Raw genomic sequence first — 55,919 nt, forward strand, 5'->3', positions numbered from 1 at the left:
ACGCCTCCGGCACGCTGTGCGCGGCGGCGGCCCTCATGGCGCTGGTCATCCGGCGCACGGCACCGGCCGCCCGCACGCTCGCCGTATCCTGAGCCGCACCACCGAACGCACACCGCGAAAGAACCTGGGCCTACGCACCCGCGCCGAGTTGCTGACGGCGATCGAGGCGGCGGGCCTGCGGGTCACCGGCCGCGCGGACACCCGCCCCGTCCACCCCCGTTCGACCGACCAGGCCGACCCCCTGCACGCGGCCCGCGCGGCCGAGACCACGTCCCTGTGGCGCCTCGCCCCGCGCTGACGGGCAGGCTCGGCCACGCCGTGGAACCGCGCGGCTCAGCCGCCGTCGAGCCGCGCGAACCGCCCCCGGTGGAAGAGCGCGCGGCACGCGGATGCCGTACGCGCGCAGCAGCTGCTTCGCCGCGTGCTCGCTGAGCTGCCGGCCGGGCTGCATCAGGGCCTCGGCCTTGCGGAAGGAGGGGGAGGGGGTGCGCGGGGCCGTGTCGAAGGGGGAGCGGTAGTCGGTCACGAAGCGGTGGTGGTCGAGCCAGGCGCGCACGGCGGTCAGGCAGTTGCCGACCGTGCGGAAGGTGGCCACGCGGGAGGAGCCGAGCAGGACGTCCCGGTACGCCGGCTCGGTGCCGGCCGGTGAGCCCCACACCACGCACACCAGCTTGTCCGTCTCCTCGGCCGCCTCGACCAGGTCCTGGACGAGCCGGTCGCTCAGCGGCGGGAACGGGCCGGTGACCGGGCAGATCAGGACGCCCACCGCCGGGTCGGCGAGCAGCGCGTCGATGATCTTCCGGCCGCGCCGGTCGCCGACCGGGTGACCGCCGTTGTCCACCGGGTTGGCCACGCTCAGGTACTCCGGTATCCACTGGTGCAGCTCGGCCTGCTTCTCCGGCGACAGCCTCGGCAGCCGGAGCCCCGCCCCGGCGGCCAGGTCGGCGACGTGCGCGCCGGTGCCGCCGGAGATCGAGCAGACGACCACGCCGTCGGCCCGGGGCGCCCGCGCCCGCGCCAGCAGGGCGGCCGTGTCCTGGAGTTCGTCCAGGGCGTCGACACGGATCACGCCGTACTGCCGCATGGCCGCGTCGACCACGTCGTCGGCACCGGTGAGCTTGCCGGTGTGCGAGGCGGCCGTCCGGGCGCCGGCCTCGGTGCGGCCCACCTTCACGGCGACGACCGGGACCTTGCGGCGGGCGGCGCGGTCGGCGGCCAGCAGGAAGGCGCGGCCGTCCTTGAGACCTTCGATGTAGCAGGCGATGGCGCCGACCTCGGGCTGCTCGGCGAACCAGGAGAGGAAGTCGGCGGTCTCCAGGTCGGCCTCGTTGCCGGTGGGCGCCCAGTGCGAGAGCCGGACGCCGAGGTCCTGGAGGGCGAAGACGGGCCGGCCCTGGTGCCCGGACTGGGTGATCAGCGCGATGGCCGGCCCGGTGAGGTCGTCCCGGAAGCGTTCGAAGGCGTTCAGGTTGGTGTTCGGGCCGAGCAGTCTGAGGCCCGAGCGCCGTACCGCCTCGGCCAGCCGTTGCTGTGCCTCGGCGCCCGCCCGGCCGGTCTCCGCGAACCCGGAGGCGAAGGCGACCGCGAACCTGACCTTCGCCTCGGCGAGTTCCTCGACCAGCGGGAGCGGGTCGGCCACCAGCAGCACGGCCAGGTCGACCTGTCCGGGCAGCTCGGCGACGGAGGCCGCGCAGGGCAGGCCGAACACGGAGGTCCGGGTCGGGTGCACCGGGTGCACCCGGGCCCCCACCCGCGCGGCCCAGTCCAGCAGTTGCCGGGTGATCCCGGTGTTCGGCCGTCCTTCGGCGTCCGACGCGCCGATCACGGCGACCGACCCGGGCCGGAAGAACCGGTTCAGGTCCGGTACGTCCGCGTGCAGCGGGCGACCGCTGACATCGAGGTCCGCCACCCGGTCGTGGACGGCGGGTCCGGGCCGCTGGTCGCCGCAGGCGATGACCCGGGCCCGGCGGGAGTCGGTGGTGAGGGTGCCGTGGGTCGATCCAAGCATCGTTCCGCCCGCCTCCTGTGAGACAGCCACCAGTTACCTGACGCACTGTCAGATCACTGGACTGACGGAGCGTCAGGGAACCGGTCGGAACGGCAAAGTTGCCGCGCGGCTACGTCAGCCTCTTCGCGACCGCCTTCGCGATCCGCCCGGCGTCGATCGCCAGCTCCCGGAGCATCCCGCTGATGGGATTGGTGAACCCGGTGAAGTACAGGCCGGGCGCCGGCGCGGGCGTACGGCCGCCGTGCACCACCGGCCTGCCGCGCCCGTCCAGCACCCCGAGATGCCCGACCAGCCCCTCCAGCGCCCGCGTGTACCCGGTCGCCGCGATCACCGCGTCGGGCGAGATCCGGCTGCCGTCGGCGAGGACCACCTTGCCGTCCTCGAACGCCTCCACGGCGGCCACGATCTCCACCTTGCCCGTGCGCACGGCGTCGACCAGGCCGACGTCCTGGACCGGGATCGCCCCCTGCTTCACCCTGCTGTACAGGCCGGTGTCCGGCCGCGGCAGTCCGTGCGCGGTCAGGTCCGGGGTGCTGAGCCGCCCCACCGGCCCGGCGAGCCGGTCCACGAGCCGCACCGGCAGCCGCCGGACCAGCACGCCCGTGTACTGGGAGGCCCAGCCGAGCGTCGACCGGCGCAGGATGTGCGGCGCCGTGCGCACCGCCAGCCGTACCCGCGCCGCCCCGCCCTCCACCAGGTCCACGGCGATCTCCGCACCCGTGTTGCCGATGCCGACGACGAGCACGTCACGGCCCCGGTACGGCCCGGCGTCGCGGTACTCGCCCGCGTGCAGGAACTCGCCGCCGTACGACGCGCGGCCCGGCCAGTCGGGGATGCGCGGGGTGTGGTTGAAGCCGGTGGCGACGATCACCGCGCTGCCGGTCAGCTCCCGGCCGCCGGAGGCGTGCAGCAGCCACCCGGTGCCGTCCCCGCTCCGCTCGACGCGGTGGACCTCGACCCCCGTGACGATCTCCAGCTCGTGGTGCTCGGCGTACTTCTCCAGGTAGCGGACCACGTCGTCCCGGGAGACCCAGCGGCCGAACTTCCGGGGGATGGCGAGCCCGGGCAGCGAGGACAGCCGCCGGGTGGTGTGCAGGTGCAGCCGGTCGTAGTGGCGGCGCCAGGAGGCGCCCACCCGGTCGGACTTCTCCAGCACCACGGCTCGTATGCCCCGCGCCCGTAGCGCGTACGCGGCGGCGAGCCCTCCGGGACCGGCGCCGATCACGTAGACCGGGCGGTCGGCGGGGGTCGGCGACGGGTGGGCGGGGGAGGGACGGGAGACGGCCATGAGCGGGAGCGTAATCACACACCCGGTTGATGGGTCTCGGTCAAGACCGGAATTGGTTGCGGATTGATCACGGGTGTACGGGAAGGGTGCCCCGCCCGTGAAGGAGGGCGCCCGCACCGGGCATCGCGACACATCTGACGTACCGTCAGATCCATGGACGCTCTGTGGCTGGACGGTGCTCAGTGGCTGGCGGTGCTGCGCATCGGCCTCGGCCTGTGGTGGCTGGAGAGCTGGCGGCACAAGGACAAGAAGGCCTGGTTCGAGCGGGGCAGCGGGATCGCGTGGGCCGCGGACGTGGCCGCGAGACACCGGTGGACCCCGGTCCGGGCGGGCTTCGCCACGGTGGTCGGACCCCACCCGAAGCTGATGGCGTACGTGGTCGCCTACGCCGAACTCTCCCTGGGCCTCGGCCTGATCGCCGGCTTCCTGACCCCGGTGGCCCTGCTGGGCGGCCTGCTCCTGAACCTCCTCTACTTCGTCCTGATGATCCACGACTGGGCGGAACAGGGCCAGAACTCGATGATGGCCCTGATCTGTCTGGTCGGCTTCTTCGGGATGTCCTGGCAGACGTGGTCGCTGGACGCGGCGCTGGGCTGGTTCTGATGGACGGCCCGCGCCACGACGTCCCGGAGACCGACGCCCTCACCCACCCCTACTGGGAGGCGGCGGCGCGCGGCCGGCTGCTGATCCGCCGCTGCGGGGCCTGCGGCCGGGCCCACCACTACCCCCGGGAGTTCTGCCCGCACTGCTGGAGCGAGGAGGTGGCCTGGGAGGAGGCGAGCGGCCGGGCCACGCTCTACACGTGGTCCGCGGTCCACCGCAACGACCTGCCGCCGTTCAGCGCCCGCGTCCCCTACCTGGCCGCGGTGGTCGACCTGGCCGAGGGGCCGCGGATGATGACGGAACTGGTGGACAGCCCGGAGCACGGCCTGCGGGACGGGATGCCGCTCCGGGTCACGTTCCGGGACGGATTCCCGGTGTTCCGGGCAGCGCCCGGAAGCTGAGCCTCACGGCCACAGCAACACCCTGCTCCAGCCGAACCCGGTGCTGCGGTACTCCAGGCGTACGTGCCGCCGCTCCGCGTCCCCCTGGAAGAACTCCACCGTCTCCGGGTGCAGCCGGTACAGGGTCCAGGTCGGCGACGGCTCGACGGGGTTCTCCCGGGCCCGCTCCCAGGCCGCATCCGAGGCCCGCCGCAGCTCCTCCACCGAGGACAGCTCCTCGCTCTGCCGACCGGTCAGCGCGGCGGCCAGCGCGCCCGTGGACCGCGCGTGCAGATCGGCCTGGCTCTCCTCGGCCGGCGCCGAGGTCACCGGCCCGCGCACCCGCACCTGGCGGCCGAGCACCGGCCAGTAGAAGGCGAGGGCCGCGTACGGCCGGGCGCTGAGCGCGCGTCCCTTGCGGCTCGTGGCGTGCGTGGCGAAGGCCCAGCCGTCCGCGTCGGCGCCGTGCAGCATCACGATCCGCACGTCCGGCCTGCCCTCCTCGTCCACGGTCGCCAGCGACATGGTGTGCGGCTCCGGCTGCCCCGCCGCGACGGCCTCCGCGAACCAGTTCGTGAACAGGGTGAGCGGGGTGGGCGGGGCGGTGTCCGGGTCGAAGGGCCGCAGCTCGGTCACCTGGGCGTCCCAGACCCGCAGCGACCGGAGCAGCTCGTGAAGATCGTGCTGTGCCATGGGGCGAGTATCACCCGGGCCGGCTCCCGGCCCCGGCGGCGCGGGGCCGTATCCTCACTCCCTTCCCAGCACCACGGTCCCCGAGGAGCAGAACCACCCCCCGGTCCCGGAGGCCACACCCAGCCGGGGCAAGCCACCGTCCCGGCCCCGGACTTGCCGCTCCCCGGCCTCCCCGCGAAGCTGCCGCACCGCCTCCACCAGCAGGAACAGCCCCCGCATGCCCGGGTGCTGGGCCGACAGGCCGCCGCCGTCCGTGTTGACCGGCAGCTCTCCGCCCCGGACCAGCAGCCGGCCCTCCCCCACGAACGCGCCGCCCTCGCCCTTGGCGCAGAAGCCCAGGTCCTCCAGGGTGACCAGGGTCATGTAGGTGAAGGCGTCGTAGATCTGTGCGAAGTCGATGTCCGCCGGGCGCACCCCGGCCCGCCCGAAGGCCAGCCGGCCGCTCACCGCCGCCGGGGAGACCGTGAAGTCCGGCCACTCGGACATGGTGGCGTGGGAGACGTGCTCACCGGTGCCGAGGACCCAGACCGGGGCCGTACGGCAGTCCCGCACGTACTCCTCGGCCGCCAGCAGGACCGCCGCGCCGCCGTCCGAGCGCACACAGCAGTGCAGCTTGGTGAAGGGGTCGGCGATCAGCGGGCCGGACAGGACGTCGTCGACGGTGACCGGCGTGCGGAACATCGCCCCGGGGTTGAGGGCCGCGTTCGCCCTCGCCTGGACCGCCACCTGGGCCAGCTCCTCGATCGTCGTCCCGTACTCGATCATGTGCCGGCGGGCCGCCATCGCGTACTTGGCGATCAGCGTGTGGCCGTACGGGGCCTCGAACTGGAGCGGGCCCCGGGCGCCGAAGGACAGGGTGCCCGTGCGCCGGCCCGCCCTGACGTCCGCGCGGGCCGTCGAGCCGTACACCAGCAGCACGGCGTTCGCGTGGCCCGCCGCTATCGCGTCCGCCGCGTGCGCCGCCATGACCTCCCACGTCGAGCCGCCGACCGAGGTGGAGTCCACCCAGGTGGGCCGCAGCCCCAGGTACTCGGCGACCTCCACCGGGGCCAGCGTGCCGAGGCCGGCGGAGGCGAAACCGTCGACGACCGTGCGGTCCAGGCCCGCGTCGGCGAGGGCCCGGCGGGCCGCCTGGGCGTGCAGCGCGTACGCCGTCGCGTCGTCCACGCGTCCGCAGTCGGACAGGGCCACGCCGACCACGGCGACCTTCCTGCTCCCGCGAGCCATGAGAGGGCTCCTCCCTCTGTGCATCTCGTTCCGGCCTGCCTAATATGACGGACCGTCAGACAAGGAGGGAAGGCCATGGACACGCGCCTCACCGCCGAACAGGACGAGATCCGCCGGACCCTGCGCGAGGTGCTGCGCGACCGCTGCGGCCCGGCACAGGTGCGGGCCGCCGCCGACACGCCCGCCGGTCACGACCCCGGCCTGTGGTCGGCCCTCGCCGACGGGCTCGGCCTGCCCGGGCTCGCCCTGCCCGAGCGGTACGGCGGCGTCGGCTGCTCGGTCACCGAGCTGGCCCTCGCCTGCGAGGAGACGGGACGCGCCCTGGCACCCTCGCCGCTGCTCGCCACCTCCGTCCTCACCGCCCCGCTGATCCTCGCCCTCGGCACCGGGGCCCAGCGCGCCGAACTGCTGCCGCGCCTCGCCACCGGGTCCCGCACCGCCGCCCTCGCCGTCCCCGGGCCCGCGCTCGCCACCGCCCTCGCGCTGACCGACGCGAACGACGGCTACCGCGCCGGCGGCGGACGGGCCGGCGGGGTGCAGGCACGGCGGGCGGAGGGCGGGTGGCGGCTGTACGGGGAGGCCGGGCAGGTGCTGGACGGGCACAGCGCGGGGGTGCTGCTCGTCGCCGCGCACACCGGGGGCTTCGCCCGGTCGCGGACCCTGCTCTTCCTGGTGGCGGGCGACGCGCCGGGACTGGTCCGCGCCCGGCAGGCCGCGCTGGACGCCACCCGCCCGCTGGGGCGCGTACAACTACGGGACGTGCGGGCGGAGTTGCTGGGGTCGGAGGAAGCGGACGTCCTGCCCGCCCTCGCCCAGGCCGGGGACGCGGTCGCCGCGGTGCTCGCCGCCGAGGCCGTGGGGGCGGCGGACCGCGTCCTGGAGCGCACCGTGGAGTACGCCGGACAGCGGATGCAGTTCGGACGGCCCATCGGGTCCTTCCAGGCCGTGAAGCACCGGCTGGCGGATGTGTACGTGGCGGTCCAGGCGGCACGCTCGGCCGCGTACTACGCCGCCTGGGCGGCCGGCCGGGGCGAACGGGCCGGCGGGCTCGCCCTCGCCCAGGCCCTCGACGCGCTGCGCCACGCCGCCGCCGAGGGCATCCAGCTGCACGGCGGCATCGGGTTCACCTGGGAGCACGACGCCCACCTGTACTTCAAGCGGGCGGCCGGCGACGAGCTGCTGTTCGGACCGGTACACCGGCTGCGGGACCGGGCCGCGGCGGTGGCCGGCCTGTTCACGGGCGGGGAGGTGGCCGTCTGATGGCCGCGGCGATCGTCGTCCGGCTCGTCCAGAGGGTGTCCTCCACCCGGCTGTTCGCCAAGGTCGCCCCGCACGTCGTCCCGGCCCTCGACCGGAACGTGCACCGGCTCACCGGGGGAAGAATCCTGCTCAGCGCCCAGCTCCTGCCGGGCGTGATCCTCACCTCGACGGGAGCCAGGACGGGACGGCCCCGCCGGACCGCGCTGGCCTGCATGCCCGAGGAGGACGGCAGGACCTGGGTGCTGATCGGCTCCAACTTCGGCCGCCCCGGCCATCCAGCCTGGACCCACAACCTCCTCGCCCACCCGGCGGCCTCGGTGAGCTGGAAGGGCCGGGACATCCCGGTCACGGCCCGGCTGCTCACCGGGGGGGAGCGGGACACCGTCTGGCGGGCACTGCTGGCGTTCTGGCCGCCGTATGCCACGTATCAGGCACGCGTGGAGCGGGAGATCCGGCTGTTCCGGCTCACCCGGGACCCGGACTAGAGCGTCGCCAGCCGTTCCACCAGCAGCAGCGCGCCGACGCCCAGCATCGCCGCGCCCGATGTGCGGGTCACCGCCCGGGCCGCGGCCGGACGGGCTCCGAGGAGGGTGCGGGCGAGGGTGCCGACGGTGAGGTAGACGGCCGCGCAGCAGGCCATGTGGAGGAGGCCGAGGGCCGCCGTCTGCGCGGGTACGGGGAGGTGCGCGCCCCTGAGGGTGAGGAACTGGGGGAGCACGGAGAGGTACAGCAGCAGGCCCTTGGGGTTCAGGCCGCTGATCGTCGCGCCGCGCAGGAACAGGCGGCCGTCGGGCGTCACCGCGGTGTCGGCGTCCGGGACCGCCGGGTGGCGCAGGACGCCCCAGCCCAGCCACAGCAGGTACCCCGCGCCGGTCACCGTCAGGGCCGTCAGCAGCCGGGGCGAGCCCGCCACCAGCACCGCCAGGCCCGCCGTCGCCAGCGCGGTGTGCAGGGCGTAGCCGCAGACCAGGCCCGCCACCGCGCGCGGGACCGAGCCGCCGCGCAGGGCGGTCGCGATGACGTACGCCCAGTCGGCCCCCGGTACGCACACCAGCAGCAGGTCCACGGCGAGGAAGGAGAAGAGCAGTCCTGAGTCCATGCCGGGGACATTAGGCGCGAATGGCCCGAAAGTGTTCCCGAAGTTTGCCCAGGACCGCGTCTTCTGCGCAAGGATCTTCTTCATGGACGACGTGGACCGGAAAATCCTTGCCGAGCTCCAGCAGGACGGGCGGCTGACCGTGACCGAGCTGGCCGCCCGGGTGCGGCTCAGCGTCTCGCCGTGCCACCGGCGACTGCGCGAGCTGGAGCGGTCCGGCGCCATCCAGGGCTACCGCGCGATGGTGGACCCGGCCTCGCTCGGCCTGAACTTCGAGGCGCTGGTCTTCGTGTCCATGCGCCAGGAGGACCGGGACACGGTCGCCGAGTTCGAGCGGGCGGTCGGCGAGCTGGAGCACGTCCTGGACGCCCAGCGGCTGTTCGGCGAGCCGGACTACCTGCTCCGGGTGGCCACCGCCGACCTGGCCGCCTTCCAGCGGCTGTACGACGAGCGGCTGGCGACGCTGCCGGGGGTGCAGCGGCTGACGTCGACGCTCGTGATGAAGCACGTGGTCCGGGACCGGCCGCTGCCCGCGGGGCGGCCGTGAGCAGGCCGGGAAACGGGAACAGGCGGTGGCCCACTCGCGTGAACCACCGCCTGAAAGACAGGACTTGATCCCCGGCCGGGGCTGAGCGCTTACTTGGACGGCTTCCTGCCCGTCACGCCCAGGTGTACCAACAGCGCCAGATTCGGCTTGAGTTCGGCCTGCTTCACACCCCAGGACGAGAAGCCCTTCTGGTGGGCCGCCACCGCCGCGAGCATCGCGACCAGCGAACCGGCCACCGCCGCCGGGTTCACGTCCTTGTCCACCCGGCCCTTGGACTGGAGTTCCGCGATCGAGTCCGCCAGGGAGTTGTTGACCGAGTTCAGGATCTTCATGCGGATCTTGTAGAACCGTTTGTCCCCCTCGGCCGCGCCGAGGTCGACCACCCGCAGGATCGCGTCGTTCCTGCGCCAGAACTCCAGGAACCCGTCCACGAGTTCCTGCGCCGTCTGCCAGCCCGACTTGCCGGCCCAGGTGCGCCCTTCGAGGAGTTCGGTCAGTCCCGCGCCCTCGGTCGCCATCTGCTCGGCGATCTCCAGGACGGCACCTTCGACGTCCGGGAAGTACTGGTAGAAGGTCGCGGGCGAAGTGCCCGCCTTCCGGGCGACATCGATGACCTTGACGTCCCGGTACGGGGAGGAGCTGAGCATCTCGCTGAGGCAGTCGAGCAGCTTCTGCCGGGTCGCCTGCCCACGCCGGCCGGCCACGCGGCCGTCGACGGTACGCACTTGTCCTGTCATGCCGTCAGCTTACCGAGGGGTGATCGGAGCGCGATTCGGCCGACTGCAAATGGGGTGCGCGGGGGCAACGGGGGTGGTGTGCCTGGTCTGCGCGGTGCGCGTGGCCCGGTTACTTTGGCGGCATGGCCGAAAACAGGGCATCCACGAACGAAGAGACATACGGGGAGGGCGTCCCCTGCTGGGTGGACGCCCAGCTGCCCGACGTCGAGGCGGGCAAGCGGTTCTACGGTGAGCTTTTCGGGTGGACCTTCGAGGAGGCGTACGGCTCCTCCGTCTGGGCCCGGCTGGACGGCGACCTCGTCGCCTCGCTGGCCCCGAAGACGGACGGCCGGATGCCCACGGTCTGGACGGTGTCCTTCGCGACCTCGGACGCCGAGGCCCTCGGCCGGCGGATCACGGCGGCCGGCGGGCAGCTCGTCATGGCGCCGTTCCCGGTGGGCGACCTGGGCGTCGCCGCCCTGGCCGCCGACCCCGAGGGCGCGGTCTTCGGCCTGTGGCAGCCCGGCACCCACCGCGGCTTCGGGCGGCGGCGGGAGCCGAACACCTTCGTCTGGGCCGAGCTGTACACCCGGGACACCGCCGCGGCCAACACCTTCTACGGCGGTCTCTTCCACGACGCCCTGTTCGGCACCGAGGCCGGGCCCGACTTCGGGCGCGCGGAGGTCACCGACGTCTTCCCTGCCGAGATGCCCCCGCACTTCCTCGTCCACTTCCGGGTCACGGATCTGGCGGACGCCCTCGGGGCCGTGCACCGGCTCGGCGGGCGGGTGCAGGCGCCACCCTTCGGGACGTCGTACGGAGTGGTGGCCGTCGTCACCGACAATCAGGGGGCGTCGTTCGCACTGCTCCAGCGCTGATGCACCCCCTTTGGGGGGTTTCAGTGTGAGACACCCTGATTGTCGCCGGGTTCGCAACCAGCCGCCCGGCCAGGAAGAATCGGGGTGCGTGCCGCCATGGCGGTGCGGTGGTGAGACGCTGCACTTCGGTCGCGTACATATGGAGAGTGGCGCGGCTCGTACGGGGAGGTGGCAGGCAGTGGTGGATCAGCTGACGCAGCACGATCCGCGGCGGATCGGGCCGTTCGAGGTGCTGGGCCGGCTGGGTGCCGGCGGCATGGGGCTGGTCTATCTCGCGCGCTCGGCGTCCGGCCGGCGCGTGGCGATCAAGACGGTGCGCACCGAGCTGGCCGAGGACCAGCTCTTCCGCGTCCGCTTCACCCGCGAGGTGGAGGCGGCCCGCGCGGTCTCCGGCTTCTACACCGCGGCCGTGGTCGACGCCGACCCGCGCGCCGCCGTGCCCTGGCTGGCCACCGCCTACGTCCCCGCGCCCTCGCTCGAGGAAATAGTGAACGAGTGCGGGCCGCTCCCGGCCCAGGCCGTGCGCTGGCTCGCGGCCGGCGTGGCGGAGGCCCTTCAGTCCATCCACGGCGCCGGGCTGGTCCACCGCGACCTCAAGCCCTCCAACGTGCTCGTGGTCGAGGACGGACCCCGGGTGATCGACTTCGGTATCGCCTCCGGGGTCTCGAACACCCGCCTGACGATGACGAACGTCGCCGTCGGCACCCCCGCCTACATGTCCCCGGAGCAGGCCAAGGACTCCCGCAGCGTCACCGGCGCCAGCGACGTCTTCTCCCTCGGCTCCACCCTCGTCTTCGCGGCCACCGGCCACCCGCCCTTCCACGGCGCCAACCCGGTCGAGACCGTCTTCATGCTGCTGCGCGAGGGCCCGGACCTCACCGGCCTGCCGGACGAGCTGCGCCCGCTGATCGAGGCCTGCATGCAGATGGAGGCCACCGCCCGGCCCACCCCGGCCGACCTCCAGGCCCAGCTCGCCCCGCACCTCTTCGGCTCCGGCTCCGACGACAGCGGCACCGCCTCCGCCTGGCTGCCGGAGAAGGCGGTCGGCCTCATCGAGTCCCGCCGCGGCGGACGCCCCGCCGCCAAGCCCGCCCCGGCGCCGACCGGGGGCCCGCGCAGCGGCGGCCGGCAGGCCGTGCCCCCGCCGCCCCCGTACGACCCGCCGGTCCCGGCGCCCGCGAGCGCCGCGGTGTCCGTCCCGACAGGCGCCCCCGACACCGGCCCGGTCCGGCTGGCCGGCGCCCAGGTGCCCATCGGCCCCGGCCCCCCGGGTCGCCGACGCCCGCGCCGCCGCCGTCAAGGCGCCCCCGCCCGAGGCCGGCCTGGTGGCGAGCTGGTCCCGGCCCCGCCCCGGCGTGGCCGGCGCCGATCCGGCCGTACCGCCCGTGCCGCCGCAGCCCCCGGAGACGGCGGCGGGCTGGCGCCCCTGGCGGTTCCGCATGTCCAACGACGTGTGGGGCACCCCCTCCGTCGACGGCGACCTGGTCTACGTCACCTCCTTCGAGGTGCACGCCCTGGACGTGGCCACCGGCCGCCGCCGCTTCAAGACCCGGGACGTCGCCTGGTCCATGGCGGTGGCGGACGGCCGTATCCACGCCTCCGACGGCCCCACCCTGTTCGCCCTGGACGCCCGCGAGGGCACCGACCTGTGGCGGCTGTCCACGGACGCCTGGGTGTACTCCCTCAAGGCGGACCGCGGCACGGTCGTCACCGGCACCCGCGGCGGCGGCGTCCAGGCCTGGGAGGCGACGAGCGGTCAGAAGCTGTGGGAGATCACCGGCTGCCAGACCGACTTCGAGTCCCCGGAGGCGGGCGCGGTCGTGCACGACGGCACGGTCTACGTCTGGCAGGACGCCCGGCTGCGCGCCCTGGAGGCCCGCACCGGCGAGGAGCGCTGGTCGTACCCCATCGGTGACGCGGCCTCCTGCGGTGGTGTCCCGGTCCGGCTCTCCCCAGCCCCCGACGGCTGCGTCTACGTCTCCGCGGGCACCCGCGTGCTCGCCATCGAGGCGGTGAGCGGCATGGTCCGCTGGCACTTCGAGGCCCCGGCGGTCTTCCTGAGCCCGCCGGCCTTCGCTCCCGGACCGGCCGTCACCGGCGGCGGCATCTACCTCGCCGACTACCTCGGCACGGTCTACGCCCTCGACGCCGCCGACGGCCGCGACCGCTGGCGCATCGCCACCGAGGCCCGCTCCTCCGTCGAGCCGGTCCTGGTGGCCGCCGGGCACGTGCACGTCGGCAGCGGCAAGGGCCTCTACACCCTCGACGCGGTCACCGGCACCCCCAAGTGGCGCTTCCAGGCGGGCGGCGACGTCGTGGGCGCGCCCGCGGTGGCGGAGGGCCGCATCCATTTCGGCTCCACCGACCACCTCCTCTACACCCTGAAGGCCGACGACGGACGCCTGCGCTGGAAGCTCGCGACCGGCGGCGAGATCACCGGCTCCCCGGTGGTCAAGGACGGCGTGGTGTACGCGTGCAGCAAGGACCGGTGCGTGTACGCGCTGGACGCGGAGAAGGGCACGGGCACCGCGCGGACCGCTTGAGCGGGTGACGGCCGTCGTACCGGTTGCACGGAAGGGCCTGGGACGGCGGCCGTCGTCGCGGGGGAGCGGGGTTCGTCCCCCGCTCTCAGGGCAGACGCTACGCCGGGTACGCGGCGGTCGCCACACAGTGACATGGCCGTGACAGCCATCCCCTAGAGTGCTCGGCATGCATCGACGGGGGCACATGCTCAGACTGACGGCGGTTTCGGTCCTGGTCGTTCTGGCGCTGACCGGATTCAAGAGCCGCGGCCACGGACACGGCGGCAGCGGCGGCGGGTGCAGCAGCTCCAGCCAGGACCACGACAGCTCCTCGTCCACGTCGTCGGGCGGCGGCTACGGCTCGGGCACGCACCACGACTACGACGATGACGACGACTACTACGGCGACGACACCTCCGCCGGCTCGTCCGGCGGCTCGGCCGGCACACCGACCCCCTCCGAGCACCAGGACGGCACCGCACGGCTGGTGAGCTGCGCGACGGCGAAGAAGCCCTATGCGACCATCGAGGTCACCAACCCCAACGCCGCCGACAGCAGCTTCGACGTCCACATCACCTTCGAGGACGCGGACGACATGACGGTAGACGGCACCATCAAGGAGGTCGACGTGCCCGCGAGCGGCACCAGCACCATCCGGGTGCCGCTGACGAACGCGAAGGAGAACGCCACCGAGGTCGACCACTGCGACCTGGACCCGGTGGCCTCCTACCACTGGTGACTCTCAAGCGCCTCACCGGTGCGGGGCCCTCCCGTCGGCTGGGCTGGCAGGCGTCTCATGAGTCTCTCAGGTCACACAGCACCGGTGATTGGCGGATTCGGGCCACCCTCACCGGCCGTCGCGGCACCAGACCTACCCCGCATCTTGGCCCGAATCCGCCGATCACCGTGTGAAGGGGCGATGCGGCATTCCCGGGGAAGGCCGCAGCCGCCGATTCACCCGGCGTGCACGCGAGGTGCTGCCGCGCCCCACTCACCGGCCGCAAGCCGCTTAGCTGGGCCGTGGCCCAGCCCGGTACCGGGCCCTCGGGCCAGTTACCTGCGCACCGTCGGCAGGGTGGCGCGAACGCGCCTCACATGCACGCCGGGTGAACCGGGTGCGGTCAGCCCTTCAGAGAGTCGAGGAAGGCACTCCAGGCGAGGGGACGGAAGAGGAGTACGGGTCCGTCCTGGGGCTTCTTGGAGTCGCGGACGGGGACGAGGCCGGGGTGTGCGTCGGCCACTTCGACGCACTCGCCGCCGCTGCCGTTGCTGTAGCTGCTCTTGCGCCACACGGCGGTGCTCAGGTCAGTCCCGGTGCTTGCCATCTCGATAGTCCTCCGCCGCTCGTTCGACCATGGCCAGGGACGCCTCTGGCGGTAGTGCCGCGGCCCTGAGCAGATCGTACGACCTGCGGTAGTCCTTCACGAGCGCCGGATAGTCGATGAGTTGGCCGTTGTGGAGCCCTTCGGTGTAGGCCACCGGTGGGGCGTCCGGGAAGGTCATCACCCTCATCATGCCCATCATGAACGGATGGGCGTGCGCCGTTTCCGGGAGGATCTGCAGAACGCCCTGCGTGGAGCGCATCACCTGAGCGATGTGCTCCAACTGCTCCGCCATCTCCGCCGGGGGCAGCAGGGGCTTGCGGACAAGGGACTCGTGCAGCACCGCCCAGAACGACGGCCGCTCCTCCCGGTCCCAGATCTTCGCGCGCTGCAGCCGGGCCCGGACCTGCTTGTCGACGGTCGCGGGCGGCAGCCAGGGCAGCGACGTGTGGACGACGGCCTCCGCGTAGGCCTGCGTTTGCAGCAGTCCCGGTACGAGCATCGGCGCCCAGTCCTCGATCGTCTCCGCGTGCCGCTCCATCTCCGCCACATCCGCGAAGTACTCCGCGTGCCCCGACTGCCGGGCCCGGCGCGCGTCTTCACACCGCCGCTCGAAAAAGCCGTCCGTCCCCAGCACCTTGTCGACGTGCCGGGCCAGATCCACCGGCATCCGCCGCTCTCCCCGCTCGATCTGGCTCAGGAACGGCACGCCCCGGAAGCTGCCCTCCGCCAGCTGCTCCAAGGTCAGCCCCGCCAGCTCACGCTGATAGCGCAACTCGGCACCGTAGAAGGAGGGCACGTTCGCCGAGGCGTCCGGGTCTTTGCGTGGGGGCATAAGTCGTCACCGCCGTTTGCCTGTTGCGCTTGCGCAGCCGAAACCTCTTCAAAAGGTACCGGCGCGGGCATCACTGTGTGACTGTTTCGTCACAGAGCGCACAGGAAGGCGTACGCAACCGTGTCGTCCTCGAATCTTCCCTCCACCCAGCGGGCCAACTCCGTCTACGACACCACCCTCTGCGTGGACGACCTGCGCGAGGCGCTCTCCGCCCACGGCATCACCTTGCCCTCCCTCCGGGTGGACCTGCCGAGCTTCGCGGGCAGATACGAACCCCCGGCCGGCCTGGTCGCGCTCGGCAACTGCAACGCGGCGACGGCGCGCAAGCTGGCGAGGGCGCTGCGGGGTGAGGAACGTGCACCGAGCCGACCGCCGCTGGACGTCGAGGTGGTCGCCGTACCGAAGGCGCTGCAAGGGCTGCGCCGTACCGTCCGCCGTTACCTGGACGCACCCTGCGCCGACGTCCAGCTCTGCGTCACCGAACTCGTGGGCAACGTGATCCGGCACGTGGGGGAGGGGGTTTGTGTCCGCGTACGGGTGGCCCGGACGGAGGGTGGGCGCATCCGCGTCGCGGTCACCGACCCGGAGGCGAAAGCCGTGCCTGTGCTCCTGCCCGCCGCGGACGACGACGAGGCGGGGCGCGGCCTTGCGCTGATCGACGCGGTGACCCTCCGGTGGGGCGTGGAGCAGGGGGTGGAGAAGACCGTGTGGTGTGAGCTGGCGGAGGGAGAGTGACCGGTCGCCTCGGCGGGGCACACGGCCAGGGGCCGAGCTTCCCGCCCGGCCCCTGGCAGATGCGCTGCCGTGTCACGGCGCGTGGCTGTCCGCCAGCGCCTGGCTCGCAGCAGCGGCGGTGGCTCCGAGGATCAGGCCACGGTGGCCACATCCTTCTTGGTGAGCGTCATACGCCATTGCCTTGTTGGACGGGTATCGGCGGACTCGACGTCAACTCCCGCCGAAGAACGGCTGGATCTTGCTCCGCACACACCTCGGCCGCGGCGGCTCCCCCTCCGCGCCGCCGCGGCCGATCCCCGTCGGGGTGGTGGCTTACTTGCCGTTCAGGTCCAGGGCCGGCGGGGCGGGCATGGCGTTATCCATCGTCTTGATGGTGTCCTTGAGGGGTCCCGTCGGCATTGCGTTGTCGAGCGTCGTGACGGTCTCGTCTTCGGCAGGCGGTGTGGGCATCGCGTTGTCCTGCGGAGTCGCTGCGGTGTCCTTGATCTGGTCGCTCATGATCTCGTGATCCTCTGCTGTTGTGACGAGTGAGGAACGCCCGCCCAGAGGCTCCCCCGAGGGCCACCGGACGGGCGTTCGGAGCCGCACTCTAATGGGTTGGGCTCCTGTCAGACCGCCTGCCCCCCGACGCGACGGTCCGGCACGTATGAGAGTGCCTGATGCCGATAAACGAATGCTGAACGGCTCCGGAGCGTGTGCGTGTGTCCCGACGCCTCAGGCGGCTGACGTCGGTCTGATCAGTGCTCGGACGCTGTCGGCCTCCGGGGCACCGCTCTGCTCGTACAGGTTGAGTGCCTCGCGCCAACAAGCCTTTGCGCGATCCATTTGTCCGAGTTTGGTCAGGGAGTGCCCGAGTAGAGTCAGCACGTTCCCACGCATGCGGTCACCGCCGATGCAGCCCAGCGCGAGTGCCTGCTCGGCGTGCTGGGCGGCCTGAGCGGGATGATGAGCGGCCAAGTGAACTTCGGCGATTCGGAAGTTGGCGGTACCTTCCCAGAGCCTCTGCCGGTGGTCGCCGAAGATACGCAGTGCGTCGGAAAACTGGCTGAGCGCTTCGCTGTGGCGACCGGCCTGGATCATGGCAACGCCCAGCGCGTAGTGGCTGTTGGCGAGTCGTACCGTCCGGCCTATCTCGCTATGTGCGGCCACTCCACGCTGCGCGATCTCAACTGCTCGCGTGATGTCGCCCAACCCCAGGTACGCGCGGGACAGATTACCCAGGCTGGTTGCTTCGAATGGCCGGTTGCCAGCCGCGCGTAGTCCGTCGATGGCCCTCTCGAAGAACGCCTTGCCCTCTGCGTGCCTTCCCTGATGCAGGCACATGAGCCCGCGGTTATTGGCCACCCAGCTCACAGCGGTGGAGTCGCCTACCTTCTCGGCCAGTTCCATCGCTATACGGGCTTCCGTTTCCGCCTGCTGTATGCGCCCGGACACCAGCAGCACATCGGTCAGCACGGTGCGAGCTCTACCCTCTGCCCGAGCGTCCCCCGCTCTCCGGGTCGCCTCACACATCGCCCGGGCCGTCATCTCATACTGGTGCGAGTTGGCCCCGGACTCGGTCAGGTCTTTCGCCGCCCAGAGCAGATCGACACCACGTCGCAGCCGATGTGAACCAGTCGATTGTCGGGCGCAGGCCAGCAACGGTGCCGCCTCGGTGTACAGCCAGTCGAGTGCTCCCGCCGCTTCTGCGAACCGCAGCCCTGGGTACTCCGTCGGCTCCAGATCGTCCACCAAGCGGTCACCGGGGCGTTCCATCGCATATACACCGGCAGTCGTAGCCAGATAAAAGTCCAGCACCCGAGACATCGCCGCCTCCCGCTCGCTGGGCGGCCACTCGTCCCTCTCCGCGCAAGCCCGCGCGTAGAGCCGTACCAGGTCATGGAACCGGTACCGCCCGGGCGCCGCGGATTCCAGCAGCGACGTGTCCACCAGGGACTCCAGCAGGTCCTCCGTCTCCTCCGCGGGGAGGTCCAGGACCGCGGCGGCAGCGGCAAGCGAGATGTCCGGGCCGTCCGCGAGGCCCAGCAGGCGGAACGCCCGGGCCTGGGGCGGTTCCAGTTGGCCGTAGCCCAGTTCGAAGGTGGCCTTCACCGCCAGGTCGCCGGCCTGCAGCTCGTCCAGGCGGCGCCGCTCGTCCGCCAGCTTCGCCGCCAGGACCGAGACCGTCCAGGTGCGGCGGGCCGCCAGGCGGGACGCCGCGATGCGGATCGCCAGTGGGAGGAAGCCGCAGGCCGCCACCACGTCCAGGGCGGCCTCGCGTTCCGCCGCCACCCGTTCCTCGCCGACGATCTTCGTGAACAGCGCCAGCGCCTCGTCCGGGGACATGACGTCCAGGTCGACCAGGTGGGCGCCGGCGAGGTCGAGCATGCGGACGCGGGAGGTGACCAGGGCCGCGCAGCCCTCCGTCCCTGGCAGCAGCGGCCTCACCTGCGCCGCGTCCTTCGCGTTGTCCAGCAGGACCAGGACCCGGCGGCCGTCCAGGACCGAGCGGTAGAGCGCTGCCCGCTCCTCCAGGGTGTCGGGGATGTTCGCGTCCGCCGTGCCCAGGGCCCGCAGGAAGGAGCCCAGCACCGTCTCCGGCTCCGCCGGCCTCGGCCCCGCGCCCTGGAGGTCCACGTACAGCTGGCCGTCCGGGAAGGCGGGGCGGGCCCGGTGGGCCACGTGCACCGCCAGGGTGGTCTTGCCGACGCCGCCGATGCCGGCCAGGGCGGAGACCGCCATCACCCGGCCCTCCGCCTCCGACGCCGAGGACAGCACGTCCGTCAGTTCCGAGACGAAGGACGAGCGGCCCGTGAAGTCGGGGACGGAGGCCGGGAGCTGTGCCGGGCGGACCGGGGTCGCCGTCGGTTCCGTCACGGGGGCGGAAGGTTCCGCCAGGGCCGGGTCCGCCTGGAGGATGCGCTGCTGGAGTTCGCTCAGGCCCGGGCGGGGGTCGACCCCCAGCTCCTCCGACAGCAGGCGGCGGGTGTCCGCGTACACCGCGAGGGCCTCCGCCTGGCGGCCGCTCCGGTACAGCGCCAGCATCAGCAACTCGCGCAGGCGCTCGCGGAGCGGGTGCGCCGCCGTCAGGGCCGTCAGTTCCGAGACCGCCTCCGCGTGGCAGCCCTGTTCCAGGTCCAGGTCCAGGCGGGTTTCCAGCAGGCCGAGCCGCCACTCCTCCAGGCGTGCCCGCTGGGCCTCGGCGTACGGGCCGGGGACGCCGGCCAGGGGTTCGCCGTCCCACAGGTCGAGGGCCTGGTTCAGGACCGATCGGGCGCGGCTCAGGTCGCCCGCACCCCGCGCCTTCTCCGCCTCCGTCGCCAGGTCCTGCGCGACCGCCAGGTCCAGGGCGCCCTCGCGCAGGCCCCGGACCGCGTACCCGCCGGACTCGCTGATCAGGACGCCGGGGCTCAACACCTTCCGCAGCCGGGAGGCGTACGTGCGGACCGCCGCCAGTGCCTGTGACGGTGGCTCGGACCCCCAGAGCGCGTCGATCAGCTCCGCCGCCGTGGCCGTACGGCCCTCGCGCAGCAGCAGGGCGGCCAGCAGGGCGCGCTGCTGGGGGGAGCCCGTGCTGAGCGCGTCCTCGCCGTGCCAGGCCCGCACCGGACCGAGCACGCCGAAGCGCAGCGGGCCGGGCTCCGCGACGGGCGCGGAGCCGGCACGCCGCTGCTCGGGTACTCGCGGCCCACCGTCCATGCGTTCGTCCCCCTCGGCATCACGAACAACCCCGTCAGTTTGCCTTGTTCCGGGCGGTTGCGTCAGCCGTGGGAGACGCCGATCACAGAGGGCCACACCTGGGTGCACAGAGCTCTCACAACCTCTCCGCATGCCGGACGCGGGCACCGAGAGCTGACGGAACGTTCAGGAAGAGCGGCGTCGGCCGGGACGTGGGTGTGTACGCCCCGCACGCGTGCGGCGAGGTGCAGTCCCTGGTGTGGCCGGGGTGAGGGACCGGCCGTCGACGGGGCTCAGTCCGTCAGGTCCACCCGTACGGTCAGCAGGTCCGTGCCGAGCGCCCGTACCGCCGTGCTGTTGAGGCGGGGCAGGGTGCGCAGCCGGGCCACGGGGTCGTCGTCGGGGAGCAGGTGGGCGGTGCCGTGGTGCCAGCGGCCGGCGATGCGGACCCGGACCGTGGGGTCGGCCTGGATGTTGCGCACGTACTGCGACTTCAGGCCGAACTCGGAGACCAGCCAGAAGGAGTTCCCGACCCGGCGCCCGCCGACCGGGGTCCGCCGGGGCAGACCGGACGTCCGGCCGGTGGTCTCCAGCAGGGTCTGGAACGGCAGGCGCCGGTTGAGCGGGTTGGCGACGTACCGCTGGACGCGGGTCACGACGCGGTGCTTGCGGTCTGCGTGGCCTGACACGACTCCGGCTCCCCTGTTCTCTTCCGGCACGAGGATGCCAGCCTCCACCGGGGCCACGACTGAGCGCAACGGGGGCGCGGGCCGGGCGCGCCTCACCGGGCCGCCCCGGGCTTGCCGTCTCCGGCCCGCCCGAGGAAGACCGGGTTGGTGAGCGCGGCCATCGCCCCCGGCACCGGTCCCAGTGCCGTCTCGTGCCGCAGCTCGGCCCGCACATAGGCGGCGCGTTCCGGGGTCGTGCGCCACTCCACGGTGCCCGTGCCGGACACCGGCAGCGGTCCGCCGGTGAACAGCACGCCCTGGTCGGTGACGAACCGCACCGAGCAGCGCGGCGCCCCGGACACCTCCAGGCGGACGGTCACGGGCGTGTCGCGCCCGACCGCCAGCCGCTCCCCGATCCCCGCCCGTTCGCCTCCCTCGGCCGTCGCGGAGAACGCCACCGAGACGTGCCGTGACTCGGCCACGTACGACCGTCCGGCCCGCAGCCCCTCCTGGATCGCCTCCCGGGTCAGATCGTCGGCGAGCACGACCGTCTGGGGCAGCCCGACCACGTCCGGGGCGCGGTGGGCGTCGCTGTCGCCCATCGCCGGCAGCCACGTCCGCTCGCCCCGCACCGACGCCACCAGCCCCGCGTCCCAGGCCGCCAGCGCCAGTTCGTCGTCGGGCGTCCAGGGCCCGTTCCACACCTCCACGGCGTCCGCCTCCGCGAACCCGAACTTCCAGCCGCAGCCCACGCAGTCGGCGTGCGGATGGGCCGGCACGACCAGACCGCCCGCCCGCCGGATCTGCCGCGCGAAGTGCGCCCAGCGGCCGTCCCGGGCCCGGTAGCGCCAGTCGACGAAGGTGCCCGGATCGGTGCCGAGCGCCAGCACGTGCCCGTTCCTGGTGGTGACCTCCTCGCCGAGCAGCACCAGCAGGTCGTCGCCGGCCGCGTCGGCCCAGTGGGCGTGCGAGGCGTGGGTGTTGTGGTCGGAGCTGTTGAGGAAGTCGAGTCCGGCCGCGCGGGCCAGGTCCGCGATCTCGGCCGGGGTGCGGCGCCCGTCGGAGTGCCAGGAGTGCAGATGGCAGTCGCCCCGGTACCAGTCCCGGCCCCGCCCCCGGGCCCGGTCCGGCGGGTACACCGCCTCGGGCGTCTGTCCCGCGGCCCCTTCCGTCAGCGTGACGGTCACCTCGTACGACAGCCCCTGCGGCGCCACGGTGTACGGACCGAGCGCGATGTACCAGGTGCCGGGGGACAGCGGCCCGGGGAGATACCCGGGCGTGGCCTCGTCCGCGCGTACGAAGAACTCGCTGCGCGCCCCACCCGACCATCCCCGGAACCCCCGCCCGCCCAGCTCGGTACCGCGCCGGTCGAAGAGCCCGATGTCGAGGGCGTTGCCGGGGGTGCCCGGCGGGACGGGGGGTTTGTCGTACGTGTAGGAGACCCGCAACTCGCGGATTCCCAAAGGCACTTCGAAAGGGAGGTACACGTAGTCCGGCGAACCGGGTGCCAAGGTGCCGCGCAAGGTCGTCACGAGGTCCACGGTAGGCGCCCCAAGGGGCGCGGGACAGTGTCGATATGCGCCTGCGCCGCGTGGGCACGACGAGCCACACCGCACCCGCGCGTGCCCCTGACGAGCGACCGACCAGTCGGTACGATGCCTCATGCGCATCTCCGTCACGATCTTCCTCACCGACGAGACCGTCACCCCCGTCCGGCTGGCGCAGGAGCTGGAAGCACGCCGCTTCTCCGGCCTCTACCTCCCGGAACACACCCACATCCCCGTCGACCGCACCACCCCCTACCCCGCCGGCGGCGACCTCCCCCGCGAGTACGGCCGTACCCTCGACCCCTTCGTCGCCCTGGCCCAGGCCGCCGCCGTGACCCAGCGGCTGGCGCTCGGTACCGGCATCACCCTCGTCGCCCAGCACGACCCCATCGACCTCGCCAAGCAGATCGCCTCGCTCGACCACCTGTCCGGCGGCCGCTTCACCCTCGGCCTCGGCTACGGCTGGAACGTGGAGGAGGCCGCCGACCACGGCGTGACCTGGCGGACCCGCCGGGAGCTGGTCCGGGACCGGATGGCGCTGATGCGCGCGCTGTGGAGCGAGGAGCCGACCGCGTACGAGGGGGAGTTCGGCGCCGTACGGGCCAGCTTCGCCCACCCCAAGCCCGTGCAGAAGCCGCGCGGCCCGGTCGTCGGCCCGCGCACGCTCGTCGGCGGGGCGGCCGGGCCGAAGCTGTTCGCGCACATCGCCGAGTACGCCGACGGCTGGCTGCCGATCGGCGGGCGCGGGCTCTCCGAGGCGCTGCCCGTGCTGCGCTCGGTGTGGGCGGACGCGGGCCGCGACCCGGCCGCCCTCCAGGTCGTCCCGTACGCCGTCCGGCCCACCCCCGGCAAGCTCGCCCACTACGCCGATCTGGGCATCGAGGAGGTCGTGGTGCAGTTGCCGCCGGCCAGGGAGGCGGAGGTGCTGCGCGCGCTCGACGCCTACGGCCCCCTGCTGCCGGACAGTGCCCCGCAACAGTGATCAAACGCGAACGTATGCTCAAGGAATGACGACTTCCGCGACCTCCGGAACCGGCCCCACCGAGAACTCCATGCGTCGCGCCCTCAAACGCGCCCGGGACGGCGTCGCCCTCGACGTCGCCGAGGCGGCGGTGCTGCTCCAGGCGCGGGGTGAGAACCTCACCGACCTCGCCGCCTCCGCCGCCCGGGTGCGGGACGCGGGCCTGGAGGCGGCGGGCAGGCCCGGCGTCATCACGTACTCGAAGAGCGTCTTCATCCCCCTCACCCGGCTGTGCCGGGACAAGTGCCACTACTGCACGTTCGTCACCGTGCCCGGCAAGCTGCGCCGCGCCGGGCACGGCATGTTCATGTCCCCCGACGAGGTGCTGGACATCGCCCGCAAGGGCGCCGCCCTCGGCTGCAAGGAAGCCCTGATCACCCTCGGCGACAAGCCGGAGGACCGCTGGCCGGAGGCGCGCGAGTGGCTCGACGCGCACGGCTACGACGACACGATCGCCTACGTCCGCGCCATCTCCATCCGCATCCTGGAGGAGACGGGACTCCTTCCCCACCTCAACCCCGGCGTGCTGACGTGGACCGACTTCCAGCGGCTGAAGCCCGTGGCGCCCAGCATGGGCATGATGCTGGAGACGACCGCGACCCGCCTGTGGTCCGAGCCGGGCGGCCCGCACCACGGCTCTCCGGACAAGGAACCGGCCGTCCGGCTGCGCGTCCTGGAGGACGCCGGCCGTTCCTCCGTCCCCTTCACCTCCGGCCTGCTCATCGGCATCGGCGAGACCTACGAGGAGCGCGCGGAGTCCCTGTTCGCGCTCCGGAAGGTCTCCCGGGCCTACCACGGCATCCAGGAGCTGATCATCCAGAACTTCCGCGCCAAGCCGGACACGGCGATGCGCGGCATGCCGGACGCCGAACTGGACGACCTTGTCGCCACGGTGGCCGTCGCCCGGCACATCATGGGCCCGGCGGCCTGCCTCCAGGCCCCGCCGAACCTGGTCGACGCCGAGTACGAGCGGCTGATCGGCGCCGGCATCGACGACTGGGGAGGGGTCTCCCCGCTGACCATCGACCACGTCAACCCCGAACGCCCCTGGCCGCAGATCGAGGAACTCACCGAGCGCTCCCGGGCGGCCGGTTTCAGCTTGCGCGAACGCCTCTGCGTCTACCCCGAGTTCGTCCGTCGCGGCGAGCCCTGGCTGGACCCGCGGCTGCGTCCGCACGTGTCCGCCCTCGCCGACCCGGTCACCGGACTCGCGCTGCCGGACGCGCCGGTCACGGGCCGCCCCTGGCAGGAGCCGGAGGAGGTGTTCACCGCCACCGGCCGCACGGACCTGCACAGTTCCATCGACACCGAGGGCCGAACGGCCGACCGGCGCGCCGACTTCGACGAGGTGTACGGCGACTGGGAGGCCCTGCGGGAGGCTGCCGCCCCCGGCATGGCCCCGGAACGCATCGACACCGACGTGCGCGAGGCGCTGCGCACGGCGGCCGACGACCCCACCCGGCTGACGGACGCCGAGGCCCTCGCCCTGCTGCACGCGGACGGTCCGGCGCTGGACGCGCTGTGCCGGGTGGCCGACGACGTCCGCAGGTCTGCGGTCGGCGACGACGTCACCTACATCGTCACCCGCAACATCAACTTCACCAACGTCTGCTACACCGGCTGCCGGTTCTGCGCCTTCGCGCAGCGCCGCACGGACGCGGACGCGTACACGCTCTCGCTGGAGCAGGTCGCCGACCGCGCCCAGCAGGCGTGGGACGTGGGCGCGGTCGAGGTGTGCATGCAGGGCGGCATCCACCCGGACCTGCCGGGCACCGCGTACTTCGACATCGCGAAGGCGGTGAAGGAGCGCGTCCCGGGCATGCACGTGCACGCCTTCTCCCCGATGGAGGTGGTCAACGGCGCCACCCGGACCGGGATGTCGATCCGCGAGTGGCTCACGGCCGCCAAGGAGGCGGGTCTCGACTCCGTCCCCGGTACGGCGGCGGAGATCCTGGACGACGAGGTCCGCTGGGTGCTGACCAAGGGCAAGCTGCCCACGGCCACCTGGATCGAGGTGATCCGCACCGCGCACGAGCTGGGCATCCGCTCGTCGTCCACGATGATGTACGGGCATGTGGACCAGCCCCGGCACTGGCTCGGCCACCTGCGCACGCTGGCCGGGATCCAGCGGGAGACGGGCGGCTTCACGGAGTTCGTGACGCTCCCGTTCATCCACACGAACGCGCCGGTGTACCTGGCGGGGATCGCCCGGCCCGGCCCGACGATGCGGGACAACAGGGCGGTGACGGCGATGGCCCGGCTCCTGCTGCACCCGTGGATCCCCAACATCCAGACAAGCTGGGTCAAACTGGGTACCGAGGGGGCGGCGGAGATGCTCCGCTCCGGCGCGAACGACCTCGGCGGGACGCTGATGGAGGAGACGATCTCCCGCATGGCGGGCTCCTCGTACGGCTCGTACAAGTCGGTCCGCGACCTGGTCGCGGTGGCGGAGGCGGCCGGCCGCCCCGCGAAGCCGCGCACCACGCTCTACGGCGAGGTACCGCAGGAACGGCAGCGGGCGGCCGAGGCGTCCGACGGCCACCTGCCGGACCTGCTGCCGGTCCTGGACTGAGCGGTCCCGGGCCGAACCCCTGGACCGGCCTGACGGGGCGGGAGGCCGGGACCGACCTCTGGACCGAGCCCCCTCCGCGGACTGAGTACGATGATCCGACCCCTGTGCTGAGAAGGGGGACCCGTAGCGGAGGAGATGCGTCCCGTGGCTGCCCGACTGCCCTCGTGGGCCTGGGTCACCGGTCTGACGGCGGGGGCGACCGCGGCCGTCGTCGCCCTCGCCGTGCAGGCGAATCACGGGCCGCATCCCACGGCCGCCGTGACCAGGCCCAGCGCGTCGGCATCGGCGAGCCCCCACGCGTCCCTGACACCGAGGACGCCGTCCGCCCCCGCCCTGCCGGACGAGTCCGGCGAGGGCCGCCGGATCGTGTACTCGCTCGGTGAGAAGCGGATCTGGCTGGTCGACGCGACCGGCAAGGCGGCCCGCACGTTCACGGTGTGGCCGGGCACGGTGAGCCCGCAGCCCGGCCGCTACTCGATCACCCTGCGCACCCAGTCCCTCAAGGGCTCGGACGGCGTGGAGATCGAGCACGTCATGTACTTCACCAAGGTGTCCGGCGTGAACGTCGCCTTCTCCAACGCCCTGGACGGCTCCTCGCCCCCGCCCGCGAACGGCCAGAAACTGGGCGGCATCCGCCTGCACAAGGAGGACGGAGCCGTCCTGTGGGCCTTCGGCGACCAGGGCACCCGGGTGGCGGTGGTCAAGTAGCGTCCCGGCCGCCCGAGGGCAGCTGGTTGACGATGAGCGCGACGCCGCTGAGCAGGAACACGCGGGTCGCCGCGTCCAGGCCGTTCCACGTCTTCGACTGCCACATCGCGAACCACTCACCGCCGATCGCGATGAACCCGGCACCGAAGAGCAGCAGGAGCATCAGCAGGCCGTAGGTGGACCAGCGCCGGGCGAGGGCGTCCCTCCGGCGCGCCCACAGGTACGTCCCCCAGACCAGCAGCAGCGCCGCCACGGTCTCCCACACGATGACGAGGACGTACGCGGTGTCCTGAAGTGCCGTACTGGTGACGGCCCGCCACATCAGGTCGTCGTCCTTGAACGTCGTGTCCATCGCCAGTACGTGCCGCACGAACTGCTGGTTGGTCCCGAAGTCGGTGATGTTGCCGAGCGCGACCAGGGCGATGTAGAGGGCGAGTATGCCGGTGAGCACACCGGCGGCGAGCCTGAGGCCGGTGTGATGGGTGGGGGTGGTGGTCATGGCTGGATTCTTCCCGGTGGCCGCCCCGGTCCGCCGTACGCATTGCGCCAGAATCCGGCCGGGCGGCGCTGAACGGACCGTTCCCGGTCGATTACAGTGCTGGGCGTCGTACAGGCGGACGGTGCCAGGGGAGGTCTGGTGGGGGCGACAGCCGGTGCCGTCTGGGGGCGTGCCGAACAGCAGGACTACCGGAGCCGGGTGCGGGGGACACTGCTCGGGGCCGCGGTGGGCGACGCGCTGGGCGGGCCCGCCGATCCGCTGTCCCTGGAGGAGATCCGGGCCGCGTACGGCGGTGAGGGGCTGCTGGACCTGGCCTTCGGGCACGGGCGGCGCGGCACGGTCACCCATCACACCCAGCTGACCCTGTTCACCGTGGACGGGCTGATACGCGCCCAGGTGCGCCGCGACACCGGCGCCTGGCATCCGCCGACCGATCTGCACCGGGCCTATCTGCGCTGGGCGGCCACCCAGCGGGACTGGGGGCCCGACGAGCGCCGCAAGGAAGACGGCTGGCTGGCCCGCGAGGAGTGGCTGTACGCCCGCCGGGACCCCACCCGCGCGCTGCTCATCGGGTTCGGCGACGACACCATGGGCACGCTGGAGTCCCCGAAGAACCCGGGGGAGCTGGGCCCGGAGGCGGTCGCCCGCTCGGCACCCTTCGGCCTCCTCGTCGGCTGGGAACCCCAACTGGTCGTCCAACTGGCCGTGGAGTGCGCGGCCCAGACCCACGGCCACCCCATCGCCTACCTGTCGGCGGGCGCGTACGCCGTGATCGTGCACGGGCTGGCCCGCGGCGACAGCCTGGACGGTGCCGTGCAGCGGGCCCTCGCCCTGCTCGCCGTCCGCCCCGGCCACCAGCCGGTCTCCGACGCCCTCCAGCACGCCCTCGGAGCGGTACGGCAGGGGATGCCGACCCCGGCCCGGGTGGAGGAGCTGGCCGGCGACGGCACGGCGGACGGGCTGCTGGCCGCGTCCGTGTACTGCGCGCTGGTGGGGGAGGACGTACGGCACGGGCTGTGCCTGGCGGTGAACCAGAGCGGCCCCTCCGCCGCGGCGGGCGCCCTCACCGGCGGCCTCCTCGGCGCCCTGCACGGCGAAACGGCCCTCCCGCCGGCCTGGCTGGCCGAACTGGAGGGCCGTCCCACGATCCTCGAACTGGCCGACGACTTCGCGATGGAGATGACCCAGGGCCCCGCGCTGCACGGCCCGGCCGGTTCGTCACCGGGGTGGCTGGCCCGGTATCCGCGGGCGTGAGCGGAGTCCCGGTGACAGCCGCTACGGCGCCCCCACCACGTCGTCGCCCGCCGTGGCCGGCACCGGTACCGCCGCCACCGCGTCGCCGTCCGTGTTGACCTTCTCGATGACGGCCAGGCGGGCCGGGGTGTCCTCCGGCTTCAGGTAACCGATGAGGATGTAGAGGACCAGGGAGACCGCGAGCGGGATCGAGACCTGGTACTGGAGCGGGACACCGCCGTCGACGCTCCAGTTGATGGGGTAGTTGACCAGCCAGAAGGCCAGCAGACCCGCCGCCCAGCTGGTGAGCGCGGCCGTCGGGCCGGAGCGGCGGAACGTGCGCAGCAGGCCGAGCATCATCGGGATCGCGATGGGGCCCATCAGACCGGCCACCCACTTGATGACGACGGTGATGATGTCCTTGAGGGTGGGCGAGTTGACCTGGGTCGCTACCGCCATGGACAGGCCGAGGAACACGACCGTCGTGACCCGGGCCGCGATCAGCCCCGAACGCTCGCTCCAGCCCCGCGCCTTGGCCGACAGCACCGGCGCCACGTCCCGGGTGAACACGGCGGCGATCGCGTTCGCGTCGGAGGAGCACATCGCCATGGTGTGGGAGAAGAACCCGACGATGACCAGGCCCAACAGGCCGTGCGGCAGCAGTTGTTCGGTCATCAGGGCGTAGGAGTCGGAGCCGTCCGGCTTCTGCGCGTGGACCAGCAGCGGGGACATCCACATCGGGAAGAACAGCACCACCGGCCAGACCAGCCACAGCACCGCCGACAGCCGGGCCGAGCGCTCGGCCTCGTGGGCGCTGCCGGTGGCCATGTAGCGCTGGGCCTGGTTGAGCATGCCGCCGTTGTACTCGAAGAGCTTGATGAAGAGGAACGCGAGGAGGAACACCGTGCCGTAGGGGCCGACCAGCGGCTTGCCGTGGCCGTGCAGGGCCGGTTCGTCCCAGGCGCCGAAGAAGCCGATGTTCTTGTCGTTCAGCTTCAGCACGACGGCCACGAACATCGCGATGCCGGCGAGCAACTGGATGACGAACTGGCCGAGTTCGGTCAGCGCGTCCGCCCACAGGCCGCCGATCGTGCAGTAGACCGCGGTGATCGCGCCGGTGATGAGGATGCCCTGGTTCAGCGAGACGCCGGTGAAGACCGACAGCAGGGTGGCGATGGCCGCCCACTTGGCGCCCACGTCCACGATCTTCAGCAGCATGCCGGACCAGGCGAGCGCCTGCTGCGTGGGCAGGTTGTAACGGTTCTTCAGGTACTCCAGCGGGGAGGCCACATGGAGCCGGGAACGCAGTCGGTTGATGCGCGGCGCGAACAGCTTCGACCCGATGGCGATGCCGAGCGCGATGGGGAAGGACCAGGTGATGAAGGAGGTGACGCCGTAGGTGTAGGCGATGCCCGCGTATCCGGTGAACATCACGGCGCTGTAGCCCGACATGTGGTGCGAGATGCCGGAAAGCCACCAGGGCATCTTGCCGCCGGCCGTGAAGAAGTCGGAAACGTTGTCCACGCGCTTGTGCGACCAGACGCCGATCGCGACCATCACACCGAAGTAGCCGATGAGCACGGCCCAGTCGAGACTGTTCATGTGCCCGATCGTGGGTCCGCCCACATGAACACGACAAGCAAGCGTAAGGTCAAGTCACGGTAAAATTGTTCGACTTGCTGATCGACGTTCATCAGTGTGAACGGCGGAAAAGTCTCGCGAAAGTGGCTCAGCGCATCAGCTCGCCCGCGTTGACCAGCAACGACTGCCCCGTGATCGCCCGCGCCCGGTCCGAGGCGAGGAACACCGCCGCATCCGCCACATCCCCGTCGGTGGCCAGCTCCGGCAGCGCCATCCGCTCGCTCAGCCGCGCCAGCACCTCCTCCTCGGGCACCCCCTCCGTCAGCGCGGTGAACCGGACGTACGCCTGCACCGGCGGCCCCCACATCCAGCCCGGCAGCACGGTGTTGACCCGGATCCGGTACGGCCCCAGCTCCCGCGCCAGCGAGTACATCGCACTGGTCAGCGCCCCCTTCGAGGCGGCGTACGCGGCCTGCTTCACCTGCGAGGGCGCGGCCACCGCCGACTGCGTCCCGATGAACACCACCGACCCGCCCCCGCCCGCCCTCAGCGCCGGCAGGCAGGCCCGGGTCATCCGCAGCGTCCCCAGCAGGTTCACGTCGACGACCGACCGCCAGGTCGTGAAGTCGGCGTCCTCCAGGCCGCCGAAGTACGAGTCCCAGGCGGCCACCTGCACCACGGCGTCGATCCCGCCGAACCGCTCCCGCGCCAGCGCCGCCAGCGCCTCGCACTGCCCCTCGTCCGTGATGTCCGTCGCCCGGAACGCCGTACGCGTGCCCTCCGGATCGATCCCGGCCGCGCTCTTGGCGAGGTTCGCCTCGGTGCGCGCGCCGAGCACCGCGTTGCCGCCGTCCCGCACGACGGCCGCGGCGACCTGGTGGCCGAGCCCGGCCCCGACGCCCGAGACGACGACGGTCTTGCCCGCGAGCAGGGACATGGGCCCTCCTTCGGTATGGCGCTTCATCTGACGGGGCGTCAGAGTATGGGCGACCGCAGGAAAGGGGAACCGCATGAGCGAGGACACCCGCAGCGAGCGGTACGCCGAACTGGCCGCCGTCGGCCCGTACGGCGTCCGCCCCGGCCACGCCCTGATCACCATGGTCGAACCGCACCCCGGCCACGAGTACGCGTACAACCGCTGGTACGAGGACGACCACTACTACGCCGGCGCGATGGCCATGCCCTGGATGTACGCCGGCCGCCGCTGGGTCGCGCCCCGGGAGCTGCAACTCCTGCGCTGCCCGGAGAAGTCGGCCGTCGCCCAGCCGGTCACCGCCGGCTGCTACCTCTCCACCTACTGGATCGCCGCCGGCCGCTACGACGACCACATGAGGTGGACGGTCGCCATCAACAAGCGCCTCAACCGGGACGCCCGCGTCTACCACGACCGCACCCACGTCTTCACGGCCTTCCAGGACCACGAGACGACGGTGTACCGGGACGGCGCCGCCGGTCCCCGCGACTTCCACGCCCTCGACCACCCGTACGCGGGCCTGGTGCTGGAGGTGATCGACGCCGAGTCCGCCGAGCGGCGGACCGCTCTGCTGGAGTGGCTGCGCGACCGCCACCTGCCGCGTCGGCTCGCCGGCTCCCCGGCGGCGATGGTGACCGTGTTCCGGCCCACCCCGCTGCCGGGCGACCGCATGACCTACGTCCGGCAGGTCGAGGGCGTGGACACCCGGCTCACCCTGCTGTGGTTCCTGGAGCGGGACCCGCGGGAGTGCTGGGAGGAGCACTTCACGGGGCTGGACGGGCAGGTGGCCGCGGCGGGACCGGGCCGGGTGGAGCTGGTGGCGCCGTTCATCCCGACGGTGCCGGGCACGGACACGTACGCCGACCGGCTCCGCTGACCGTCAGGGCTTCTTCAGCTCGTCGGGGCACGGCGTACCGCGCGGCAACTGGTACGGCGCGGCCAGCCGGTACGTGCCCGGCTTCGGCGCGAGCAGCGTGGTCCACTTGTCCCCGTCGACGTCCTCCGGCGTCGCCATCAGGCACGCCTTGACCTTGTCGTAGGACTGGCTCTTGCCGTGCTCGTCGACGATGCTCAGCCACGGCGAGTAAGGGATCCGGATCAGGATCCGCCCGGCCTTGCTCACCCGCAGCGTCATCTCGCCCTGCTCGGCCCGGTCCACCACCGCGTTCGGCTCGGCGAGCGGCGCCGGATCGGTCACCTTGAACAGCTGCCAGTTCGCGTCGCCCCAGACCTGCTTCAGATACGGCATCCCGCGCCGCAGCAGCTGCCGCTCGCGCTCGCCGCCGTCTCCGTCCGGGTTGTCCTTGGGCAGCACCACGTAGTGCACGGCCCACCGCTGGAGCCACTCGTGGTAGTTCGCCGAGTTGAGCGTGTCGTCGTAGAAGAGCGGGTTGCGCTCCATGTCGGCCTGCCGGTTCCAGCCGCGGGCCAGGTTGACGTACGGCGCGAGCGCGGAGGCCTCGCGGTGCGAGCGGGCCGGGACCACCTCGACCCGGCCCTTCTCGGCGCCGACCTTCTGCAGCTCGTTGACCAGCGGCGCGAGCTCCCGCGCCCAGGAGGCGGCCGGGGTGGTGTGGATGATGTCGTCCACCGACTTGAAGCCGAGCCAGCCGACGAAGCCGAGGAAGGCCAGCACGGTCACGTACCACTTGCGGGACTTCGGCACGGTGTACGGCAGGGCCGCGATCAGGGCCGCGCCCGCGAACATCATCGGCAGCCGCGAGATGTTCGACCCGATCTGCGAGCTGATCAGCCACACCAGGACGACGGCGACGCTGTAGACGGCGGCCGTCAGCCGGACCGTCACCCACTCCTTCGGCACCAGGAACAGGCACAGCAGGCCGTACGACAGCGGCATGACCACCGAGCCGAAGCCCATGGGCTGGGTGCCGGAGAACGGGAACAGCCAGGCCGACACCGCGACCACCGCCGACGGCGCGAGACCCAGCGCCCACGCGCCCGGCCGCCGCTTCTGCAGGAACAGCGCGACCGCGACCAGGCCCACGAACAGCCCCGCGACCGGCGAGGCCATCGTGGCGAGCGCCGCCAGCGGGGCGGCGACCAGGGCCTTCGCCCAGCGTTTGAACCGCCACCGGTGCGGCCAGCAGAACACCGCCGCCACCGAGCCGAGCGCGAACATCGTGCCGAGCCCGAAGGTCACCCGGCCGGAGATCGCGTTGCACAGGAAGGCGAAGACCCCGGCGAGCGAGGCCCACAGCGGGTTCCTCACCGACCGGCTGCGGATCAGCACCGTCGTCAGCAGACCGGCCGAGACCGTACCGGCGATCATCATCGTGGTCCGCACGCCGAGGACCGACATCAGGTACGGCGACACCACGCTGTACGACACCGGGTGCATGCCGCCGTACCAGGCGAGGTTGTACGCCGAGTCCGGGTGCCGGCCGACGAACTCCGCCCACGCGTCCTGCGCCGCGAGATCGCCACCGCTGTTCGCGAAGGTGAAGAACCAGATGATGTGCAGCACGCCCGACAGCACCGTCATCGACAGCGCGGGGTGCCGGAGCAGCCGCTGCCGGAGCGGTTCCAGGGCGGCGAGCGGACGGGCGCGTCCGCCGGGGCGCACCCCGGCGTCGGGCTCGGCGACGCGCCGGCCCGGGTCAGTCGTGGACAGACGTATTCGCGGGCCGGATCCCGGGCCCGGATCTGCGTCGTCGGCGTGTGTCGGCTCCGCTGTGGCCACCTGAAGGCACTCCCCGTGTCCCGTCTTCTGTTCTCGGCCGCTTCCCTCGGAGTACCCGGCCGCGTTCCGTCCAGTTCGCGGCCCTGTCCCGGGACCGGCGACCTGCCCCGATTCGTGACGCTAGCACGCACCCCGCCACGGGGCTCCCGGGTGGGGGCTCCGTGACGGGGTGCGCGGGGGACGGGGACGGGCGGGCGGGGGCGTACGGCCGGGGTGGGCGGGGCGTACGGCCGGCCCGGCGGGTCAGCCCAGCCGGGTCAGCTTGGCGCCGATGCCGGGCTCGGTCAGGTCCTTCTGGAGGGCCACCGGGACCTTCACCGCGCCGGCCGTACCGTCACCCACGGTGAGCGTCCCGACCCGGGTGCCGGCCTTCGCGGTGTGCGGCACGGTCCCGGACGCGAAGGACAGCTCGACCTTCTTCCCGGCCCAGCCGGCCGCCGTGACGTCCTTCGTCACCACGACCGGGGTACGGCCGCCGAGCCGGTCGTCCACGTAGCCGACGACGTCCCCCTTCTTCACGATCCTCGCCGAGGTCAGCGCGTCCTGGGCGGCGAGCAGCGCCGTCTTGCTGACCGCGTTGACCGTCTTCAGGATCTCCGGCTTGTGCTGGCCGAGGATCGCGCCGACGATCGTCACCGTCTGCCCGCCGACCTGCTTGCGGGAGGCGAAGAGCAGGTTGCCGCCGGCCGCGGTGGTGCTGCCGGTCTTGATGCCGATCGCGCCGATGCGGTACGGCAGCTCGTTGTAGTTCGGCCAGAACTTGCCGGAGGGGTCCGTCCAGCTCGCCGCGCTGCTGATCGCGACCAGGGCCGGGACCTTGACGAACGCGCGGCCCAGCTTCACCTGGTCCTCGGCCGTGGAGACGGTGGTCTCCTTCAGCCCCGAGGGGTCGGTGTACGTCGTGCCGGTCATCCCCAGTTCCTTGGCGGTGGCGTTCATCTTCTTGACGAACGCCGCCTCCGAGCCCGCGTCCCAGCGCGCGAGCAGCCGCGCGATGTTGTTGGCGGAGGGGATCAGGACGGCAGACAGGGCCTGCTTCTCGGTGAGGGTGTCACCGGCCTTGACGGTGTCGAGCGTGGACTCGCCGGCCTTGTTGTAGCCGCCCTCCTTCTCCGCCGTCGCGTCGACCTTGATCTTCGGACCCTCCTGGCCCGGCTTCAGCGGGTGGTCCTTGAGGATGATGTACGCCGTCATGGTCTTGGCGACCGAGCCGATGGCCACGGGGGTCTGCTTGCCGAAGTGCCCCATCGTGCCGACGCCGTCCACGTCCATCCAGCCCTGGCCCTCGCCGGGCCAGGGCAGTTGGGTGCGGTCGCCGGCGAAGGTGTAGCTGTCCTTGCCGGTGAGCGCGAGGGTGGGCGTCGGCAGCGGGCGCACGGCCTGTACGACCGCAAAGATGATCGCCAGGAGCAGGACCAGCGGGGTCCAGATCTTGATCCGGCGCACGAGCGTGCGGACCGGGGTCTCCGGGGGCGGGGGCGTGTTCGTCAGCTCCGCCAGCAGGTCCAGCGGGGGCTTGGGCGGGAGCGGCTGCTGGGTGGTGCGCTCGGGGCCGATCTGGGGGACGGGGGTGGTGGCGTCCGCCGCCTTGGCCTCGGCGGCCGGCTTGCGCAGGTCGTCCTTGAGCGCGACGAACTTGCTGGTGCGCTCGGACTCGGACTCCGGGGCCTTCGGCTTGCCGCCGAGCTTGAGCATGGTCGTCGGCTGGTCGACGGGCGGTGTCTTGGGGCGGACGGCCTTGAAGACGGTGGTGGGCTGGTCGAGGTGCGCCGCCTCGTCTTCGCCTTCGGCGTCCGGTTTCCCGCCCGCATCACCGGTGCGGCTCTCGGCGCCGGCTGCGGGTGACCCCTGCGGTGCGTCCCCACCGTCGGCGTCCTCCGGGCCGTCGTCGCCCGCAACCGCCTCGGCTACGCCTTCGCCGCCGACGGCGACACCGGCACCGCCCTCGGCGCCCTCACCGGTCTCGGCGTCCGCCGGGTCCTTCGCGTCCGCATCGGCCTCGGCGTCCGCCACGCTCTCCGCGCCGGCTTCCGCGTCCGTCCCGGCCTCCGCGCCCGCCTTGGCGTCCTCGTCCTTGGCCGGCTCGGCGCGGTCGGCGTCCGCGTCAGACGGCTCTTCGACGTCAGCCTTGGCGTCAGACGTGTCCTCGGCCTCTGCGTCCGCGTCAGACGGCTCCTGGGTCTCTGCCTTCGCGTCAGACGGCTCCTCGGCGTCAGCCTTGGCGTCAGACGTGCCCTTGGCCTCCGTTTCCGCGTCAGACGGCTCCTGGGCCTCTGCCTTGGCGTCAGACGTGTCCCCGGCCTCTGCGTCCGCGTCAGACGGCTCCTCGGTCTCTGCCTTGGCGTCAGACGTGCCCTCGGACTCCGCATCGGCGTCAGACGGCTCCTCGGCCTCTGCCTCTGCCTCCGCCCCGGTCTTCGGCTTCGTGGCCTTCGCCGGCTCCTCCCCGGCGTCGTCGGCGTTCGCAGGTGCGTCCGGGCTCGGTTCGCGCACCCAGGTCGACACCGCCGCCTGCAGGTCGGTGTCCTCGGGGTCGGCCGACTGCTTCCGCGTGGTCGGGGTTCCGGGTCGTACCGTCAGGACCTTCGTCGCCGTGTCGCCGGCCGAGGACTTCCGTTCGCGGGACACCGCGAGACGCGGATCGCGCGCCTCGGGAACCGAACCCGCGCTCCCCGACGTCGGTTCCGCCGACGACTCGCGCTGCTTCGACCTGTCGGGGGACTCGCCCGCCACCGATGCCTCCTCCATGCGCCGCACGCCTACGCGCGCGCCCTGTCCGAACCATGTACCAGTGTCCTGTGTGAGGGCTTGGCCCCTGCGGTAGACGAGAACGACATACCTACCGGTTCCCTCACGAACCGGTCACGCACCCTCGACAGACCAATGTGAGAGGGGTCACCCTGTCATTCATCCACGCGGGGAGGCATGGATGGGCAGGAGCCGCAGAACACTTCCGGAGGAGCTTCTGTTGCTGGCACTGGACCCGACCACGGGTACCACTGCACAGCCGCAGTCGCTCGACCTCGGTCTGGCCGGTGCACAGCTAGTGGAGCTGGCGCTGGCCGGACGGATAGCCCCAGACGGGGATCGTATCGCCGTGGTGGTGCCACGGCCGACAGGAGATCCGACTCTGGACTGCGCGTTGGAGTTGCTGCGAAGGCGTGGCGCTCCCGTGCGTGCCGTCCACTGGATCGGCGGGCCCCGACTCGGGCTCCGCCAGACCTACCTCTCGCATCTGGAGCGGTGCGGCATGGTCGCCGCCGTGCCGGGTCAGATGTGCGGGGTGTTGCCGACGACGCGCTACCAGGCGACGGACAACGACATCAGCCGGGAGATCCGTGCCCGGCTGGACTCCGCGATCCGCACCGGCGTACCGCCGGACCCGCGGACCGCGGCGCTCGCCGCCCTGGCGCACGCCGTCGGGCTCGGCAAGCATCTGTATCCGGGGAACGAGGGACGGTCGTCCCGGTCCCGGCTGCGGGATCTGATCCGGCACGACCCCATGGGCGGGCTCGTCGCCCACGCCGTCATGGACGTTCAGAACGGTGCGGCCGCCCAGCCGCGCCGCGGCCCGGCCTCGGCCGGCCGTCAGCCCGCGCCCGGCGCCAGGCCCGCGCCGGAACCCGCACGCGGGGTTCCGATGCAGCCGCGTCGCGGGTCCATGGCGCGCGCCGTGGCCCACTGAGCCGTAACCCCGGTCCCCACAGACCCGGTTCGGGAGCCGCTGGTCCGAGCGGGGCGGTGAGATCCTTGTGGTCTCGCCGCCCCGCTCGACCGCGTCCCCGGCTGCATATCCACGGTTTCCCAGCGGTAGAAAGCACCTTGGTGGCAGTCTGCTCAACAGCAGATACGCAAAGTGTTAAGCAACAGGCAGGCAGCCGGAGGTGCACGTCCCGTGGCGTCCAATGTCAATCCCACCGTCAGGCGGCGCCGGCTGGGCCAGGAGCTGCGCAGGCTCCGTGAGCTCAAGGGCATGACGGCCGAAGAGGTGGCGGAGCGGCTGCTGGTGTCGCAGTCGAAGATCAGCCGGCTGGAGAACGGCCGGAGAAGCATCAGCCAGCGCGACGTGCGCGATCTGTGCGGGGTGTACGAGGTCGAGGACCAGCGGATCGTCGACTCGCTGATGGAGATGGCCCGGGATTCCAGACAGCAGGGCTGGTGGCACACCTTCGGCGACATCCCGTACAGCGTGTACATCGGGCTGGAGACGGACGCCGAGTCGCTGCGGGTGTACGAACCCCAGCTCGTGACCGGGCTGTTGCAGACCCGTGCCTACGCCGAGGCGCTGGTGCAGGGCGCGTTGCCGGAGACGTCGACCGCGGAGATCGAGAAGCGTGTCCAGGTGTGGATGCGCCGACAGGAACGTATCACCGCCCAGGCCAACCCGCTCCGGCTGTGGGTGGTGCTCGACGAGGCGGCGCTGAAGCGGGTCGTGGGCAGCCGGCTGGTGATGCGCGAGCAGTTGGAGCACCTGATCGAGATGTCACAGCTGCCGCACGTCACCGTGCAGGTGCTGCCCTTCGACGTGGGCGCGCATCCGGGGCTCAACGGCCAGTACGCGATCCTGGAGTTCGCCGACGCGGCCGACTCCAGCGTGGTGTACCTGGAGGGCGTGACCAGCGACCTGTACCTGGAGAAGGCGCAGGACGTGCAGAAGTACGCCGTGATGTACGAGCACCTGCGGGCGCAGTCCCTCAATGTGGAGGCGTCCCGGAAATTCATCGCCGATGTGGCGAAAGAGTACGCCGACTGATGCGAGATCGCGCGAGGCGCGGGATCGTACACCGCCGGTCCACTCCAGTGGAAGGCTCACCTGGAATATGCCATCCGGTCGAGTGAACGGCTCCTCCGCGGCGAGCAGTTGCCCGGTAGCGTCGATCACGCCAACCAGTCGACATGGTTGGCGTGAACCGCACTACGCAACTCGCAACAGGAGTGGACATGGCACTGATTCAGGGCGCTTCGGAGACGTGGATGAAGTCCTCCTATTCCGCGGGCAACGGCGCCTGCGTCGAGGTCAAGTCGCCCACCGCCGCCGAACTCGCCGTCCGTGACTCCAAGACGCCCGAGGGCCCGATCCTGGCCTTCCCGGCCGACGCGTGGAACGCCTTCGTGTCCTCGGTCAAGGCGTGAGGGGTTCTCCCTGACCCTGGTCCGTACAACAACTGCACACGCACCACCAGGAGAGCCCTCTCGACCAGTCGCCGTCCTTGCCGAGAGGGCTCACCGCCTTCTTCCGGGCCACCGCGAGGCCCGAGCCGTGCTCAGCCCAGCTGGGCCTCGATCGCGGAGACGACCTCGGCCGACTCCGGCTCGGTCTGCGGCGAGAACCGCGCGACGACCCGACCGTCACGGCCGATGAGGAACTTCTCGAAGTTCCAGCGGATGTCCCCGCTGTGCCCCTCGGCGTCGGCGAACCCCACGAGCCGCTCGTACAGCGGATGCCGGCCCGCCCCGTTCACCTCCACCTTCTCCGTCAGCGGGAAGGTCACGCCGTAGGTCGCCGAGCAGAACTCCGCGATCTCCTCGGCGGTGCCGGGCTCCTGCCCGAGGAACTGGTTGCAGGGCACGCCCAGCACGGTGAAGCCCTGCTCGGCGTACCGCTCCTGGAGCTTCTCCAGCCCGGTGTACTGCGGGGTCAGGCCGCACTTGGAGGCCACGTTCACGATGAGGACGGCCTTGCCCGCGAACCGCGACAGATCCGCGGAGCCGCCCTGGAGGGCCCCGATCTCGACGTCCAGCGGGGAGCCGCTGTGCTCAGTAGTCGTCATGCCCGGATGCTAGCCCCGCCGGCCCCCGCCCCCCTGCCCGGCCTCACCCAGACACCCCCGCCTCCCCTGCGCGGCCCTGCCCCGGCCTCCTCAGCGGCCTCGCCACGGCCCACCTCCGGGGCCGCACCCTGGTTTACCTCCGGGAGCCTCGCCCCGGCCTCCTCCGCGGCCGCACCCTGGCCCACCTCCGGGGCCTCGCCCCAGCCTCTTCGCCCGGCCCGCCTCGTACGTCACAGGCCCCTTTGCCCGCCTCGCCCACACCACCGACTCTCCTGCGCGGCCCTGCCCCGCCCTCCTCCGCGGCCGCACCCTGGCCCACCTCCGGGGGCCTCATCCCAGCCTCTTCGCCCGGCCCCGCCCCGTACGTCACGGGCCTCTTTGCTCGGCCTCGCCCAGACGACACCGATTGCCCGTCTCGCCCAAGACGCCACCGGCTCCTCACCTCCGGTCCCCGGCTCCCCATGTCACCGGCCCCCGGCTCCCGGCTCCCCACGTCACCGGCCCTCGGCTCCTCCCTGCCCCGCCTCTACCAGGACGTCACCGGCCGTCGTCCGCACGTACAGCACCGACCGCCCGGCCCGCCGCCGGGTCACCAGCCCCGCCTCCCGGAGCACCTTCAGATGGCGGCCCACCGAGCCCAGCCCCTGCCGGGTCACGGCGGTCAGCTGGGTGGTGCTCATGGGGGAGCCGAGGAGCACCAGCACCGCGGCCCGGCCCGGTCCGAGCAGCGCGCTCAGCCCGGCGGGCACCACCCGGCCCCCGTCCCCGGCCAGGACACCGGCACAGGGATAGACCACTGCGTACCGCGCATGGTCCTCCCAGGCGACCCAGCCCATGCGCTGCGCGGTCACCGGCACGAACACCAGCTCCGCGCCGGAGATCTCGCGCGGCGGATACTCGTGCAGGTTGATCTGGAACCGGTTGTCCCCGAGCCACCGCGTGCCGCCCGGCCGGAGGGAGTCCAGCACGCTCGCCCAGCCGCCCCGGGTCGCCTGCGCGGTCCGCGCCACCACATCGGCCTCCAGCACCCGCCGGCGCCGCTGCCAGGACGGTCGTACGGTCTCCTCCCACACCCACTCCAGCAGTACGGCCGCCCGCTCGGGCAGATCGTCCCGGTCCAGCTCGGCGGGCAGCGGTCCGGCGAGGGAGAGCCGCAGGTGCGCGCGGGCGTCCGCCGGCCGGGTGGCGCGGACCCGGGCGATCCCGTTCGCAAAGCTCTCGCCGTCGCGGGGCGTGGGCGTGAGGAAGTCGGCGATCCACTCCCGCCCCAGCCCCGCCCGCACCAGCCGGGCCGTCACCGGGTCGGCCGCGAGCCTGTCCCGGTAGGCGGGCAGATGCGTGCTCAGCCAGGAGTGCTCACCGGGATGCGTCCCCTGCCCGGCGTGCAGCAGCTTCAGCCCGGCGAAGGTCTCGGCGAGCGGCGAGATGACGAACCGGCTCCGGGCCAGGGTGTCCGCGTTGAGCTGCCACCACCCCACGAGCGCCTCCTCGTACGCCGCGTATGGACCTCTCGGTACGGACCTCTCGGTACGGACCTTTCGCGCACGGACCTTTCGCACGACGGCGAAACAATAACGAGCCCGCTGCGGCCCGTCCGAGACTCCGGGACATGCCCAGCTACCGATCCCTGTTCCGCACCCCGGAGTTCACCCCGCTCTTTCTCGGCGCCGCCGCCCAGAACGCCGCCGGGACCGTCGGTGGCCTCGCCCTCGGCACGCTCGTCTACCGGTCGACCGGCTCGCCCCTCCTGTCGGCGCTGAGCATGTTCGGCTCCTCGCTGGCCCAGGTGCTCGGCGCGACCTTCCTGCTCTCCGGCGCCGACCGCCTGCCCCCGCGCACCACCCTCGCCGCCATCTCGCTGGCCTTCGCCGTCGGTACGGCACTGCAGGCGCTGCCCGGTCTGCCGGTCGGCGCCCTGTTCGCCGTCGTCCTGGTCCTGGGTCTGGTCGCCTCCCTCGGGGGCGGGGTCCGCTGGGGCCTGCTGAACGAGATCCTCGCCAAGGACGGCTATCTGCCGGGGCGTTCGCTGTTCAACATGATGAGCGGGCTCATGCAGGTCGCCGGGTTCGCGACCGGCGGTGCCCTGCTCGCCACCCTCTCCCCGCGGGCCTGTCTCCTGCTGGCCGTTGCCCTGTACCTGACGGCCGCGCTCGTCCTGCGCCTCGGCCTGACCGACCGTCCGCCCCGCGCCACGGGCCGCCCCTCGCCGTCGGCGACCTGGCACGCCAACGTCGGGCTGTGGTCGTCCCGCCCGCGCCGCCTCACCTACCTGGGCCTGTGGCTGCCCAACGGCATGGTGGTCGGCTGCGAGTCCCTCTACGTGTCGTACGCCCCGCACGCGGCCGGCACCCTGTTCGCCTGTGCCGCGCTCGGCATGCTCGCCGGGGACGTGACGGTGGGCCGTCTGCTGCGACCCGCGGTACGGCGCCGGCTGGCCACCCCGCTCCTGTTGCTGCTGGCGACGCCGTACCTGGTGTTCTTCGCGCACCCGCCGGTGCCGGTGGCGGTGGTCTGCGTGACCGTGGCCTCCGCCGGTTTCGGCGCGGGCCTGGTCCAGCAGGAGCGGCTGATGAGCCTGACCCCCGACACCCTGGCCGGCCAGGCGCTGGGACTGCACTCGGCCGGCATGCTGACCTTCCAGGGCGTGAGCGCGGCGCTGGCCGGCGCGGTGGCCCAGCTCACCTCACCCGCAACGGCGATGACCGCGATGGCGGCGGCCTCGCTCATCACGACGCTGGCGCTGTCCACGGCTGCCGGACAAGCCCCGCCGCGCCCCTCCGCCGCGCCCGTGCGGGAACGGTCTCGGTCCTGACATCGAGGCGCGGCCGACGGGGAGGGACGGCGGGTCCGGCATGCTGGATCCGTTCTGGCCGGGGCTCGCCGGGAGGGGCGTCTTCCGAAACGTCGGCGGGCGGGGCACCAGGAGTAACGTGGCAGGTGCGAGGCGAGTCCCGTTTTCGCCCCGGCTCTCCGAAGACGGGTGGTCCTCATGGCCGACTCCCCTTCACCTCCTGTATCGCGGCGGCTGCCCAGCGGTGTCCATGAGGCCGTACGGCCGGGGTGCGCCCTGCTGCGGCTGGAGACCACACAGTCGCGCGAAGGCGTCCTCGACGGTGCGTGGTGGCCGCGCTCGCGCGATATCGGGGCTGAGCTGCCCGCGCTGCTGAGCGCTCTGATCGGACACCTCGGACCCGTGACCCGCGTGGGGCTGGACACCGCGGCCTGGGAAGGTCTCCCGACGCGGATCGTCGTGGACGACCGGGTGGTGCACATCGACTCCTTCCCGGTCGGCGACGACACGGTCCTGATCACCCGGGGCGACCAGGACATCTTCTCGCTGCTGGTGGTCCCGCCGAACGCGGCACCGGAGGCCGCCCGCGCCGCGATGGCGCAAGCGGTACGAGCAGACAACATCAGCCGAGCGGAACAGATCCTCATCGACACCGGGAGCGGGAGGGACTCCTCGGTCAGCCACGCCACTCCATCATGAGCAGCGTCGCGTCATCCGTGGTGCGCCCGCCCCGCCGCCGCTTGAGCGTGTGAGACAGCGAGCGCGTCACCGCCCGGATCCCGTGGCCGGACTTCTCCAACTGGTTCACACAGTCGATCAGCTGGTCCTCCCCGAACTCCTCCCCGCCCCTCTCGTGCTCCTCGACCAGTCCGTCGGTGAAGCAGAGGACCCGGTCCCCGCGCTCCAGCCTCAGCTCGCTGACCGGCGGCTTCTGGCCCCCCAGGCCGACCGGGAGGGTCGTCGGGGCGACCAGACGCTGTGCGACCCGGTGGTCGCGGACGAGGATCGGCGGCGGATGACCGGCATTGACCCACTGGACCCGTCCGGTCGTGGTGTCCAGCTGCATGATCTGCGCCGTGACGAAGTGTTCAGGGCCGAACTGCTTCGCCACGGCGCAGTCCATGAAGTCGTAGATCGCGGACAGGCCGATGCCGAGGCGGCGGGCGTGGCGGTAGGCGCCGATGGCCACGGTGGCCATCGTGGCCGCGTCCAGTCCGTGACCCATCGCATCGATCATGACCACGTGGAGGACGTCGTCGTTGAGGGCGTAGTCGAAGCTGTCACCCGCGACGTCATAGGCGGGTTCCAGGATGCCGGCGACCGCGACACGAGGCATGATCATCGCCAGTGGTGGCAGCAGGGACCACTGGATCTCCGCGGCGACGCTCATCGGTTGGCGGCGCCGGACACCGAAGAACAGGTCGGAGTAGCCGTGCTTGGTCACCAACAGGTCGGCCACCAGGCCGGAGATTCTCAGCAACAGGCGGCGGTCGTCGTCATCGATGCCGTCCAGCGTCACTGCCATGACGCCCACTTGATCGCCGCCGTCGAGCAGCGGCAAATGGATCCGTATTCCGTCGTTCTCAGACAGCTCGGTGGGGACGGCCTCGAGAAAGCAGCGGCCCGCCTCGGAGCCGTCGATCATCTGCGGTTCCCCGTCCGTGAGGCCCTCCCCGGGCAGGGGTACGAGCAGCAATTGGCCGTAGTCCTGCAACAGCACCTGCGGACGGCGGCCCCCCAACCGCTCCAGCACGTCGGCGACCAGCGGTGCGATGAGGTGGGGGGGAAGCTCGTGCGCGCGATCGAGAATCGCTCCCAGCAACGCTTCCCCGAAGCTCTCGGAGCGGTCCGCAGGCCGTTCGGGCGTCATCCGCTCTCCCGCCATGATCCGGGCGTATCGGTTGCGATGGGTGAGGCGACCAGGAGATCGTCCGTGCCGTCGCTCCACCGGGGGTGTCGACGACCGGCCGGCCGGCCGGTCACATGGCCCGACAGGTGTCGGGCCCTCACCCGAGTCCGTTTCCTCCTTCCGCCTCTCTCGTGGCTTCTTCGGTGAGGTCTTCCTCGGCGAGTGCCGGCATGCGCGGCGCCGGCACCGGGTTCTCCGGGTCGGCGGCGGCCGTCAGCAGCCGGGCGGCCACTCCGGCCGGCTCGTCGGGCGGAATCACCAGCAACTCTCAGCGTCCCACCGTTCCGCAGTCCGGGGTGGTGGCGTGCGCATCGGCGGCGAGGTCTGTTCGGACCCCACGTGGCCGGGCGCGATGATCGTCGACGGGGCGTCGGGCCGGGAGGCGGTCTCGTCTCATCGCGTCTGGTCGAGCATCTCCGAAAGGGCGCTCTTGATCCGCAGAGCCTTCTTGATCTCCTCGGGAAAACCTTCGAGCTTCTCGAACGCGGTGTTCGCACCCGTCCTGCCGAACAGGGCGACGGCGTCCTCCGTGTACTTGTCGAAGTCGGTGTCGAAGAAGAGACGGATCCTCCTCCAGCGCGGGTTCCGGGAAAGACGGGGCCGTACCACCCATGTTCCGGATGACCGGTCTCCTTGGGGAGGACGACTGCCTGCGGTCTGATCTCCATGTCGGCTCCTGCCGCGTTCCCAGGCCGGAACTCACCTCCAGCCTGGCACCCGACGGCTGGGTGTGCCTGCTGAGCGGGGTGGAGGCGATCACCGGCAACCGCGGCGACCAGCGCTGTTGATCCACGCATCGGGTGGCGACGACGTCAGTGCGTCAGGGCGACCTTGAGGACCACGATGAGCAGGCCGAGCACCAGGTTGACCGCTGCGGCGGTCACCACCGCGCGGCCTGTGGCCCCCGCGCGCACGGCAGCGACCGTGGACCAGCCGACATGACCGGCCAGCGCCACGGCCAGGGCCAGCCAAGCCGCCCCTCTCGGGCCGATGCCCAGCAGGGGGGTGACGGCGACGGCCGCGGCCGGTGGGACGGCCGCCTCGACGATGGGCCACTCGGCCACGCACACTCGCCGGATCTCGTTCACGCCCAGGGGCACGTACATGATCCTCGCCCCGAACAGCCGGGCGAGCACATGCGCCGCCCAGAACACCACCCCGGTGCTCAACAGCAGGAGGGCGAGTTCGAGCCGGGGAAAGGAACCGAGCGAGCCGGCCCCGACCACCACCGAGGCCGCGAGCAGCGAACCGTACACGGCTCCCGCGTAATCGCGCGGCTCCGCAGTGCCGGCGTGCGATATGAGCGGATCCTGCGCGGGAGGCCGACCTTCCATGCTTCCAGTGTGGTCAGGCCCCTTGTTCTCTGCACTGCCGCAGTGGATCAGCACGACCACCCGGGGAGGTGGACGCCCTGATCGGACACAGAGACCCCGGCGGGATTCGAACCTGGAACACTGCCCGCGCTGCTGAGCGCCCTCACCGGTCATCTCGGCCCCGTCACGCGCGTCGGGCTGGACACCACGGCCCGGGTAGGGCTCCCGACGCGGATCGTCGTCGACGACCGGGTGGTACACATCGACTGGTTCCGCCGGACACAGCACCCGAGGCCGCCCACGCTGCGATGGCCCAGGCCGTCCGGGCCGGCAACGTCACCCAGGCGAATCAGATGCTCATCGACACCGCGAGCGCGCAGGTGCCGCAGTGAGGTCAGCCGCGCCACTCCACGAGGAGCAGCGTCGCGTCATCCGTGGTGTGTCCGCCCCGCGCCTGCTTGAGGGTGTGGGACAGGGAGCGTGCCACCGCCCGGATTCCGCGGCCGGTTCTCTCCAACTGGTTCACCCAGTCGATCATCTGCTCCTCCCCGAACTCCTCCTTCCCGGCATCGTGCTCCTCGATCAGCCCGTCGGTGAAGCACAAGAGGCGGTCCCCCGGCTCCAGCTTCATCTCGCTCGTCAGCGGCTCCGGACCCCCGAGGCCGACAGGGAGGGTCGTCGGACCGGTCAGCCGCAGTGTGACGCGGTGATCACGGACGAGCATCGGTGACGGGTGCCCGGCGTTGACCCACTGGAGACGTCCCGTCGTGGTGTCCAGCTGCAGCATCTGCGCGGTGACGAAGTGCTCGGGGCCGAACTGGTCCGCCACAGCGCGGTCCATGAAGGCGTAGATCTCCGGCAGCCCGGTGCTGGCGCGGCGGGCGTGGCGGTAGGCGCCGATGGCCACGGTCGCCATCGTGGCCGCATCCAGTCCGTGCCCCATCGCGTCGATCATGGCCACGTGGAGGACGTCTCCGTTGAGTGCGTAGTCGAAGCTGTCACCCGCGACGTCATAGGCGGGTTCCAGGATGCCGGCCACTGCGACCCGAGGCATGATCATCGCCAGTGGTGGCAGCAGAGCCCACTGGATCTCGGCGGCGACGCTTATCGGTTCCCTGCGTCGGACACCGAAGAAGAGGTCGGAGTAGCCGTGCTTGGTCACGAGCAGGTCGGCCACGAGACCGGCGATCCTGTGCAGTATGCGGCGGTCGTCGTCATCGACGCTGTCCAGCGTCACTGCCATGACCCCGACCTGGTCGCCGCCGTCCAGTAGCGGCAGGAAGATGCGCACGCCATCGTCCTCGGACACCTCGACGGGGTGAGCGTCGAGAAAGCAGCGGCCCGCCTCGGACTCGTCGATCACCTGCGGTTCGCCGTTCGTGAGGCCGTCGCCGGGCAGGGGTACGAGCAGCAGTTGGCCGTAGTCCTGCAGCAGCACCTGCGGTCGGCGGCCCCCTAGCCGCTCCACCACGTCGGCGACCAAGGGTCCGATGAGATGGGGCGGTAGTTCATGCGCCCGATCGAGGATCTCTCCCAGCAGAGCTTCCCCGAAGCTCTCGGAGCGGTCCGCGCGCTGTACGGCCGTCATCCCCTCACCCGTCATCATCAGAGCCGATCGGAGCGGCGGGCCGGGGCGCAGGGTCTGGCAGTGTCATCGCTCCATCGAGGGGTCGTGGACGCCCCGGGGCGCTGGCCCCGTCACCCGGGCCCGTCCGGATCGGGCCCTCACCTGAGGCCGAACCCTCCTTCTGACTCCCATGTGTCCTGTCCGTCGAGGCCGCTCTCGGCGAGTGCCAGTAGGCGCGGAGCCGGCAGTGTGTTCCCGGGGTCGGCGGCAGCGGTCAGCAACCGGGTGGCCGCACCGGCCGGCTCGTCCGGGGGGATCACCAGCAGCTCCCAGCGGCCCACGGTGCCGCAGTCCACGGTGATGGCATGCGCCTCGGCGGCGAGGTCGGTCAAAACCACCTCGATCACATGGCCGGGCGCCATCACCTGCTGCGGGGCGTCGGGCCAGGCGGCGGTCTCCACGGTCACGCGGGTGACCGTGCCGATGCTCGGATCCAAGGAGCCGACCAGCGCGGGCAGCTCCAGTTCCAGTGCGTCGCAGCGCGGCCACCATGCGCCGTCCAGCGGGCCATGGCTGACGTCGGGCGTGAGGCGCAGCCGGGGCAAGGGCATCCGGTAGGAGTGTCCGTCGCCTGGCGCCGTACCTTCGGCGGGCTTCGTGATGGCGTTCATCATGCGAATCCCATTCCGGGCGGCTTTCGGCTGCCCGTGTCTGTCACTCGCCGGGAACGGCGCCGCCGTGGTCGTGCGCACGAAAGTTCTCGGTACCTGTCAGGCTACTCCCGGCCGTGGCAAGCGGAGTGGCGTGCAACCGTCGCGTCGGGACACGTCCGTACGGCGGACGACGGCAGGCGTGACCGCCCCGGCCGGTACGACCGTCGGCTCATCGCTGCTCTGCCAGATCATCGGCGTGCCAAGGGCTCCCCCTCTACGGACAGCGTCAACACGCAGGGGGCGACGGGGCCGGGCAGCCCGACGACCTCACCCAGCTTCTGCCAGCCCCAGAACGAGAAGGCGGCCCGTCCTGCCCGGTCGGCAGGATGCAGCAGGGTGACACCGAGGGAGGAGTGCAGGTCTGTGAGCAGACGCTGTTGCAGGCGGCGGGCGATCTCGCGGTGCTGAGCGTGCGGATGGGCCACGACCTGGGTGAGGACGACGAACCGTGCGCGGGAGGTGAGCCGCTGGATGATCTCCTGGAGCGTTCCGTCGAACCCCCGGCGGGCGGAGCCGTCAGGGCCCACCGGAAAACCGAAGGCGCAACCGACCAGCACCGTCGTCTCGGCGACCAGCAGGGCGAAGCCGGGGCGGTGGGCAGTGACCGCCAAACGGTGCAGGAAGTCTCCGCGGTCGTGGTTCGCCTCGCCGGCCGTGCCCGCGACGGACTCCGCAGCCAGGTCCGCGATGTCCTCGCGCATGTCCTCGGCCTGCCAGCGGGTCAGCCGGCGAAGGCGGATCCCGTCCCTGAGGACCGGCTGCCCCGGCCGACGAGCGGGGTCCTCGGGCGCCCGCGTCGCGGTACTCATGAGGCCACCGGATGCGGCGGGCGGGACGGGACTCACGGGGGCCGTAAGGAGCAGCGAAGCGGATCCGGTGGCATCGAGGAGCCGGGTGATCTGCGCGCACGGATGGTGCAGCCGCAGGCGAGCGTGGACCCGGCCAGCCCGCCGTGATGCCGACAGGAGGACGTCCAAGCCCCTGGCGTCACAGGAGCCGACCGTGGTCAGGTCGATGTCGATCACGGTGACACCGTCCAGCAGACATTGCTCCACTGCGGCCCGCAGCAGCGGCGTCGTGGCCGGCCCGATGTCGCCGGCAAGCGTGACCAGCGTCTGCTCTCCTCGGTTCCGCCGATGGATGTCCAGCCGGGAAAGGACCATCACGCCTCCCCTCGGCCGGGTTGCGGACCTGTACGGGTGCTCACCGCGGCCCCCAGTTTGCGCGGAGTTGCTTCGACCGCGGCGGCCATGATGCCGACCCGTCTCCGCGCCGACCACAGGGGCGGCCCGGGGTTCGTCTCTCGCCGAGGACGACCCGGCGGAGCGGCCGGAGTGCGTGGTGCCCTCGGTACTTCAACCGTACGTCGGCCGCAACGGGAAGTGGCTGCGCTGTACGTGTGCACCTCAGATGCCGAGGGCCGGCGGGGTAGGGGCGGGGCACCACCTCGCCGGCTCTGCCGGGGGTTCATGCCCGAGCACCACTCCAGGCACCGCTGCACGCCAATGGTCCACAGCGATCAAGTGCCACCGGATGCGCCGCTCCGGACACGGCACTGGCCACCGCGCCGTCTCCTTGCACACAGCGCAACACTGCCGCCCGCGATCGAAGCCGGACGGCAGCGCAGGCGGACGAATTGAATGCCAGCTCACTTCCGAACCCGCACGCGCCGCGACCTCCGCTCGCCGTGTCCCCGAGCCCATCCGAGCGAAACGTCCTACGCCCGGGTTCCTGGCCTGGCCGAGCGGTGGCGGAGCTGCAGCTTGTCCACGAGCCGGAGACCGCGTTTGCGTCGCTCGTTGAGGATGAAGAGCCTTCCGCCGACGAGGTGAGTGGTCGCCTTCCAGCCGAGACGTCGTCCCGCCTCCCGGGCAGCACGTCGGACGTCTTTCAGCTCGCCCATTGCCGCAAGATCGTCCGCGCCGAGGGCCAGCTGCCCGTAGTAGCCCTGGTACTCCGGCTTCAAAGCGCCCTGCATCAGCGACTCAAGCCGCTCCACCAGCTTCTCCTACCGACGCCGGGCCAGCTCGTCCTTCGCGGGGATATCGCACAGCTCCCCACCTCCGCCCGCAGCTCGGGTGTGCCATGTGTGTGCTGCGAGTGCGAAGGCCCTCCCGTCCGTCGGACGGGAGGGCCTCTGACCAGGTGTTTCTCTGTGCCCCCGGCAGGATTCGAACCTGCGACACCCGCTTTAGGAGTGGGATTGGATCCTTGCCGTGGGGTGCTCGGTGCTGCCAGGGGATGCTCTTTCCCCTGGTCGGCGTCGGGCGGTTGCCTACCCGGTCCTGCTCATGACGCCCCGTGCTGGGCAGTCCGCTCACGCATCGCTCACGCGTGGCCAGGGCGGGTTGGGCTGGGGCGCAGTTCACCGGTCCGTGAGAGCGGCACATCCTGACCCGATCTGTACGTTCCAGAAACTACGGCCGGGCTGTCACGTTGGTGATGGAGGAGGGACAGCCGGTTCGGTGGCGCAGACGGTGCCGCGGTCCTGGATGATCGCGCAGGCGCGGGCGTCCTCGGGGTTGTCAACTGCCACCATGCGGGTGTGTGCGTCGCGCCCGTACTGCTGGCGGTACTCCTCGGCATGACCTTGGTCGGGTGTGATGATCACGCGGTCACCGGTCGAGGTTTTGCTCATCTTGGCCCAGGCGGCACCGCATTGGGCGCTGTAGCGGAGCTCGATCACTGCGCCGTACTTGTTGCCGGTGTACGCCGTGACGGCGTCCTTGGAACAGATCGACTGGGCCGGTTCCAGCGAGGTGCATGCGGTGCCGTGGCAGCTGGCCGTGGGAGACGGCGGCGGCGCGGTGGGCGAGACGGAGGAAGCAGGTGGTGCGCCCTCTGTGCCGGAGGGGTCGTTCGCGTTGGCGTTGAGGGCCCAGAGTAAGAAAGCGCCGCCCGCGATGGTGGCGACAACGAGGCCGGAGACGGACAGCAGGGTTCCCCGTGACATGCGGCGACGGCCGTCCGGTGCGGGCGCTGCGTGTGCCGTTGCGGTGGTCGGAGCTGGCTCGGCCTGTTCGGTTCGGTCAGTGGACGGCTCGTGGCGTTGCTCCTCAGCCGGTTCAGAGGCCGTGGCCTGCGCTTGCCGTGCTTCCTGGACCGTCCACGCGGCGTCCCACAGGCCGAGGAGCTTCTTCCGGTTGACCACGCGGGGTGCCGCGTCGGCGAAGCTGATGAGCGCCTCCCGCCGGGGCAGTCTCATCTGGGTGCACCAGCGGTTCCAGGTGCTGGACGACGTGCTGGTCTTGCGCCCCATCACGTTGTAGGACCAGCCAAGTTCCGCCATGTACCGGCGGATCAGGTTCAGCAGCTCATCGAGTTCCGGTGTGGGTTCTGGCGCTTCGGCAGAGCCGTCCCGTGCTGTTTCATCGTGTCCTCCGCCCGTCCCGAACTGTCCCACAGCGCCCCCGGTGGCATTGAAACGTGCTGGTCAGCGGCTTGTACATCCTAATCTGACCCGTTGTCACCCAGACTCTAGCGCTGGCACGGCGGGATGGTCATCTTCCTCTCTCGAACGAGCGACAGGGCTCACCACAGCCCCGGTGTCGCGCCCCGGCTTCCACAGGTGCGCGGCACGGGCGGGACCGAGAGGACCGAGCAGTGAAGAAGACGACCAAGAAGACCGCCAGCTGGGCAGGCGCGGTGCTCGCGAGCGGAGGGATGCTCTTTGCCGGCATGACCGTCCTGCCAGCAGACGCGGCCTCCCCCGCCAGCTTCAGCGTCAAGGGTGTGGACACCAGTCACCACAACCACAGCGGGGGTGGGGCGATCGACTGGAACAAGGTCCGCTCCTCCGGACAGGCGTTCATGTTCGCCAAAGCGACGGAGGGCGCCGACTGGAGCGACCCTTGGTTCAGCCGCGACCTCCAAGGCGCCAAGCAGGCCGGGCTGATGCACGGCGCGTACCACTTCTACGGCCGCACCCCGGGCGCCGACCAGGCCCGCAACTTCGTCAACGCCGTGAAGGCCGCCGGTTACACCGGCAAGCGTGCAGGTGAGCTGCCGCCCGTGCTCGACCTGGAGCTGAACAAGAGCGGGAACTGCCCGGCCAACTTCAGCACCGCTGGCATCAGAGCGTTCCTCAACGTGATCAACACGCAGATGGGCGTCAAGCCGATCATCTACACCAACAAGCCGTTCGTCGACGCCTGCATGAACGGCGACGGGTCGATGTTCGCCGGCCACGTCCTGTGGCAGCCGCGCTACAAGAGCGGCTCGAACGAGCCCGCCGCCGTGCCGCGTGCTGGGCAGAGCTGGAAGATCTGGCAGTACACGGAGACCGGAACCGTGCCCGGCATCTCGTCGACGAACAGGGTGGACCTGAACGTCTTCCGAGGATCCCTAGCCGAGTTGCGACAGCTCGCCCACCTGAGTAGCGGGGGTGGCAGCACCACACCCGCCCCCCAGCAGCCGACCACACCACCGGTCACCGGGGCGCCGGTACTCAAGACGCAGAGCCGCGGCACCGACGTCGTCACCGCGCAGGAACTCCTGAAGGCGGTCGGCGCAGGCATCGACGCGGACGGTGTCTTCGGCCCGACCACGACGGCCGCAGTACGGTCCTTCCAGTCCGCCAAGAGGCTTCAGGCGGACGGCATCATCGGCCCTCGCACCTGGGGTGCGCTGCTCGTCACGGTGAAGGAGGGCAGCCGCGGCGCCGCTGTCAAGGCCCTGCAGCACCAGCTGAACGCCTCCGGCGCGCGGATCGACACGGACGGGGTATTCGGCCCCGCCACGACGGCCGCTGTCCGCTCCTTCCAGAGCGCCAAGGGGCTCCAGGCCGACGGCATCGCCGGCCCGCGCACCTGGAGCGCCCTGCTCGCCGACCGGGACGGCAGCGGAACGGACGTTCCGGCGGGTAGCGCCGTCGCTCTGGCGAAGCAGGTCCTCAAGGCACCGGGGATCAAGTTCGCCCGTGAGCACTCGGAGACCCGGCACCGCGGCTCCACCGCCTACGCCAACATCGTCGACATGGCCGCCGGCCGCGGCGCCCTCACCAGCCCCCAGAGCCACGTCGGGGCCAAGCGCGTACAGCTGGATGCCCGGATGCTCCGAGCCCTGCTCACCCTGCACGACAAGTACGGCTACCGGCTGCACATCACCGAGTTCGTCGGCGGCGTGCACAGCAAGAACTCCCGGCACTACCGCGGCCTCAGCTTCGACGTGAACGAGATCAACGGTCGGCACGTCGGCAGCGGCGCGCCGCACCGGGCACTGATGGCGGCCTGCTCGCAGCTCGGTGCCACCGAGGTCATCGGTCCGCCGTCCGCCGGCCACAAGACGCACGTCCACTGCGCCTGGAAGTAACCCAGTCACACCGCTGAGCGGGGGCGGGCGCGGTCGGCGCCCGCCCCCGCCGACGGCTCCAGATCCTTCACAAGTCCCAGTCCTCCTTGGAGAAGACCTTGACCGCTACACGGGCTTCGCACCGTGCCGCCCCCTCGCGCCGACCTGCCAGAGTGATCCGGCAGCTGCTCGGCTGGCTCCGTCGCCGTCCGCTGGCGATAGGCGTCACTGTTGTCGCCGCCATCACTCTGGCCGCGTCGGCCTACCAGAATGCCCAGGGACGTACCGACAACACACCGCCGTCGGCTGCCGCGCCGACCCTCGATGGCTGCGCGATGACCGAATGCCTTCCGCCCGGTGAAGACGTGGGCACCGGCAGCGAGGCCGAGGACATGGAAGCCCGCGGCGAGGCCGGCGCCGACACCGGAGCAGTCCCGACACAGACCCCACCTCCCGCACTGGCCGGGACGGAGGCACGCCAGCCCGGAACCGGGCCCCGTGCGTGGCCCCTCGTCAGGTCCGGCGCCGAGGGCGAGACTGTCGTCGCCATTCAGCTCCTGCTGGCAGCCCACGGGCACCGTACCGACGCTGACGCGGTCTTCGGCCCCGCGACGACTGCACAAGTGACCTCCTATCAGCGAGACCGCTCCCTCGCCGACGACGGCATCGTCGGCCCGGACACGTGGCACGCCCTGATTGTCAACGTTCGCGCCGGTGACCGAGGTCCTGCTGTGATGGCCGTCCAGCGTCTGCTCACCGCGCACGGCCATCCCGTGACAGCCGACGGAGTCTTTGGCCAGGAGACCACCCAGGCCGTGACCGCCTTCCAGACCGATCGTCATCTCGCCGCCGACGGCATCGTGGGCCCGGACACCTGGTCGGCCCTCGTCAACTTGGCGTGATCACCGCTGCCGAGAGGGACGGCCGTCGACAGGACGGCAGAGCGTCGGCCTGGCTGGCTTCGGGTTCGTCGAGGACTCCGAGCTTGACGAGGCGCTTCGGCCTGGAGCGGACGATCCAGCAACGATGAAGCAGCCATAGTCGACCGCCGGCCCCATGAACACCAGCATTCACCCGGGCCCAGCTGGAAATGGACATCGACTGTCCGGCCTGCCCTCTCCGCGATTCGCGCAGCTCCTTCACTGCGTCTGGCGCGCCTTTCAACTCCGTCGATATCATCGACGAACAGATCATCAAGATGGGGGACTTGACGAGTGGCCGCGCTGAACGGAGAGCCTGGCGCAGGTGCCCCAGGGGGCTGGACGCCGGTGGACGCCGACCGGCTGAAGCACCTGGAGTTCATTCAAGCGGTCATCACCCGCCTCGGCAACAACTCATTCCTCATCAAGGGCTGGGCGCTCACCCTGGCCGCCGGTTTCCTCGCGCTCTCGGTCAACCAGAAGAGCTGGCAGGTGGCGGGCACCGGCGTGGTGCCGTTGCTCGGCTTCTGGTTCCTTGATGGGTACTTCCTGCGGCAAGAGCGACTTTTCCGGCGGCTCTACGACGCCGTGCGCCGACCGGGCACCACGGTCGAGGTCCTGTCCATGAACGTGAGCCCGTATCTCGCGGACACCCCGCTGCGCGGCGCGGTCCTGTCTCAGACCCTCGTCCTGTTCTACGGGGCTCTGGTGGCAGCCGATCTTGTGCTCATCGCACTCTGGATCTGATCCGCTGGGCGAGTTCGTCCAGATCGGTCTCGTTCCGGGGCGGCTCTCGTGGGGGCCAGATCTCGCCCATGGCGTCCCCCGGCAGACGTGGCACCAAATGCACATGCGCGTGGAACACGGTCTGCGAAGCGACCTGTCCCGCCGAGTGGATGACATTCATGCCGGCGGGTTCGAGAACCACGCGTAGCGCTCTGCCGACCGCCAGTACGGTGCGCATCAGGTGCTGCACTTCCGCGTCGGCCATCTCCCAGAGATCCGCGGCATGGGTCCTGGGCACGACGAGGGTGTGCCCCCGGGTGGCCGGGGCCAGCGGAAAGAAGGCGACCGTGTGGTCGTCCTCGTAGACGACACGCGCACGGGAAGGATCTGCGACGATGCCGCAGAAGGCGCAGTTCCCATCGGGTGGTCTGTCATCGTTCCTCACGTGTCGCGCTGCCTCCTCTGATAAGACCGTGCCATGGGTGGGATCTTCATCAACTACCGCAGAGTTGAGCAGCACGAGAATGCCATCCTCGCGGTGCGCGACCGGCTCGCCGAGCACTTCGGTGCCGAGCAGGTGTTTCTCGACCAAGACTCGATCCCTCCCGGGGGACGGTACCCGGACGAGCTGCGCAAGGGCTTGGCCGACGCCGATGTCCTGCTGGCAGTGATCCATGAGGGCTGGGCGGCCGAGCGGGACGGGGACGGTGTTCGCAGGCTGTCCCGCGAGGACGACTGGGTCCGGATGGAGATCGAAACAGCGCTGCGGACCGACAAGACCGTCATCCCGTTGGTGCTGGCGGGAGCGAGACCGCCAACCGCCGATGAACTGCCGGACGCACTACGCGAGTTCGCCCTCAAGAACGCCTTCTTCCTGAGCCCCTTGGATAGCGAGCAATGGGTTCCCAGGCAGGAAGCGCTGATCGTCAAGCTCGAATCCCACGTCGCCCGCTCGTGGGAGCCCTATCCGCCTTCGGAGCCGGATCGGAGCCCGGTCAGCGGGCGTTGGCTGGCGGTCGGGACGGCCCTGGCCGCAGTAGTGGTCACCGGCTTGGCTTGGGTTGCCGCAGGCGACGCTCGCAGCAAGCCCTGGCCCGCCCTGGTGTCGATCGGGGCGATGTCCTTCGGTCTGCTCCTGGTCCTTACCCTGTGCGTCCCCCTGCGGGGTGCCTTCAACCGCTTCGAGTACTGGCTGCACGGCGTCTCGGAGCGGACGCGCCTCCTCCTGACATCCGGCCCTCTGATCGTTTTCTTCCTCCTTGTGCTAGCCGTCGCCTCCAACCTGTGGACCGGAGAAGTCGAGCCCGGGGTCGTGTTGTTCGCCGTGGTCTTCGCCTTCGCCCTGTTCCGGATGGCGATGCACATCGTCCAGGCTGACGCGAGGGAGCGGGAACGCTGGAACCAGTGGCCGGCCCGCCTGCCTCGGCGGGTGCCCCGCCGACTGCTGCGCCGGACGTTGGCCCGGCTGGAGGAACGGGCCGCCGGGTGGACGAACCCGCTCACGCGAGAGCAGCGCGACAAGGCGAATGTGGAGCTCATGGAGATCGAGAAGGCGCTGGACAGGCTGAGGGAGAAGACAGAGCGATCCCGGCTGCGCTGGCTGACCGAGGACATGCCCGGGCCCTTCGGCACGTACATGGTGTGGATCAC

The 55,919-nt window shown here is 71.6% G+C and carries 52 protein-coding genes and 4 pseudogenes (2 of these 56 cut by a window edge); 27 read left to right on the plus strand and 29 right to left on the minus strand.

The features are described 5' to 3' along the window. On the plus strand, nt 1-92 hold the 3' portion of the coding sequence (locus OO52_RS09530) for an MFS transporter (RefSeq protein ID WP_420711373.1). The gene continues 1,249 nt to the left of window position 1, outside the view; only the last 92 of its 1,341 coding nucleotides appear in the window; its start codon lies beyond the left edge, outside the window; it ends in the stop codon at nt 90-92. A gap of 254 nt (nt 93-346) precedes the next feature. Here the strand turns inward: OO52_RS09530 and OO52_RS09535 are convergent. Beyond that, a pseudogene (locus OO52_RS09535) lies at nt 347-2,008 on the minus strand (acetate--CoA ligase family protein); the annotation flags it as partial. A 109-nt stretch (nt 2,009-2,117) separates the two neighbouring features. Continuing rightward, nucleotides 2,118-3,296, minus strand: coding sequence for a flavin-containing monooxygenase (locus OO52_RS09540; protein ID WP_030642895.1), 1,179 nt, complete (start codon nt 3,294-3,296; stop codon nt 2,118-2,120). A gap of 153 nt (nt 3,297-3,449) precedes the next feature. Here OO52_RS09540 and OO52_RS09545 point away from each other — a divergent pair, with 153 nt between their 5' ends. Next, on the plus strand, nt 3,450-3,899 hold the full coding sequence (locus OO52_RS09545) for a DoxX family membrane protein (RefSeq protein ID WP_030642893.1): 450 nt from the start codon (nt 3,450-3,452) through the stop codon (nt 3,897-3,899). Then, on the plus strand, nt 3,899-4,300 hold the full coding sequence (locus OO52_RS09550; protein ID WP_030642890.1) for a Zn-ribbon domain-containing OB-fold protein: 402 nt from the start codon (nt 3,899-3,901) through the stop codon (nt 4,298-4,300). The genes OO52_RS09545 and OO52_RS09550 overlap by 1 nt, the downstream gene beginning before the upstream one ends. Nucleotides 4,301-4,303: 3 nt before the next feature. On the opposite strand, the gene OO52_RS09555 is transcribed toward OO52_RS09550, so the two are convergent. Both OO52_RS09555 and OO52_RS09560 read right to left on the minus strand, forming a co-directional pair. After that, nucleotides 4,304-4,972, minus strand: coding sequence for a pyridoxine/pyridoxamine 5'-phosphate oxidase (locus OO52_RS09555; RefSeq protein ID WP_030642888.1), 669 nt, complete (start codon nt 4,970-4,972; stop codon nt 4,304-4,306). A 54-nt stretch (nt 4,973-5,026) separates the two neighbouring features. Continuing rightward, nucleotides 5,027-6,199, minus strand: a complete 1,173-nt coding sequence (locus tag OO52_RS09560) for a thiolase C-terminal domain-containing protein (RefSeq protein ID WP_030642886.1) — start codon at nt 6,197-6,199, stop codon at nt 5,027-5,029. A 75-nt stretch (nt 6,200-6,274) separates the two neighbouring features. Here OO52_RS09560 and OO52_RS09565 point away from each other — a divergent pair, with 75 nt between their 5' ends. Both OO52_RS09565 and OO52_RS09570 read left to right on the plus strand, forming a co-directional pair. After that, a complete protein-coding gene (locus OO52_RS09565; RefSeq protein WP_030642884.1) occupies nt 6,275-7,459 on the plus strand; it encodes an acyl-CoA dehydrogenase family protein in 1,185 nt (394 codons plus the stop codon). Further along, entirely contained in the window at nt 7,459-7,944 is a 486-nt protein-coding gene (locus tag OO52_RS09570) for a nitroreductase family deazaflavin-dependent oxidoreductase (protein WP_030642882.1), read from the plus strand. The genes OO52_RS09565 and OO52_RS09570 overlap by 1 nt, the downstream gene beginning before the upstream one ends. Here OO52_RS09570 and OO52_RS09575 read toward each other — a convergent pair. Continuing rightward, a complete protein-coding gene (locus OO52_RS09575) occupies nt 7,941-8,558 on the minus strand; it encodes a LysE family translocator (protein ID WP_030642880.1) in 618 nt (205 codons plus the stop codon). The genes OO52_RS09570 and OO52_RS09575 overlap by 4 nt on opposite strands. Nucleotides 8,559-8,640: 82 nt before the next feature. On the opposite strand from OO52_RS09575, the gene OO52_RS09580 reads away from it, so the two are divergent. Beyond that, a complete protein-coding gene (locus OO52_RS09580) occupies nt 8,641-9,102 on the plus strand; it encodes an Lrp/AsnC family transcriptional regulator (RefSeq protein WP_030642878.1) in 462 nt (153 codons plus the stop codon). An 89-nt stretch (nt 9,103-9,191) separates the two neighbouring features. Here OO52_RS09580 and OO52_RS09585 read toward each other — a convergent pair whose 3' ends face one another. Beyond that, nucleotides 9,192-9,827: a TetR family transcriptional regulator gene (locus OO52_RS09585; protein WP_030642877.1), complete on the minus strand. Its 636-nt coding sequence runs from the start codon at nt 9,825-9,827 to the stop codon at nt 9,192-9,194. Between the two features lie 134 nt (nt 9,828-9,961). On the opposite strand from OO52_RS09585, the gene OO52_RS09590 reads away from it, so the two are divergent. From OO52_RS09590 to OO52_RS09600, 3 genes and pseudogenes are all read left to right on the plus strand, one after another. Then, nucleotides 9,962-10,696 carry a VOC family protein gene (locus OO52_RS09590; RefSeq protein ID WP_167347902.1) on the plus strand — a complete coding sequence of 245 codons (735 nt, stop codon included), beginning with the start codon at nt 9,962-9,964 and terminating at the stop codon, nt 10,694-10,696. Nucleotides 10,697-10,874: 178 nt separating this feature from the next. After that, a pseudogene (locus OO52_RS09595) lies at nt 10,875-13,239 on the plus strand (PQQ-binding-like beta-propeller repeat protein). 166 nt (nt 13,240-13,405) lie between these two features. After that, nucleotides 13,406-13,957 (plus strand): hypothetical protein, encoded by a 552-nt coding sequence (locus OO52_RS09600; protein WP_030642871.1) that lies wholly within the window; start codon nt 13,406-13,408, stop codon nt 13,955-13,957. Between the two features lie 382 nt (nt 13,958-14,339). On the opposite strand, the gene OO52_RS09605 is transcribed toward OO52_RS09600, so the two are convergent. Together OO52_RS09605 and OO52_RS09610 are read right to left on the minus strand one after the other, a co-directional pair. Continuing rightward, nucleotides 14,340-14,543, minus strand: coding sequence for a DUF397 domain-containing protein (locus OO52_RS09605; RefSeq protein ID WP_030642867.1), 204 nt, complete (start codon nt 14,541-14,543; stop codon nt 14,340-14,342). Then, nucleotides 14,524-15,375: a helix-turn-helix domain-containing protein gene (locus tag OO52_RS09610; protein WP_030642866.1), complete on the minus strand. Its 852-nt coding sequence runs from the start codon at nt 15,373-15,375 to the stop codon at nt 14,524-14,526. Before OO52_RS09610 ends, OO52_RS09605 begins: the two co-directional genes overlap by 20 nt. 183 nt (nt 15,376-15,558) lie before the next feature. Between OO52_RS09610 and OO52_RS52560 the strand changes: the two are divergent. Together OO52_RS52560 and OO52_RS52565 are read left to right on the plus strand one after the other, a co-directional pair. Beyond that, nucleotides 15,559-15,720, plus strand: a pseudogene (locus OO52_RS52560) (ATP-binding protein); the annotation flags it as partial. Between the two features lie 42 nt (nt 15,721-15,762). After that, nucleotides 15,763-16,110, plus strand: coding sequence for an ATP-binding protein (locus tag OO52_RS52565; protein ID WP_267881451.1), 348 nt, complete (start codon nt 15,763-15,765; stop codon nt 16,108-16,110). 312 nt (nt 16,111-16,422) lie between these two features. Here OO52_RS52565 and OO52_RS09620 read toward each other — a convergent pair whose 3' ends face one another. The 4 genes from OO52_RS09620 to OO52_RS09635 form a co-directional block, all read right to left on the minus strand. Then, the gene (locus tag OO52_RS09620) at nt 16,423-16,608 is read right to left on the minus strand and encodes a hypothetical protein (protein ID WP_030642861.1); all 186 of its coding nucleotides are present in this window, start codon (nt 16,606-16,608) and stop codon (nt 16,423-16,425) included. 216 nt (nt 16,609-16,824) lie between these two features. Next, nucleotides 16,825-19,788 carry an AfsR/SARP family transcriptional regulator gene (locus tag OO52_RS09625; RefSeq protein ID WP_030642859.1) on the minus strand — a complete coding sequence of 988 codons (2,964 nt, stop codon included), beginning with the start codon at nt 19,786-19,788 and terminating at the stop codon, nt 16,825-16,827. Between the two features lie 272 nt (nt 19,789-20,060). Then, nucleotides 20,061-20,456: a nitroreductase/quinone reductase family protein gene (locus OO52_RS09630; protein WP_030642857.1), complete on the minus strand. Its 396-nt coding sequence runs from the start codon at nt 20,454-20,456 to the stop codon at nt 20,061-20,063. Between the two features lie 92 nt (nt 20,457-20,548). Further along, entirely contained in the window at nt 20,549-21,967 is a 1,419-nt protein-coding gene (locus OO52_RS09635; RefSeq protein ID WP_030642855.1) for a CehA/McbA family metallohydrolase, read from the minus strand. 130 nt (nt 21,968-22,097) lie between these two features. On the opposite strand from OO52_RS09635, the gene OO52_RS09640 reads away from it, so the two are divergent. The 3 genes from OO52_RS09640 (at nt 22,098) to OO52_RS09650 (ending at nt 26,283) form a co-directional block, all read left to right on the plus strand. Then, a complete protein-coding gene (locus tag OO52_RS09640) occupies nt 22,098-22,964 on the plus strand; it encodes an LLM class F420-dependent oxidoreductase (protein WP_030642853.1) in 867 nt (288 codons plus the stop codon). A gap of 25 nt (nt 22,965-22,989) precedes the next feature. Further along, nucleotides 22,990-25,575, plus strand: a complete 2,586-nt coding sequence (locus OO52_RS09645) for a bifunctional FO biosynthesis protein CofGH (RefSeq protein WP_030642850.1) — start codon at nt 22,990-22,992, stop codon at nt 25,573-25,575. Between the two features lie 144 nt (nt 25,576-25,719). Next, entirely contained in the window at nt 25,720-26,283 is a 564-nt protein-coding gene (locus tag OO52_RS09650) for a hypothetical protein (RefSeq protein ID WP_078876762.1), read from the plus strand. Here the strand turns inward: OO52_RS09650 and OO52_RS09655 are convergent. Further along, nucleotides 26,276-26,782 carry a DUF2165 domain-containing protein gene (locus OO52_RS09655; protein ID WP_030642847.1) on the minus strand — a complete coding sequence of 169 codons (507 nt, stop codon included), beginning with the start codon at nt 26,780-26,782 and terminating at the stop codon, nt 26,276-26,278. The two genes, OO52_RS09650 and OO52_RS09655, sit on opposite strands and share 8 nt — an antisense overlap. A 138-nt stretch (nt 26,783-26,920) precedes the next feature. Here OO52_RS09655 and OO52_RS09660 point away from each other — a divergent pair, with 138 nt between their 5' ends. Next, complete coding sequence (locus tag OO52_RS09660; protein WP_030642845.1) at nt 26,921-28,036, plus strand: ADP-ribosylglycohydrolase family protein; 1,116 nt, start codon at nt 26,921-26,923, stop codon at nt 28,034-28,036. A gap of 21 nt (nt 28,037-28,057) precedes the next feature. On the opposite strand, the gene OO52_RS09665 is transcribed toward OO52_RS09660, so the two are convergent. Together OO52_RS09665 and OO52_RS09670 are read right to left on the minus strand one after the other, a co-directional pair. Further along, a complete protein-coding gene (locus OO52_RS09665; RefSeq protein WP_030642844.1) occupies nt 28,058-29,617 on the minus strand; it encodes a sodium:solute symporter family protein in 1,560 nt (519 codons plus the stop codon). A gap of 127 nt (nt 29,618-29,744) precedes the next feature. Then, the gene (locus OO52_RS09670; RefSeq protein WP_030642843.1) at nt 29,745-30,533 is read right to left on the minus strand and encodes an SDR family oxidoreductase; all 789 of its coding nucleotides are present in this window, start codon (nt 30,531-30,533) and stop codon (nt 29,745-29,747) included. A gap of 73 nt (nt 30,534-30,606) precedes the next feature. Between OO52_RS09670 and OO52_RS09675 the strand changes: the two genes are divergently transcribed. Further along, a complete protein-coding gene (locus OO52_RS09675) occupies nt 30,607-31,446 on the plus strand; it encodes a hypothetical protein (protein WP_030642842.1) in 840 nt (279 codons plus the stop codon). Between the two features lie 3 nt (nt 31,447-31,449). On the opposite strand, the gene OO52_RS09680 is transcribed toward OO52_RS09675, so the two are convergent. Together OO52_RS09680 and OO52_RS09685 are read right to left on the minus strand one after the other, a co-directional pair. Further along, nucleotides 31,450-33,270: a hypothetical protein gene (locus OO52_RS09680; RefSeq protein ID WP_030642841.1), complete on the minus strand. Its 1,821-nt coding sequence runs from the start codon at nt 33,268-33,270 to the stop codon at nt 31,450-31,452. 243 nt (nt 33,271-33,513) lie between these two features. Continuing rightward, nucleotides 33,514-36,018 carry a D-alanyl-D-alanine carboxypeptidase gene (locus OO52_RS09685; protein WP_078876764.1) on the minus strand — a complete coding sequence of 835 codons (2,505 nt, stop codon included), beginning with the start codon at nt 36,016-36,018 and terminating at the stop codon, nt 33,514-33,516. Between the two features lie 181 nt (nt 36,019-36,199). On the opposite strand from OO52_RS09685, the gene OO52_RS09690 reads away from it, so the two are divergent. The 3 genes from OO52_RS09690 to OO52_RS09700 all read left to right on the plus strand — a co-directional run bounded on the left by OO52_RS09690 (nt 36,200) and on the right by OO52_RS09700 (nt 38,403). Next, a complete protein-coding gene (locus OO52_RS09690) occupies nt 36,200-36,955 on the plus strand; it encodes a GOLPH3/VPS74 family protein (RefSeq protein WP_030642839.1) in 756 nt (251 codons plus the stop codon). A gap of 210 nt (nt 36,956-37,165) precedes the next feature. Further along, on the plus strand, nt 37,166-38,023 hold the full coding sequence (locus tag OO52_RS09695) for a helix-turn-helix domain-containing protein (protein WP_030937034.1): 858 nt from the start codon (nt 37,166-37,168) through the stop codon (nt 38,021-38,023). A gap of 188 nt (nt 38,024-38,211) precedes the next feature. Further along, the gene (locus OO52_RS09700) at nt 38,212-38,403 is read left to right on the plus strand and encodes a DUF397 domain-containing protein (protein WP_030642837.1); all 192 of its coding nucleotides are present in this window, start codon (nt 38,212-38,214) and stop codon (nt 38,401-38,403) included. Between the two features lie 131 nt (nt 38,404-38,534). On the opposite strand, the gene OO52_RS09705 is transcribed toward OO52_RS09700, so the two are convergent. Together OO52_RS09705 and OO52_RS09710 are read right to left on the minus strand one after the other, a co-directional pair. Beyond that, nucleotides 38,535-39,041 carry a glutathione peroxidase gene (locus OO52_RS09705; RefSeq protein ID WP_030642835.1) on the minus strand — a complete coding sequence of 169 codons (507 nt, stop codon included), beginning with the start codon at nt 39,039-39,041 and terminating at the stop codon, nt 38,535-38,537. A 494-nt stretch (nt 39,042-39,535) separates the two neighbouring features. Continuing rightward, nucleotides 39,536-40,519, minus strand: coding sequence for an ArsR/SmtB family transcription factor (locus OO52_RS09710; RefSeq protein ID WP_030642833.1), 984 nt, complete (start codon nt 40,517-40,519; stop codon nt 39,536-39,538). 131 nt (nt 40,520-40,650) lie between these two features. On the opposite strand from OO52_RS09710, the gene OO52_RS09715 reads away from it, so the two are divergent. Then, on the plus strand, nt 40,651-41,853 hold the full coding sequence (locus OO52_RS09715; RefSeq protein WP_030642831.1) for an MFS transporter: 1,203 nt from the start codon (nt 40,651-40,653) through the stop codon (nt 41,851-41,853). Between the two features lie 177 nt (nt 41,854-42,030). Further along, nucleotides 42,031-42,531 (plus strand): DUF5994 family protein, encoded by a 501-nt coding sequence (locus OO52_RS09720; RefSeq protein WP_030642829.1) that lies wholly within the window; start codon nt 42,031-42,033, stop codon nt 42,529-42,531. Here the strand turns inward: OO52_RS09720 and OO52_RS09725 are convergent. The 3 genes from OO52_RS09725 to OO52_RS09735 form a co-directional block, all read right to left on the minus strand. Then, nucleotides 42,509-43,702 carry a PP2C family protein-serine/threonine phosphatase gene (locus tag OO52_RS09725; RefSeq protein ID WP_030642828.1) on the minus strand — a complete coding sequence of 398 codons (1,194 nt, stop codon included), beginning with the start codon at nt 43,700-43,702 and terminating at the stop codon, nt 42,509-42,511. The genes OO52_RS09720 and OO52_RS09725 overlap by 23 nt on opposite strands. Before the next feature lie 136 nt (nt 43,703-43,838). Beyond that, nucleotides 43,839-44,006, minus strand: coding sequence for a hypothetical protein (locus tag OO52_RS51995; protein WP_199819913.1), 168 nt, complete (start codon nt 44,004-44,006; stop codon nt 43,839-43,841). A gap of 128 nt (nt 44,007-44,134) precedes the next feature. Further along, nucleotides 44,135-44,350, minus strand: coding sequence for a hypothetical protein (locus OO52_RS09735; RefSeq protein WP_031029616.1), 216 nt, complete (start codon nt 44,348-44,350; stop codon nt 44,135-44,137). Between the two features lie 11 nt (nt 44,351-44,361). On the opposite strand from OO52_RS09735, the gene OO52_RS51445 reads away from it, so the two are divergent. Further along, on the plus strand, nt 44,362-44,529 hold the full coding sequence (locus OO52_RS51445; protein WP_167347901.1) for a hypothetical protein: 168 nt from the start codon (nt 44,362-44,364) through the stop codon (nt 44,527-44,529). Nucleotides 44,530-44,553: 24 nt separating this feature from the next. Here OO52_RS51445 and OO52_RS09740 read toward each other — a convergent pair whose 3' ends face one another. Next, nucleotides 44,554-45,075: a hypothetical protein gene (locus OO52_RS09740; protein WP_030642826.1), complete on the minus strand. Its 522-nt coding sequence runs from the start codon at nt 45,073-45,075 to the stop codon at nt 44,554-44,556. 120 nt (nt 45,076-45,195) lie between these two features. Here OO52_RS09740 and OO52_RS52570 point away from each other — a divergent pair. Beyond that, nucleotides 45,196-45,446, plus strand: a pseudogene (locus OO52_RS52570) (DUF5994 family protein); the annotation flags it as partial. 2 nt (nt 45,447-45,448) lie between these two features. On the opposite strand, the gene OO52_RS09745 reads toward OO52_RS52570, so the two are convergent. The 5 genes from OO52_RS09745 to OO52_RS09765 form a co-directional block, all read right to left on the minus strand. Continuing rightward, nucleotides 45,449-46,642: a PP2C family protein-serine/threonine phosphatase gene (locus OO52_RS09745; protein ID WP_030642824.1), complete on the minus strand. Its 1,194-nt coding sequence runs from the start codon at nt 46,640-46,642 to the stop codon at nt 45,449-45,451. Nucleotides 46,643-46,779: 137 nt separating this feature from the next. Then, nucleotides 46,780-47,292, minus strand: coding sequence for a DUF5994 family protein (locus OO52_RS09750; protein ID WP_234337973.1), 513 nt, complete (start codon nt 47,290-47,292; stop codon nt 46,780-46,782). A 230-nt stretch (nt 47,293-47,522) separates the two neighbouring features. After that, complete coding sequence (locus OO52_RS47030) at nt 47,523-48,497, minus strand: STAS domain-containing protein (RefSeq protein ID WP_078876766.1); 975 nt, start codon at nt 48,495-48,497, stop codon at nt 47,523-47,525. 554 nt (nt 48,498-49,051) lie between these two features. Continuing rightward, nucleotides 49,052-49,333 (minus strand): hypothetical protein, encoded by a 282-nt coding sequence (locus OO52_RS09760; protein WP_234339446.1) that lies wholly within the window; start codon nt 49,331-49,333, stop codon nt 49,052-49,054. 432 nt (nt 49,334-49,765) lie between these two features. Beyond that, a complete protein-coding gene (locus OO52_RS09765; protein ID WP_158712483.1) occupies nt 49,766-50,737 on the minus strand; it encodes a DUF2690 domain-containing protein in 972 nt (323 codons plus the stop codon). A gap of 200 nt (nt 50,738-50,937) precedes the next feature. Here OO52_RS09765 and OO52_RS52000 point away from each other — a divergent pair, with 200 nt between their 5' ends. The 3 genes from OO52_RS52000 to OO52_RS09785 all read left to right on the plus strand — a co-directional run bounded on the left by OO52_RS52000 (nt 50,938) and on the right by OO52_RS09785 (nt 54,290). Next, nucleotides 50,938-52,644: a GH25 family lysozyme gene (locus tag OO52_RS52000; protein ID WP_078876768.1), complete on the plus strand. Its 1,707-nt coding sequence runs from the start codon at nt 50,938-50,940 to the stop codon at nt 52,642-52,644. 152 nt (nt 52,645-52,796) lie between these two features. Next, on the plus strand, nt 52,797-53,525 hold the full coding sequence (locus tag OO52_RS09780; protein ID WP_051818301.1) for a peptidoglycan-binding domain-containing protein: 729 nt from the start codon (nt 52,797-52,799) through the stop codon (nt 53,523-53,525). Between the two features lie 312 nt (nt 53,526-53,837). After that, entirely contained in the window at nt 53,838-54,290 is a 453-nt protein-coding gene (locus OO52_RS09785; RefSeq protein WP_234339448.1) for a hypothetical protein, read from the plus strand. Here the strand turns inward: OO52_RS09785 and OO52_RS09790 are convergent. Then, complete coding sequence (locus OO52_RS09790) at nt 54,271-54,714, minus strand: HIT family protein (RefSeq protein WP_030642813.1); 444 nt, start codon at nt 54,712-54,714, stop codon at nt 54,271-54,273. The two genes, OO52_RS09785 and OO52_RS09790, sit on opposite strands and share 20 nt — an antisense overlap. 33 nt (nt 54,715-54,747) lie before the next feature. On the opposite strand from OO52_RS09790, the gene OO52_RS46005 reads away from it, so the two are divergent. Continuing rightward, nucleotides 54,748-55,919, plus strand: partial view of a toll/interleukin-1 receptor domain-containing protein gene (locus tag OO52_RS46005; protein ID WP_051818299.1) — the 5' portion only. The gene runs 250 nt beyond the window's last position; 1,172 of the gene's 1,422 nt are visible here — the first part of the coding sequence; it begins with the start codon at nt 54,748-54,750; its stop codon lies off the right edge, out of view.

This window comes from Streptomyces flaveolus (genome assembly GCF_000716535.1).
GTDB classification, from domain to species: domain Bacteria; phylum Actinomycetota; class Actinomycetes; order Streptomycetales; family Streptomycetaceae; genus Streptomyces; species Streptomyces flaveolus_A.

Excerpts from the sequence above, each read along its gene's own strand:
- OO52_RS09665 (WP_030642844.1), bottom strand. The coding sequence starts at position 29,617 with ATGAACAGTCTCGACTGGGCCGTGCTCATCGGCTACTTCGGTGTGATG.
- OO52_RS09655 (WP_030642847.1), bottom strand. The coding sequence starts at position 26,782 with ATGACCACCACCCCCACCCATCACACCGGCCTCAGGCTCGCCGCCGGT.
- OO52_RS09565 (WP_030642884.1), top strand. The coding sequence starts at position 6,275 with ATGGACACGCGCCTCACCGCCGAACAGGACGAGATCCGCCGGACCCTG.
- OO52_RS09675 (WP_030642842.1), top strand. The coding sequence starts at position 30,607 with ATGAGCGAGGACACCCGCAGCGAGCGGTACGCCGAACTGGCCGCCGTC.
- OO52_RS09580 (WP_030642878.1), top strand. The coding sequence starts at position 8,641 with ATGGACGACGTGGACCGGAAAATCCTTGCCGAGCTCCAGCAGGACGGG.
- OO52_RS09690 (WP_030642839.1), top strand. The coding sequence starts at position 36,200 with ATGGGCAGGAGCCGCAGAACACTTCCGGAGGAGCTTCTGTTGCTGGCA.
- OO52_RS09685 (WP_078876764.1), bottom strand. The coding sequence starts at position 36,018 with ATGGAGGAGGCATCGGTGGCGGGCGAGTCCCCCGACAGGTCGAAGCAG.
- OO52_RS09560 (WP_030642886.1), bottom strand. The coding sequence starts at position 6,199 with ATGGCTCGCGGGAGCAGGAAGGTCGCCGTGGTCGGCGTGGCCCTGTCC.
- OO52_RS09750 (WP_234337973.1), bottom strand. The coding sequence starts at position 47,292 with ATGAACGCCATCACGAAGCCCGCCGAAGGTACGGCGCCAGGCGACGGA.
- OO52_RS09550 (WP_030642890.1), top strand. The coding sequence starts at position 3,899 with ATGGACGGCCCGCGCCACGACGTCCCGGAGACCGACGCCCTCACCCAC.
- OO52_RS09620 (WP_030642861.1), bottom strand. The coding sequence starts at position 16,608 with ATGAGCGACCAGATCAAGGACACCGCAGCGACTCCGCAGGACAACGCG.
- OO52_RS09590 (WP_167347902.1), top strand. The coding sequence starts at position 9,962 with ATGGCCGAAAACAGGGCATCCACGAACGAAGAGACATACGGGGAGGGC.
- OO52_RS09555 (WP_030642888.1), bottom strand. The coding sequence starts at position 4,972 with ATGGCACAGCACGATCTTCACGAGCTGCTCCGGTCGCTGCGGGTCTGG.
- OO52_RS09575 (WP_030642880.1), bottom strand. The coding sequence starts at position 8,558 with ATGGACTCAGGACTGCTCTTCTCCTTCCTCGCCGTGGACCTGCTGCTG.
- OO52_RS09715 (WP_030642831.1), top strand. The coding sequence starts at position 40,651 with ATGCCCAGCTACCGATCCCTGTTCCGCACCCCGGAGTTCACCCCGCTC.
- OO52_RS09640 (WP_030642853.1), top strand. The coding sequence starts at position 22,098 with ATGCGCATCTCCGTCACGATCTTCCTCACCGACGAGACCGTCACCCCC.
- OO52_RS09645 (WP_030642850.1), top strand. The coding sequence starts at position 22,990 with ATGACGACTTCCGCGACCTCCGGAACCGGCCCCACCGAGAACTCCATG.
- OO52_RS09625 (WP_030642859.1), bottom strand. The coding sequence starts at position 19,788 with ATGGACGGTGGGCCGCGAGTACCCGAGCAGCGGCGTGCCGGCTCCGCG.
- OO52_RS47030 (WP_078876766.1), bottom strand. The coding sequence starts at position 48,497 with ATGGTCCTTTCCCGGCTGGACATCCATCGGCGGAACCGAGGAGAGCAG.
- OO52_RS09745 (WP_030642824.1), bottom strand. The coding sequence starts at position 46,642 with ATGACGGCCGTACAGCGCGCGGACCGCTCCGAGAGCTTCGGGGAAGCT.
- OO52_RS51445 (WP_167347901.1), top strand. The coding sequence starts at position 44,362 with ATGACCGGTCTCCTTGGGGAGGACGACTGCCTGCGGTCTGATCTCCAT.
- OO52_RS09670 (WP_030642843.1), bottom strand. The coding sequence starts at position 30,533 with ATGTCCCTGCTCGCGGGCAAGACCGTCGTCGTCTCGGGCGTCGGGGCC.
- OO52_RS09545 (WP_030642893.1), top strand. The coding sequence starts at position 3,450 with ATGGACGCTCTGTGGCTGGACGGTGCTCAGTGGCTGGCGGTGCTGCGC.
- OO52_RS09540 (WP_030642895.1), bottom strand. The coding sequence starts at position 3,296 with ATGGCCGTCTCCCGTCCCTCCCCCGCCCACCCGTCGCCGACCCCCGCC.
- OO52_RS09610 (WP_030642866.1), bottom strand. The coding sequence starts at position 15,375 with ATGCCCCCACGCAAAGACCCGGACGCCTCGGCGAACGTGCCCTCCTTC.
- OO52_RS09570 (WP_030642882.1), top strand. The coding sequence starts at position 7,459 with ATGGCCGCGGCGATCGTCGTCCGGCTCGTCCAGAGGGTGTCCTCCACC.
- OO52_RS09605 (WP_030642867.1), bottom strand. The coding sequence starts at position 14,543 with ATGGCAAGCACCGGGACTGACCTGAGCACCGCCGTGTGGCGCAAGAGC.
- OO52_RS09740 (WP_030642826.1), bottom strand. The coding sequence starts at position 45,075 with ATGGAAGGTCGGCCTCCCGCGCAGGATCCGCTCATATCGCACGCCGGC.
- OO52_RS09725 (WP_030642828.1), bottom strand. The coding sequence starts at position 43,702 with ATGACGCCCGAACGGCCTGCGGACCGCTCCGAGAGCTTCGGGGAAGCG.
- OO52_RS09720 (WP_030642829.1), top strand. The coding sequence starts at position 42,031 with ATGGCCGACTCCCCTTCACCTCCTGTATCGCGGCGGCTGCCCAGCGGT.
- OO52_RS09705 (WP_030642835.1), bottom strand. The coding sequence starts at position 39,041 with ATGACGACTACTGAGCACAGCGGCTCCCCGCTGGACGTCGAGATCGGG.
- OO52_RS09600 (WP_030642871.1), top strand. The coding sequence starts at position 13,406 with ATGCATCGACGGGGGCACATGCTCAGACTGACGGCGGTTTCGGTCCTG.
- OO52_RS09700 (WP_030642837.1), top strand. The coding sequence starts at position 38,212 with ATGGCACTGATTCAGGGCGCTTCGGAGACGTGGATGAAGTCCTCCTAT.